The sequence below is a fragment of the Variovorax pasteuri genome (assembly GCF_051216435.1).
Classification (GTDB): Bacteria; Pseudomonadota; Gammaproteobacteria; order Burkholderiales; family Burkholderiaceae_C; genus Variovorax.
The window spans coordinates 1-54,289 of record NZ_JBPJZS010000010.1; the positions used below are offsets into that span (position 1 = coordinate 1).

Genomic DNA, 54,289 nt, shown 5'->3' on the forward strand with positions numbered 1-54,289 from the left:
CGAGCTGCCCAAGGACAAGGAAATGGTCATGCCTGGCGACAACGTCAGCATCACCGTGAAGCTGATCAACCCGATCGCGATGGAAGAAGGCCTGCGCTTCGCCATCCGTGAAGGCGGCCGTACCGTGGGTTCGGGCGTCGTGGCCAAGATCCTCGACATCTAAGCCGAACGCAAAGGAATCATCATGGCAACCAAGCAAAAAATCCGCATTCGCCTGAAGGCGTTCGACTACAAGCTGATCGACCAATCGGCCGCTGAAATCGTGGACACCGCCAAGCGCACCGGCGCGATCGTCAAGGGCCCGGTGCCCCTGCCGACCCGCATGAAGCGTTTCGACATCCTGCGTTCGCCGCACGTCAACAAGACGTCGCGCGACCAGCTGGAAATTCGCACGCACCAGCGCCTGATGGACATCGTCGATCCGACCGACAAGACCGTGGACGCGCTGATGAAGCTCGACCTGCCGGCTGGCGTGGACGTCGAGATCAAGCTGCAGTAATCCGACCTCGCGTCGTATCCTGACAAAGCCCGCCTGCAGAAATGCAGGCGGGCTTTGTCTTTTGTCGTGTGGCTGTGGCATCCTCGCGCACCGGTATTCTTCAACGCATTTGCCGGGGCTGAAATGAGGGCCGCACAAGCTATGAGGCAAAAGTTCTCTTTTGTGTCGGGAATCGTGGCGTGCCTTGCCGCCACGGTCTTGCTGACTGCGTGTGGAGGGGGCGGCGGCGGAGGCGGCGGCGGGATTCCCTTCCTGCCCGCCGTCGTGGCTCCGTCGACAAGCCCTGTCACTTTGAGCGGAACGGCGACCTACGAGTCGGTTCCCAACGCAAGCGGCGCCCTTCAGTACGCCGACATCACTGCCAAGCCGGTGCGCGGCGCCTATGTCGAAGTGCTCGACGCCAGTGGCAACCAGTTGGTCGTGACCTCGACGGACGATAGCGGAGGCTACGCCGTGAGTGTTCCCGGCAACACGAGCGTCGTCGTACGCGTGCGTGCCCAACTGACGCGTCCGGGGCCCGGCGCGAGTTGGGATGTCACGGTGCGCGACAACACCCGCTCCAACGCGATCTATTCCATGCAGTCGTCTGCGTTCTCGACGGGAGCCGCGGCGTTGACCCGCGACGTGCGCGCCGGCAGCGGTTGGGGCGGCTCGAGCTACACGAGCGAGCGCGTGTCCGGGCCGTTCGCGGTGATGGACACGGTCTACACCGCGATGCAGAAGGCGGTGTCGGTGGCGCCGGCGACGGCGTTTCCTGCGCTGAAAGTGTTCTGGAGCGTCAACAACACGAATGCGTCCGGCAGCGTCGCGCTGGGGCAGATCGGCACCACGTTCTTCATCGCCCGGAGTTCGGGCGCCGAGATCTATGTGCTCGGCAAGGAAAACGTGGACACCGACGAATTCGATACGCCAGTGGTCGCTCACGAGTGGGGGCACTACTACCAGGCCTCCTTCAGTCGCGACGATTCGACAGGCGGCGAGCACGCCACAAACGACCTGGTCGATCGGCGGCTTGCCTTCTCCGAAGGCTGGGGCAACGCCTGGTCGGGCATCGCGCTCGGGCGGAGCAACTATGTCGATTCGGGTGGCCCCGGCCAATCGCAGGGGACGAATCTCGATCTTTCGAAGGGGCCGTCGTCCGATCCAGGCTGGTTTCGTGAGACCTCGATCCAGTCGATCTTCTGGAACCTCAACCAGCAGGTCGGGTTCAAGCCGATCCACGACGCGATGACCAGCGCCCTGTTCCGCGGCGGTGTGCCGGTCACGTCGATCCACCCTTTCACCGCGGTCTTCAACGTGACGTCGCCCGGTAGCGCATCGGTGCTCGCCTCCTTGCTGACGGGGCAGAACATCAGCGCGGCCGCCAACGATGCCTATGGCAATCAGGAAGGTAACAACGGCGGCGTCTCGATCGCGGTGCCGATGTACAAGGCGGCTGCCATCGGCGGCGCGAGCACCCAGGCTTGCGTGACGAACGCCGCGGATCCGAGGCGCGACGGCAACAAGCTCGGCAGCTTTGCCTACCTGACTTTCTCTGTGCCGACCAGTCGCTCGTACCAGTTCGGGATCACGCCGCCAGCGGGGGCCAGTGCCAATGCGGCGATCTACCAAGGGGGCGTGGTCAGCCGCAATCCTGGCTCGGTCAACCTGTCGGCGGGTGCCTATGTGCTGGCGATCAACGACCTCAACAACTCCGCCGCGAACACCTGTTTCGGCGTGACCATCCAATAGCAATGGGGGCCGCCATGAATCTCCGTCCCAGCTCGATGATCGTCGCGGCGGCGTGGCTGACGCTCGCGGTCGCGCCCGCGTCCGCTCTTGCGGACGGCGTGCCGGCGCCGCGCGTGGGCAAGCATGTGGCATCGGCTTCTCATGCGCCCATGACAGTCGCGGTGCGCAAAGCGAATGATTCGGGCGTGGCGATCCAGTACCGGGTCGAGGGCGTGGCCCAGGCCGGCCGGCCGGTTTCGGTCTACCTGCAGTTCGACGGCGTGACCGATCCGGCCGGAGCCACGGTGCAACTGACCACCGATGCCGGCCTCGCGCTGGCGACGAACAGCAGGCTGGTGCTGCCGGCCGGCCAGCGCACGAATGCCACCGCAACGGTGACGAGCAGCCGCGAAGGCCTCGCCTACTTGAACGTCTTCGTGACGCAGAACGGGGCCATGAGCATCGTGGCGATTCCCGTGCAGACCGGTTCTGGCACCCCGGCGACCAAGTCAACAGGCGACATGAAGTCGTCGGCGGACGGTGAAAAGATCATCTCGCTGCCCGCCAAAGAGCCAAAAGAGCCCAAAGAGCCCGCCAGATAGTCCTGAAACGGGGTCTTCGCGCCTGCCAAACAGACGCAATGGCGGTACTTGCACCGCGCCCGCATCGCGGGCTATAATCGCTGGCTCTGCCCATGTTGCGTCCGCAAGGATGTTGTGTTGGCGGAGATTTATCAACCTTCTTCCGTAGCCGGAGAAATCTGGCAAACGCTGTTGCCAATTGAAGTGGCAGTGGCGGAAGAGGATTTCCATTTTTGGAGAAAACATATGAGTCTGAGCAACTCCCTCGGGTTGCTGGGCCGCAAGGTGGGGATGATGCGTCTCTTCACCGATGACGGGGACGCAGTTCCTGTCACGGTGGTGGATGTGTCCAACAACCGTGTGACCCAGATCAAGTCCCAAGAGACCGATGGCTACGTCGCCCTGCAGGTGACGTTCGGTTCGCGCAAAGCATCGCGCGTGACCAAGCCCCAAGCCGGCCACCTTGCCAAAGCAGGTGTCGAAGCTGGCGAAATCATCCAGGAATTCCGCGTCACCGCAGATACCGCAGGTCAGCACAAGGCTGGCGGCGTGATTGCTGCGAGCAGCGTGTTTTCCGTGGGCCAGAAGGTGGACGTGCAAGGCACTTCCATCGGCAAGGGTTTCGCAGGCACGATCAAGCGTCACAACATGAGCTCGCAACGCGCGTCGCACGGTAACAGCCGTTCGCACAACGTTCCTGGCTCGATCGGCATGGCACAAGACCCCGGTCGCGTGTTCCCCGGCAAGCGCATGACGGGCCACCTCGGCGACGTCACCCGCACGACGCAAAACCTCGACGTGTTCCGCATCGACGAAGCGCGTCAACTGCTGCTCATCAAGGGCGCGATTCCGGGTTCGAAGGGTGGCTTCGTCACCGTGCGTCCCGCCATCAAGGCCAAGCCGCAAGCGGCTGAAGGAGCGAAGTAATGGAACTCGAACTCCTGAACGAACAAGGCCAGGCCGCGTCGAAGTACGACGCCCCCGAGACCGTGTTCGGCCGTGACTACAACGAAGACCTGGTTCACCAGATCGTCGTTGCATTCCAGGCCAACGCCCGCCAAGGCACGCGCGCCCAGAAGGACCGCGAGCAGGTCAAGCACTCGACCAAGAAGCCTTTCAAGCAAAAGGGAACGGGCCGCGCCCGTGCCGGTATGACGTCCTCGCCGCTGTGGCGCGGGGGTGGCCGGATCTTCCCGAACATGCCTGACGAAAACTTCTCGCAAAAGATCAACAAGAAGATGTACCGCGCCGGCATGGCCGCCATCTTCTCGCAGCTCGCTCGCGAAGGCCGTCTGGCCGTGGTGGATTCGCTGACCGTGGATTCGCCCAAGACGAAGCCGCTGGCAGCCCGTTTCAAGGCAATGAATCTCGAGTCCGTGCTCGTGATCGCCGAAGAAGTCGACGAAAACCTGTACCTTGCCTCGCGCAATCTGGTCAACATCCTCGTGGTCGAACCCCGTTACGCCGATCCGGTGTCGCTGGTTCACTACAAGAAGGTGCTGGTCACCAAGGGTGCCGTCGACAAGCTCAAGGAGATGTTCGCATGAGCCGCGTGAACCCTACCGCCGCTGAACGTACGTTCGAAGAAGGCCGCCTGATGGCGGTGCTGGTCGCCCCGATCGTGTCCGAAAAGGCCACGATGGTCGGCGAGAAGTCGAACGCTGTCACTTTCAAGGTGCTGCAAGACGCCACCAAGCCCGAGATCAAGGCCGCTGTTGAACTGATGTTCAAGGTCGAAGTCCAGGGCGTGTCGGTGCTCAACACCAAGGGCAAGACCAAGCGCTTTGGCAAGTCCATCGGCCGCCGCGACAACGTTCGCAAGGCCTATGTGACGCTGAAGCCGGGTCAAGAGCTCAACCTCGTCGGGGAAGGCGCTTAATCATGGCCGTCATCAAGATGAAACCCACTTCGCCGGGCCAACGCGGCGCGGTGAAGATTTCGCGTGATCACCTGTTCAAGGGTGCTCCTCACGCAGCCCTGCTGGAACCCCAGTTCCAGAAGGCCGGCCGTAACAACAACGGTCACATCACGATCCGTCACCGTGGCGGTGGTTCCAAGCACCACTACCGCGTTGTCGACTTCGTGCGCAACAAGGACGGCATCCCGGCCAAGGTCGAACGCATCGAGTACGACCCGAACCGCACCGCTCACATCGCTCTGGTCTGCTACGCCGACGGCGAGCGCCGCTACATCATCGCCCCGCGCGGTCTTGAAGCCGGTGCAACGCTGCTGTCGGGCGCCGAAGCCCCGATCCGCGCCGGCAACACCCTGCCGATCCGCAACATTCCGGTCGGCTCGACGATCCACTGCATCGAACTGCAACCCGGCAAGGGCGCGCAGATCGCGCGTTCCGCCGGCACGTCGGCCACGCTGCTGGCTCGCGAAGGCGTCTACGCCCAGGTCCGCATGCGTTCGGGTGAGGTGCGTCGCATCCACATCGAATGCCGCGCAACCATCGGCGAAGTGGCCAACGAAGAGCACAGCCTGCGCCAACTCGGCAAGGCAGGCGCCAAGCGCTGGAAGGGCATTCGCCCGACCGTTCGCGGCGTCGTGATGAACCCGGTCGACCACCCGCACGGTGGCGGCGAAGGCAAGACTGGCGAAGGCCGCCATCCTGTCGACCCATGGGGCAATCTGACCAAGGGCTATCGCACCCGTAACAACAAGCGCACGCAGGTCTTCATCGTGTCGCGTCGCAAGAAGTAAGGGATAGCCAATGACTCGCTCTCTCAAAAAGGGTCCTTTCGTCGACCACCACCTGGTGGCCAAGGCCGACAAGGCCGTGACGACCAAGGACAAGAAGCCGATCAAGACCTGGTCGCGCCGCTCGATGGTCCTGCCCGAATTCATCGGTCTGACCATCGCTGTGCACAACGGCAAGCAACACGTGCCCGTGTACATCACCGACCAGATGGTCGGCCACAAGCTCGGCGAATTTGCGCTCACGCGCACGTTCAAGGGGCACCCCGCGGACAAAAAAGTCCAGAAGAAGTAAGGAACGACCATGTCTGAAACACGTGCAGTCCTCCGCGGTGTCCGCCTGTCGGTCGACAAGGGCCGTCTGGTCGCGGACCTGATCCGCGGCAAGAAGGTCGATCAAGCGCTCAACGTTCTGCAGTTCACGCAGAAAAAGGCCGCTGTGATCATCAAGAAGGTGCTGGAGTCGGCTATCGCCAACGCCGAGCACAACGACGGTGCCGACATCGACGAGCTGAAGGTCAAGACCATCTACGTCGAGCAAGGTGCAACGCTCAAGCGCTTCACCGCGCGGGCTAAGGGTCGCGGCAATCGCATCAGCAAGCCCACGTGCCATGTGTACGTGACGGTTGGCAACTAAGAAGGCCTGGAAGAAATATGGGACAGAAAATCCACCCAACCGGGTTCCGCCTTGCGGTTACCCGTAACTGGTCCAGCCGCTGGTACGCAAGCGACCGCGATTTCGCGGGCATGCTGGCCGAAGACATCAAGGTTCGCGAATACCTGAAGAAGAAGCTGAAGAACGCTTCGGTGTCGCGCGTCATGATCGAACGTCCCGCCAAGAATGCACGCATCACGATCTACTCGGCACGTCCGGGCGTCGTGATCGGCAAGAAGGGTGAAGACATCGAGAACCTCAAGCGCGAACTGGGCAAGCAGCTCGGCGTGCCGGTGGCAGTGAACATCGAAGAAGTGCGCAAGCCCGAAATCGATGCGCAGCTGATCGCCGACAGCATCACGCAACAGCTCGAAAAGCGGATCATGTTCCGCCGTGCCATGAAGCGCGCCATGCAAAACGCCATGCGTCTGGGTGCCCTGGGCATCAAGATCATGTCGTCGGGTCGCCTGAACGGTATCGAAATCGCTCGTTGCGAGTGGTACCGCGAAGGTCGCGTGCCGCTTCACACGCTGCGCGCCGACATCGACTACGGCACCTCGGAAGCCAAGACCACGTACGGCGTCATCGGCGTCAAGGTCTGGGTCTACAAGGGTGACACGCTGGGTCGTAACGACCTGCCGGCCGTCGAAACGCCGCGTCCCGAAGAAGAACGTCGTCCGCGTGGTCCCCGCCGTGATGGTCGCCCTGGCGACCGTCCGGGTGGCGACCGTCGTGGTCCCAGCTCCGGCCCCCGCGCCGGTGCCCGCGGCCCGATCGGTGGCAACACCGCTCCCGCCGATGGCAGCGACAAGCCCGCAGAAGCAACCGGCGGTGCCGGTGACTCGAAACCCGCCGTTAAGCGCGTCCGCAAAGCCGCGCCCGCTGCAGCAGCGGACGGTGCCAAGACCGAGTAATCGGTCGCTCCCGGGCGCGAAAGCGCCTGGGGCCCTCACGGAGTAATAAAACATGCTGCAACCTGCACGCAGAAAGTTCCGCAAGGAACAAAAGGGCCGCAACACCGGCGTCGCAACCACGGGTAACTCGGTTGCGTTCGGTGATTTCGGTCTCAAATGCACCGATCGCGGCCGCCTCACGGCACGCCAGATCGAAGCCGCTCGTCGCGCGATTTCGCGTCACGTGAAGCGCGGTGGCCGTATCTGGATCCGCGTGTTCCCGGACAAGCCCATCTCTACCAAGCCCGCTGAAGTGCGGATGGGTAACGGCAAGGGCAACCCCGAGTACTACGTCGCTGAAATCCAGCCTGGCAAGATCGTGTTCGAGATCGTCGGCGTGCCCGAAGAACTCGCCCGCGAAGCGTTCCGCCTGGCGGCCGCCAAGCTTCCGCTGCGCACGACGTTCGTCGCTCGCCAGCTCGGCGCCTGAGAGGAGAACACCCATGGCAACCCGTAAGAAAAAAGAAACCGTGGCTCCGGCCAAGGTGACCAAGGCTGCAACGCTGCGCACGAAAGATGTCGACGCGCTGAAGACCGAAGTCAAGGAACTGCAAAAGGCCCATTTCGGCCTGCGCATGCAAAAAGCCACGCAACAGCTGTCGAACACCTCGACGCTGCGCGTGACGCGCCGCGACATCGCGCGCGCCAAGACCATTCTTGCGCAGAAGCAGCAAGAAACCGCCGCCGCCAAATAAGGAATGAACATGACGGAACCTAAAAAATCCCTCAAGCGCACCTTGATTGGCAAGGTGGTCAGCGACAAGCGTGCCAAGACCGTGACCGTGCTGGTCGAGCGCCGTGTGAAGCACGAGCTCTACGGCAAGATCGTGGCCAAGACGAGCAAGTACCACGCCCATGACGAAAATGGTCAGTACAAGCTGGGCGACACCATCGAGATCACGGAAAGCCGTCCGATCTCGAAGACCAAGAACTGGGTTGTGACCCGTCTGGTCGAGAAGGCCGTTCTGGTCTGACCGATCAGATACCCGGCTCGAGACAGCCCATCCGAAAACGGCCCACAATGTGGGCCGTTTTTCTTTTTCCGGAGCACTCACATGATCAAAGTCGGCGACACCCTTCCCTCGGCCACCCTGCAGGAATATTCCGAAGTCGAGGGAGAGGGCTGCAGCATCGGCCCGAACGCCGTGGACGTGACCAAGGCATCGGCCGGCAAGACGATCGCGCTGTTCGCCCTGCCTGGCGCCTTCACGCCGACCTGCTCGGCCAAGCACGTGCCGGGCTATGTGCAGCACTTCGACGACTTCAAGGCCGCCGGCGTGGACGAGATCTGGTGCGTGAGCGTGAATGACGCTTTCGTGATGGGTGCGTGGGCACGCGACCAGAAGACCGGCAGCAAGGTGCGCATGCTGGGCGACGGCAGCGCCGACTTCGCCAAGGCCACCGGCCTGACGCTCGACCTGACCGCGCGCGGCATGGGCGTGCGCAGCAACCGCTATTCGATGCTCGTGAAAGACGGCAAGGTCGCCACGCTCAACGTCGAAGGCCCGGGCAAGTTCGAAGTCAGCGACGCCGAAACGCTGCTGGCGCAAGCCCGCGGCTGAGCCCGGCTAGAGATCCGCCTTCAGGTAGTGCGCCCCGGCGACGGGGTTGTGATAGTAGGGCGGCACCTCCGCAAAGCCCAGGTCTTCGTAGAGGGCCCGCGCCGACTCCATGTCGTCGAGGGTGTCGAGCAGCACGCAGCCGTAGCCCGCGCCGCGTGCGGCGTCCAGGATGGCCTCGGCCAGCTGCCGGCCCAGGCCAAGCCCGCGGAAACCGGGGCGCACGTAGAGGCGCTTCATTTCCGCGGCGTTCGCGTAGTCCGCGTTGTCCAGCGGACGCAGCGCGCAGCATCCCGCCACGTGCGCCAGCGTGCCATCGGCGCGCCGGAGCGTTGGCGTCTGGCGGCCGGTTTCTTCCTTCACATTGGCGGGATCGACCAACGCCAGCAACAGCATGCCCCGCGGTTCGGCGTAGTTGCCAGGCAGGCCGGCCAGTTCGCCGTCGAAATCCTGGAATCCCAGGTCGATGCCCAGCGAGGCGGCGTAGTCGCGAAAGATCGCGCGCGTGGCGTCGAACTCGTGCGCTTCTTCAGGCGCGAGCAGCACAACTGCCGGCATGGCCGACAGCGGCAGGGGGCGCGAGACGGAAAAGCTCATGCGGCCACGAAAGAGTCTGTCATCGAAGAAGGGGCCCCAGGGGCCGATGCGGCGGAAGGCGCAGGTTAGCAAAGTCCGGGCCGCACGCTGATCGGGGTTGTTGCTAGTGCAGCCCTTCGAACGGAAAAGCGCCTGCGCGCAGTCCGCGTCAGGCTTCGGCCAGCAGCTTTTCGATCAGCTTGTGCAGTTCGGCAAAGTCCGGCTCGCCCACATAGCGCTTCACGATCTCGCCGCGCTTGTTGACCAGGTAGGTGGTGGGCGTGAGCTTCACGTCGCCCCAGGCCTGCGCCACGCTGCCGGTGTTGTCGATCGCCACCTTGAACGGCAGCTTGCGCGTTTCGGCGAAGTTGACGACGTAGCTCGGCGGGTCGTAGCTCATGGCCACGGCCAGGGTGTCGTAGCCCTGTGCCTTGTACTTGTCGTAGGTGGCGATCACCTTGGGCATTTCGCCGACACAGGTCACGCAGCTCGTGGCCCAGAAGTTGACCAGGGTGACCTTGCCCTTCAGGTCCGCGGTGCTCTTTTGCGTGCCGTCGAGCAGCACGAAGGTCGAGGCCGGCGCGGCGGTGGCGCCGGAGCCGAAGTACACACCCACGCCAACGGCCAGCGCGAGGACGACGGAGGCAGCGGCGATGTATTTCTTCATGGCTTTACAGATGAGAAGGGCGGCGCGATTTTAGTTCCGCCCGCCCGATTCGTGCTGGCGACGCCACGGTGCCCCTCGGCAGGGCCTTGCGGCTCGATAATCGCTCCCCCATGCCGTCGTCCGTCCCCCGCTCCTGGCTCGCGCTGGCCATCGCAGTCCTGGTTGCCGCCTGCAGCCCCACCTTCAACTGGCGCGAGGTGTCCATTGCCGAAGCCGGCCTGATCGCGCTGCTGCCCTGCAAGGCCGACCGCGCGAACCGCGCGCTGCCGCTGGGCGCCGAATCGGTACAGGTCGACATGACGGGCTGTGACGCTGGCGGCGCCACCTTTGCCATCGCCCATGCGTCGGCCAACGGCCCGGTGCAGGCCGAGGCGTGGCTCAACGCCTGGCGCACCGCCACGCGCGGCCAATTGGAGGGAGCGGGCGAGGCGCAGGTGACGGAAGCTCCCGCAGCGCTGCAACGCGCAACGGCCACGCCTGCTCCGCTGCGGCTCGACGGGCGCAAGCAGGGTGCCGCACCCGTGCAGATCCTCTGGTTCGCCCAGTCGCAAAAGGACGGCACCGTGGCGCTCTACCAGGCCACCGTGCTGGGGACGCCCTCCTCGGACGAAGCGTCCAAGACCTTCTTCGAGGGCCTGCGCCTGCCATGAAGGCGGCGCTTTGCGTGGGTACGGGAGCAACACTGTCCGCTTTTCCGGGCTGGCGCGTTGTGTCACATATCTACTTACCCTGGGCGGCCCCGCATAATCGACGCGTCGTCCTCCGTCCCGCATGAACAGCATTCTCATCATCGCCCACTCACCGTTCGCCCATGCGCTGCGGCAGTGTGCGCTGCATGTGTTCCCCGATTGCGAACACGCCATCGTCGCGCTCGACGTGCTGCCCAACGTGTCGCCCGAGGAAACGCTGGCCGCCGCGCGCATCACGCTCGAGCAGCAGCTGCGCGCACCGCGCTCGCAGGCGCTGGTGCTGGCCGACGTGTTCGGCGCCACGCCCTGCAACGTGGCGCAAAAACTCGTGGACGGCGCCCGTTCGCGGCTGGTGGCGGGGGTCAACCTGCCGATGCTGCTGCGCGCGGTCACCTACCGGCACGAGCCGCTGGAGACGCTGGTGCAGCGCGCCCTCGCGGGTGGCACCGCGGGCGTCATGCAGGTGGCGGTGGCGGCTCCCCAGAACCAGGCGAAGAGAAAGCACAGTGATCAAGAAATCCGTGACCATCAGCAATAAGCTGGGCCTGCACGCACGCGCATCGGCCAAGCTGACCAAGCTCGCAGGCAGCTTTCCCTGCGAGGTGTGGCTCTCGCGCGGCGACCGCCGCATCAACGCCAAGAGCATCATGGGCGTGATGATGCTGGCCGCCGGGCTCGGCTCCACGGTGGAGCTCGAAACCAACGGCCCGCAGGAAGAAGAAGCGATGAACGCCATCGTCCACTTGATGGACGACAAGTTCGGCGAAGGCGAATAAGGACTCTCCCATGACCTTCGCAGTCCACGGCCTTCCCGTTGCCCGTGGCATTGCCATCGGGCGCGCGGTGCTGGTGGTGTCGAGCCGCATCGACGTGGCCCACTACTTCATCAAGCCCGAAGAAATCGAGACCGAGATCGACCGCGTGCGCACCGCGCGCAACGCGGTGGCCGACGAGCTCATCAAGCTGCAGGCCAATGTCGCGCTGATGGGCCCGAACGACGCGCCGCACGAACTGTCCGCGCTGCTCGAGGTGCACCAGATGCTGCTGCAGGACGAGGCCCTCAGCACCGGCGTGAAACACTGGATCAGCGAGCGGCTCTACAACGCCGAATGGGCGCTGACCACGCAGCTGGAAATCATCGCGCGCCAGTTCGACGAGATGGAAGACGCCTACCTGCGCGAACGCAAGGCCGACCTCGAACAGGTGGTCGAGCGCCTGCTGCACCGCATGAAGGGTACGGCCGCCGTGCTCGCGCCGAGCCCGCCGCGGCGCAAGCGCGCCGCCGCCACGGACGACGACGCGGACGACCCCACCGCGGGTGACGGCATCGACGTGCCGCTGGTGCTCATCGCACACGACCTGTCTCCGGCCGACATGCTGCAGTTCAAGAAGAGCGTGTTCGCCGGCTTCGTGACCGACGTGGGCGGGCGCACCTCGCACACCGCCATCGTCGCGCGCAGCATGGACATTCCGGCCGTGGTCGGCGCGCGCACCGCCAGCCAGCTGGTGCGCCAGGACGACTGGGTCATCATCGACGGCGATGCCGGCGTGGTGATCGTCGACCCGTCGCCGATCATCCTGGCCGAGTACGGCTTCAAGCAGCGCCAGGGCGACCTCGAACGCGGCCGGCTCGCGCGGCTGCGCCACAAGCCCGCCGTCACGCTCGACGGCCAGCGTGTCGAGCTGCTCGCCAACATCGAGATGCCGGAAGACACCGTGGGCGCCGTCAAGGCCGGCGCCGTGGGCGTGGGCCTGTTCCGCAGCGAGTTCCTTTTCATGGGCCGCGAGTCGTCCACGCGCCAGACGCGGCTGCCCGACGAGGAAGAGCAGTACCAGGCCTACAAGCGGGCGGTCGAGGGTATGCAGGGCATGCCCGTGACCATCCGCACCATCGACGTGGGGGCAGACAAGCCGCTGGACAGCAAGTCGTCCAACAAGCAGGAGCACCTGAACCCCGCGCTCGGCCTGCGCGCCATCCGCTGGAGCCTGGCCGACCCGGCCATGTTCCTCACGCAGCTGCGCGCCATTCTTCGCGCGGCCGCGCACGGCGAGATCCACCTGCTGATTCCCATGCTCGCGCACGCCAGCGAGATCCGCCAGACGCTGTCGCTGATCGACTTCGCGCGCACCGAGCTCGACAACCGCGGCGCGGTGTACGGCCAGGTGAAGCTCGGCGCCATGATCGAGATTCCGGCGGCTGCGCTCACGCTGCGCATCTTCCTGAAGCACTTCGACTTCCTGTCGATCGGCACCAACGACCTGATCCAGTACACGCTGGCCATCGACCGTGCCGACGAATCGGTGGCGCATTTGTACGACCCCGCGCATCCGGCCGTGCTGCGCCTCGTGGCCGACACCATCACCGAGTGCCGCCGCCAGGGCAAGGGCGTGTCGGTGTGCGGCGAGATGGCCGGCGACGTGGCCTTCACGCGGCTGCTGCTGGGACTGGGCCTGCGCAGCTTCTCGATGCATCCCTCGCGCATCCTCGCGGTCAAGCAGGAAGTGCTGCGCGCCGACACCGGCAAGCTCGAGGCCTGGGCCCAGCACGTGCTCGAGTCCGACGACCCCGCCGCCGCCATGGCGGGCTGAGCGTTTTTACTCGCCCTGGCGGGCGAGTGAAAAGAATCGATACATGCCGCAACCGCGGCGAAAGGACTTGCGGGGCGCCCGCAAGCACGATCAGGCCTTCTCTTCCAACCCGAAAGAAAGGCCTGCATCATGAAGTTCGTCTCCACCTCCGTCTCCTTCTCCCAGATCATCGCGATCAGCTCGTTCGCCATGCTCGCCGCCGCCGGCGCCAAGGCTGAAAGCTACGAGGGCGTGCAGCTCGCCGTGTCCGCCAAGAGCCGCGCCGATGTGAACGCCGAAGCCGTGCGTACCGCGTCGGCACCCAACCAGAACGTGGTGCGCGGCTCGCGCGGCCCGGAGACCATGGCCGTGTCGATGGAGCGCGACCGCGTCGTCGCCGAAGCCGTGCGTGCCGCCGCTGCGCCCGACCAGAACGTGTCGTCCGGCTCGCGCGTGAACAGCAAGGTCATCTCGACCCTGCAGAACCCCGTCGACGCACGCGCCGCGGCCATCAACGCCAAGAGCAGCCGGCTGTAAACGGCCCCTCGGCGGTTGCCACGCCCGTCGCAATCAAACGAAACACGCCGATACCCCGGCGAGAGGACTTGGCCCGGCGCACCTCGCACCATCGAGCTTCCTCCTCACAAGACAACATCAAGGACTTGATATGAAGCACTGGATCAAACGCACTCTCTTCGGTTTCGCAGGCGCCGCCATGGTGGCCGGCAGCATCGCCGGCTGTGCCGGCCAACGCCACGGCTGGAGCGGCGACAGCGCCGAGTTCCGCGCGAAGATGGTCGAGCGCGTGGGCAGCAAACTCGAGCTCGACGCCAGCCAGAAGCAGAAGCTCACCGTGCTGGCCGAGAAGCTGCAGGCACAGCGCGAAGCGATGCGCGGCGCAGGCGGCTCGGGCGACCCGCGCTCGCAGTTCAAGGCGCTGTTCGCGGGCAACAAGCTCGACCAGGCCGGCGCCACGCGACTGGTCGACGAGAAGACCGCCGCCGTGCGCAACGGCAGCCCCGAGATCATCGCGGCCGCGGCAGACTTCTACGACCACCTGAACGCCGCCCAGCAGCAGAAGGTGCGCGACTTCATGGACCGCGGCGGACGCCGCTGGAGCCATCGTGGCTGAACTTGACTCACCCCCGGTCTTCGCGCACTTCGTGTCGCCTCGCCAACCCTCTTCCAGGGGGCGACACCCGTGGCCCGGCGAAGCCGGTTCCACGGTGTCTCGCGAACAGAGCCTCGGCGCCACGGGCGGCGTGCGGGGGCTGCTGCGGCTCGAAGGCACCGTGGTGCTCGGCGTGGCCCTTGCCGCCTACGCCCAGTTCGGCGCGGGCTGGGGCGTGTTCGCGCTCTGGCTGCTGGCGCCCGACCTCTCGCTGCTGGGCTACCTCGCGGGCCCGCGCGTGGGCGCGGCGCTGTACAACGCGGCGCATTCGTACGTCGGACCGGTGCTGCTGCTGGCGCTCGGCGTGTTCGCGGCCCTGCCGTGGGCGGTGGCCGGCGGCCTCATCTGGCTGACCCACATCGGGCTGGACCGCGCACTGGGCTACGGCCTGAAGTACGCCGCGGGCTTCGCCTTCACGCACCTCGGGCGCATCGGCCGGGCCGATCCATGGTGAAGCGCGCGATGCCTGTGTTTTCTTCGCGGCCGCGCACGGTGCACCCGGCGGCCGTCATCACCTGGGCCGTGCGATGCCACCCGGTCTGATGGTCAGCGAAGTCATCCGTCATTTCCTTGCCAGGAGGCACAATCCCGCCATGCCGCGCATCCTGCTGATCGACGACGACGAACACCTCGCCGCGCCGCTGACCACCTATTTCGCACGCTTCGGCTGCACGCTCGAAAGCGCCGTGCGCCCGAGCGAAGGCCTCGCCAAGCTGCGCGCCGGCCATTACGACGCCGCCATCCTCGACGTGATGCTCCCCGAGATGGATGGCTTTGCGCTGTGCCGCGAGATCCGCAGGGAAAGCGACATTCCCATCGTCATGCTCACCGCCCGCGGCGAGGTGATGGACCGCGTGGTCGGCCTCGAACTGGGCGCCGACGACTACGTGCCCAAGCCCTTCGAGCCGCGCGAACTGGTGGCGCGCGTACAGACCATCTTGCGGCGCCAGCGCAGCGCGCCGCCCGCGGCCGCCGGCACGCAGCAGCGCGTGTTCGACGGCCTGTCGATCGACCTCGACCGGCGCCAGGTGCTGCGCCAGGGCGAGCGCGTGGAGCTCACCGGCACCGAGTTCGAACTGCTCGCGCTGCTGGCCGCCGAGCCCGGCAAGGTGTTCAGCCGCGACGACATCCTCAACCGCCTGCGCGGCCACGAGGCCGAGCTCTACACGCGCGCGGTCGACATCGTGGTGAGCCGCCTGCGCAAGAAGCTGGAGCCGCTGGACTGCATCAAGACGCTGCGCAACGCGGGCTACGCGCTGGCCGTTGCGCGCAGCGAGCCCGCATGAGCGCCGCGCCGGGCCGCCCCAAGCAAGCTCGCACCGCAGCGCGTGGCGCGGAGGTCTTCCGATGAGCTTGAACCGCAGGGACCACCGTGCGGTGATGCGCGAGATGCGGCAGCGCATGGCCTGCCGCGAAGACATGTCGCGCGAGGAATGGCGCACGCAGTGGCACGCCCGCTGGAACGAGAAGGTGCAGGGCAAGCGCCGCTGGCGCCGCTCGCTGCGCGTGCGACTGGTGCTCATGTTCGTGATGCTCGCGCTGGTGATGGCCGCGGTGTTCATGGGCGGCATGAAGAAGTCGTTCTCCACCGGCTGGGCCGAGGCCGCCAAGCCGATGCTGACCGACTACACCGACCGCCTGGTCGCCGAGATCGGCACGCCGCCCGACGTGGCGCGCGCGCAGGCGCTGGTGGCCCGGCTGCCCATCACCATCCGCATCGTCGGCCCCACGGTCAACTGGGACTCCAACCCCGGCGGCGCGAACGGCCCCGGCGGCTGGATGCACGACCGCGACGACGTCTTCGGCGGCGACAAGTGGTTCATCCGCCCCACGGCCGACGGCCACCGCGTGATCTTCGGCTGGGCGCCCAAGCTGTGGCAGCTGGCGCCGCGCGTCATCGGCTGGGCCACGCTCGGCCTGCTGCTGTCGTGCGTGCTGCTGGCCTATGCCTACGTGAACCGGCTGCTGCGCCCGCTGATCGACATTCGCGAAGGCGCGCAGCGCTTCGGCCGCGGCGAGTTCGCACAGCCCATTCCCGTGCGGCGCAACGACGACCTGGGCGACCTCGCGGAGCGCATCAACACCATGGCCGACGACATCCAGGCCATGCTCGACGCCAAGCGCGGCCTGCTGCTGGCGCTGAGCCACGAGCTGCGCTCGCCGCTCACGCGCGCCCGGCTCAATGCCGAGCTGCTGCCGGCCACGCCCGAAGGCCAGCCCGAGCGCGAGGCGCTGCTGCGCGACCTGAACGAGATGCGCGACCTCATCAGCGACCTGCTCGAAAGCGAGCGCCTGGCAAGCCCGCACGTGGCGCTGCTGCGCGAGCCGGTTGATCTGTCCGTGCTGATCCGCGAGACCGTGGCCGAGATGCCCGATGCGCAGCACGTGCACCTCGACCTGGCCGAAGGCCTGCCCCCGCATGCCGTCGACCGCATGCGCATCCGCCTGCTGGTGCGCAACCTGCTGGACAACGCGCTGCGCTACAGCACCGACGCACCGAGGCCGCCCTGCGTGTCGCTGCGCGCGGTGCTCGAGGGCCGCAGGCAGGGCGTGGAGATCGAGGTGCGAGACCACGGCCCCGGCGTGGACGAAGAGCAGCTCGAGCGGTTGACCGAGCCCTTCTATCGCACCGACGGCGCGCGCGCGCGCGCCACCGGCGGCGTGGGCCTGGGCATGTACCTGTGCCGGCTGATCGCCGAGGCGCACGGCGGCGAGCTGACGGTGCGCAACGCCGGGCCGGGGCTGCAGATCATCGTCCGGCTGACTTGAGCGATCGGGCGGCGGGGGCTGTCGCTTGCGCTACCGGCCGGTACGGGGGGGCGCGGCTACGATGCGCCTCCCAGCCCGCATCGGTCCATCAAGGAGACACCATGAGCAGCCCCCTCACCAACCACCAGGTCCGACTCGCCAAGCGCCCCGAAGGCGCCGCCACCCGCGAGAACTGGAAGTTCACCACCGAGCCCGTCGGCGAGCCGGCAGAGGGCGGCGTGCTGGTCAAGACGCTGTCGCTGTCGCTCGACCCCGCCATGCGCGGCTGGCTCAACGACGCCAGGAGCTACATCCCGCCCGTGGGCATCGACGAGGTGATGCGCGCCGGCGGCGTCGGCCGCGTGGTCGCGTCGAAGAACCCGCAGTTCGCGGTGGGCGACACGGTGTACGGCACGCTCGGCGTGCAGGAATACATCCTCGTGGCGCAGGAAGAACTCAAGCGCAACGGCCTCGTGAAGATCGACCTGAACGTCGGCACCATCGGCCAGTGGCTCAACGTGCTCGGCATGCCGGGCATGACCGGCTACTTCGGCCTGATGGACGTGGGCCAGCCCCAACCCGGCGAGACCGTGGTCGTGTCGGGCGCGGCCGGCGCGGTCGGCCAGACCGTGGGACAGCTCGCCAAGCTCAAGGGCTGCCGCGTGGTCGGCATCGCGGGCGGCGCGGCCAAGTGCGAGTGGGTGGTGAAGGAGCTGGGCTTCGACGCCTGCATCGACTACAAGGCCGGCGAGGGCGCGGTGCGCGCGGGCCTGAAGGAACACTGCCCGAAGGGCGTGGACGTGTACTTCGACAACGTCGGCGGCGAGATCCTCGACCAGGTGCTGGCCAAGCTGGCACGCAAGGCCCGCATCATCATCTGCGGCGCCATCAGCCAGTACAACAACGCCAACAGCATGCCTGCGGCCGGCCCGCGCAACTACCTGAGCCTGCTGGTGAACCGCGCGCGCATGGAAGGCATCGTGGTGTTCGACTACGCCGACCGTTATCACATCGCCATCGCCGAGATGGCCGGCTACCTGAAGGACGGGCGCATGAAAAGCAAGGAAGACGTGGTGAAGGGGCTCGACACCTTCCCCGAGTCGCTCAACAAGCTGTTCGCGGGGGAGAACTTCGGCAAGCTGGTGCTGGAGGTGGCGCAGAGCTGAGCAAGCTCAGCTGCGAACCGGGTATGGCGAGCGGCTTTCGGGTAAGGTCGCCGTGCCGCTTCCATGCGGCGTTCCAGACATCGCTCACGCCGAATTTCTTGCCATGCCCGCACTACTGATCATCGACATGCAGGTTGGAATGGCCTGGCCGGAGTCCGGCATCCGGAACAACCCAGAGGCCGAATCCGTCATTGCAGGTCTTCTCGCGGCCTGGCGTTCAAAAGGCGCGCCGGTCGTGCATGTGCGGCACATCTCCAGAACGTCGGGCTCGCCGTTCTGGCCGGGCCAGCCTGGCGTGGAGTTTCAGCCCGCTCTCAGTCCGCTTGCGCACGAGCATGTCGTCGAGAAGAACGTTCCGGACGCCTTCATCCATTCGGGGCTCGAGCGTTGGCTGCACGCGCGCGGACTGGTCTCTCTGGTCATCGTTGGCGTCAGCACCAACAACTCGGTCGAAGCCACGGCCCGCACCGCAGGCAACCTGGGGTTTCGCACGTACGTGGTTTCCGACGGCACCTTTGCATTCGAAAAGACCGACTTTCATGGCGTTGCGCGATCGGCCGACGATGTTCATGCCATGGCGCTGGCCAATCTTCACGGCGAGTACGCGACTGTCATCGGTTCTGGCGAAGCAGGCAGCCTGAGCTGACCCGGAGATCTCATCGGGCCGACGACAGCTCCGAGGCCTCAACTCCCCGCCTTGTTCGGGTCGCGCCAGGCCCGCTCGAACGGCAGCCGCCACGCGTGCGGCGCAATCAGCTGGTGCACCGGCTTCGGCCCCCATGACCCCTGCTCGTAGAGCCGCACCGGCGGCGGCGATTCGAGCAGCGCGGTCGACACCTCCCACAGCCGCTCGATGCCCTCGGCCGTGGTGAACAGCGTGCGGTCCCCGCGCATCGCGTCAAGGATCAGCCGCTCGTAGGCTTCGAGCACCTCGCCGGCCATGCCGGTGTCGCGCATCGCGAACTGCAGGCTCAGCTTGTCCAGCCGCATGCCGGGGCCGGGGCGCTTGCCGTAGAACGACAGCGACATCTTCGAGGCGTCCGCCAGGTCGAAGGTCAGGTGATCGGGCCCCTGCGCGCCGACGCCCGAGCCGGGCGGAAACATGCTCTTGGGCGGCTCGCGGAACGCGATGGAAATGATGCGCTGGCCCTCGGCCATGCGCTTGCCGGTGCGCAGGTAGAAGGGCACGCCGGCCCAGCGCCAGTTGTCGATGTGGCACTTCAGCGCAATGAAGGTCTCGGTGTCGGAGTCGGGGTCCACGCCTTCCTCGGCGCGGTAGCCGCTGTACTGGCCGCGCACCACGTCGGCGGGCCGGATCGGCTCCATGCTGCGGAACACCTTGTTCTTCTCCTCGCTGATGGGCGCGGGCTCCAGCGCGGTGGGCGGCTCCATGGCCATGAAGGCCAGGATCTGGAACAGGTGCGTGACCACCATGTCGCGGTAGGCGCCGGTCTGTTCGTAGAAGCCCGCGCGCTTGCCCAGGCCCAGTGTTTCGGGCACGTCGATCTGCACGTGGTCGATGAAGTTGCGGTTCCAGATGGGCTCGAACAGCCCGTTGGCGAAGCGGAAGGCCAGGATGTTCTGCGCCGGCTCCTTGCCCAGGAAGTGGTCGATGCGAAAGATCTGCTCTTCCTGGAACACCTCGTGCAGCTTGCCGTTGAGCGCGACGGCACTGGCCAGGTCGGTGCCGAAGGGCTTTTCCATGACGATGCGCGAGCGCTCCACCAGCCCGGCCTCGCCCAGGGTGCGCACCACGGTCAGCGCCGCGCTGGGCGGCACGCTCAGGTAATGCAGGCGCCGGCACTCGGTACCCAGCGAGGCCTCGGCCCGGTCGACCGCGGCGCGCAATGCGGTGGCGCCGGCCGACAGGGGCACGTAGTCGAGGGTGGCGGCGAAGGCTTCCCAGTCGGCGGGCTGGGTCTTGCGGCTGCCGAACTCGTCGAGGGCCGCGCGGGCGGCGGCGCGAAAGCCGTCGACATCGAGTTCGTCCAGCGACACGCCGATGACGCGGCAGCCCGGAATGAAGCCGGCGCTGCACAGGTGGAACAGCCCCGGCAGAAGTTTTCGCCTTGCCAGGTCGCCGGTGGCGCCCACCAGGACCACCACCTGCGGAAAACGCGGACCGACACCGGGAGGGATCTTCGCCATGTTGTCACCTTGGAGCTGTTGTACCCGGGCCCCAAGCGATTTCGGTGCCAGCCCTGGCGCCTGGCGTGCGGGTCAGTCGGTGGCGGGCCGCATGGGCACGTCGCCCAGCGCCTCGTCGTCGCGCAGGCCGTGCGCGGCCTTCAGCAGTTCGATCGACATGCCGTCGCTCTGGCCGGCAAAGCCCTTGGCGACGCCCTCGAGCACCGTCGACAGGCCGACTTCGCCGTCGGCGCGGGCGTCCATGCTCACGTTCAGCACCCGGGCCGCCATCTGGCGGTAGGTGACGGCGCCCGCGCTCTCCAACGCGGCCACCAGGTCGAGGTACAGCGCCAGGTTCAGGTCGAACACCAGCTTGGGCGTGATCTCGAAATCCTCGTTCTTGTTTTGCATGGGTGTGGCTCCTTTTTTTCCTGAGCCTCCACTCTAGCCACAAAAAACGGCCGGGCTCGTCGGATACAGCCTGATTCAGCGTGCGCGCGTGCCCATGATCGCCGCCGAGATGATGAGCAACGCCGCGAGCGCGATGGTCCAGGTCAGCGGCCGGCCGGTCACCAGCAGCAGCAGCGCGGTCGAGCCCAGCGGTGTGAGGTAGCTCAGGATGCCGATCTGGCGCGCGTCGCCGCGCTTGAGTGCCGCGTCCCATGCGAAGAAGGCCGCGCCCAGCGGGCCCAGCCCGCACAGCAGGAGCAACAGCCCGTCGCGCCCCGACAACGCCACCGAGGGCTCGAGCACTGCGTGGCAGGCCAGCGACAGCACGCCCGAGACCAGCCCGAACAGGCCGATGGCCGAGGTCGGGAAGGGCGCGACGCGTTTCGTGCCGAGCGAGTAGCTGGCCCAGACGAAGGCCGAGGCCAGCGCCGGCAGGAAGCCCCAGTAGCCTGTGGAAGTGGCCGCGCCCCCGCCCGCGCCGAGGATCGCGGCGGCCGCGCCCGCGAACCCCAGCAGTCCCGCCACCAGGTGCAGCGGGCGCAGTGTCACGCCCGGCAGCAGCGCCGGCGCCAGCACCACCATGAGCAGCGGCCAGAGGTAGTTGACCAGGTTGGCCTCGACCGGCGGCGCGTAGCGCAACGCGATGAACAGCAGGAAGTGGTAGCCGAACAGGCCGTACACGCCCAGCGCCAGCGTGCGCGGCGGCACCGTCCAGGCGCGGCGGTCGCGCAGCACGAGCGGCCAGCTCGGCACGCTGCCGATGACCAGCGCCAGCCCGGTGAGCAGGAACGGCGGCAGGTGCGACAGGGCGGTGCCGAGCGAGGCGAGGGTGGTCCAGAGCGCGATGGCGAGCAGGGCATAGACGGTAGATGACATGGGCCGCGAGGGTACGCGATCAGGTCCGCGCTTTTTCGAGAGCCGCCGTGCCCCCACCCCGGCCCTCCCCCGGAAGGGGAGGGAGAAAGACAGACAGCCGACGGCGCACGACCGGTCTTGCTCCTTCCCCTCCCGGGGGAAGGCTGGGATGGGGGCAGGCCTGCGATCAGGCGCCGAGCTGGTTCAGAGGCCGCCGTGCCCCCACCCCGGCCCTCCCCCGGAAGGGGAGGGAGAAAGACGAACAGCCAGCGGCACACGACCGGTCTTGCTCCTTCCCCTTCCGGGGGAAGGCTGGGATGGGGGCAGGCCTTTGCTCAGGCGCCGCGCTTTTTCGGAGGCCGTCGCGCCCCCACCCCGGCCCTCCCCCGGGAGGGGAGGGAGAAAGACGAAGACGAGCGCCTCAGCCCTTCTCCGCGGCCCGCACTGGCTTGCCGTTGACCTTCACCGCCTCGACCACGCGTCCCTCGCCCGTGGCCAGCGGCTGGGCGTGGCCCTCGGCGCGCACCTTGTCGCCGACCTTCAGGCCCAGCCGCGCGAAGCCGTCGGGCCGGGTGTGGACGAAGTCGCCGGTGTCCAGCACCACGCCGTTGGCCTCGCCATGGCGCGCGTAGTTGAAGCGTGCCACCGTGCCCGCGATGTCCGCTTCGGCGTCCGTGTGGCGCGGTGCCTGGCCGTCGACCGAGGCCAGCCGCTCGAAGCGGTAGACCGTGTGCCCGGCCTCGCCCTTGGGGGAGGGGCCTTCCTCGGTGCCCTCGATCACCAGCGCCTGGCCGGCCTGCAGGCCCGCGAAGGCGGACGCGGCGCCTTCGTCGTGGCGGTCGAACACGAACTGCATGAGCACGCCGTCGGTGTCGATCAGCACGCCTTCGACGCCGCCCTTGGGGCTGTACACCAGGTGCTGGAAACGGCCTTCGACCGACCAGACGTCCAGGGTGTCATGGGTTTCGTGAGGATGTGGCATGGAATGAAAGTCCCTTGTGAGAGTGGTTGTGGAACGGGAAAAAACGCGCTTCGTTTCAACCGAGCCGCAGCAGCACCGCAGACGCCGCGCACACGATCAGAAAAGGAATGCTGATGCGGTGAAACTCGCGCAGCCCGTGCGGCACCTTGGCCAGCCGCAGCGCGATGAGGTTGGCGAGCGAGCCCAGCACGCAGCCGAAGCCGCCCACGCTCACCCCCGCCGCCAGCGCGGGCAGGTCGTGCACGTAGCGGTCCAGCAGGATGGTGGCCGGCACGTTGCTGATGAACTGCGAGGTGAAGATGGCCGCCAGGTACGCGCGCCAGCCTTCGGCAATGGGCCACTGCCCCACCAGCGCGGCCACCGACGGCAGCTCCGCCAGCTGGCGCAGGTCCACGAACATCAGCGCGATGATGGCCAGCAGCGCCCAGTCCACGCCCAGCAGCACGCGGCGCTGGAACAGCAGGTAGGCGACGAACACCACCGCCAGGCCCGCCAGCAGCCAGTGCCGGTCGAGCGCGACGACGAAACCCACGAACAGCACGCCGGACAGCGCCAGCAGGCGCGGCTGCACCGGCGCGGCCTCGGCAGAGGGCTTGAGCGCGATGGCCGTGCGCGGCACCAGCAGCCACACGGCCACGAACAGCCAGAACAGCATGACCAGCACGGTGGGCGCCATCATGGCCATGAAGCCGCCGAAGCTCTCGCCGGTGCGGTGCCACAGGTACAGGTTCTGCGGATTGCCGATGGGCGTGAGCGCCGAGCCCGCGTTCACCGCCAGGGCCTGCAGCACCACCAGCCGCGCCAGCGGCAGGTGCGCTTGGGTGGCCAGCACGCGCGTGAGGGGCACCAGCAGGAACAGGCTCACGTCGTTGGTGACCAGCGCCGACAGCACGGCGGCGGTGGCGGTGAGCAGCAGCGCGAGCTGGCGCAGGTTGGTGGTGCGCGCCAGCAGGCGCTGGGCGGCCGCCTGCAGCATGCCGCTCTTCTCCACGCCCTGCGTGATGGCGAGCAGCCCGGCCAACGCGCCCACGGTCTGCCAGTCGACCAGCTTCAGCCAGTCCATCGGCGCGCGCGGTCGCAGGAAGGCGAACAGCACGGCGACCGCCACCAGCACCCAGAGCAGGCCGTTGCCGCCGCCTTCGTGGGGCGGCGGGCTCTGGCTGTCCGCAAGGGCAGATGAGGAAGAAGGGGGCAGGGCGGACACGGTGTCTTTGGTCATGGAGCGGCGGGGGTCAGTGCGGAGTCGGTGGGCGCGTTCGCGATCGAACGGCGCCGGTCGCGAGTTTCCGGCATGGCCAGTGCGAACAGCGTCAGCGCACAGGCCGCGACGCCGGCCAGCATCACGAAGGCCGTGCCGTAGCCGGCCAGGTGCGCCACCGTGCCCGCCACCAGGTTGCTGAGCGCCGCGCCCAGCCCCACGCAGGCCGCACCGATGCCCAGCGCAAGGTTGAAGTGGCCGCTGCCGCGCGTGAGGTCGCCGATCATCAGGGTCAGCATCACGCCGAAGATGCCCGCGCCGATGCCGTCGAGCACCTGCAGCGACAGCAGCGCGGCCGGACTGTCGGCCAGCAGGTAGAGCAGCCCGCGCACCGGCAGCACCGCGAAGCCGACGAGAAAGATCGGCTTGCGCGCCAGCCGCGGCGCCCATCGCCCGACCGCCAGCGCGATCGGAATGGTGACCAGCTGCGTGACGATCACGCCGCCCGACAGCCACAGCGTGGCCGAGGTGCCGGCCCGGCTGCCGACCTTCTGCGCCACCAGCGTGAGCATGGCGGCGTTGGCCAGGTGGAACAGGAAGGCGCACACCAGCAGCACGACCAGGCGGCGGTCGTACCAGCGGGCGGTGGATGGCGCGGCGCCCGCCTCGCGGTCGGCATCGGCATCGGCGCCGCGCGCCAGCCGCGGATCGACGTCGCGCTGGCGGATCAGCATGGCAGCCACCACCGTCGGCAGCGCCATCGCCACCGCGTAGAAGAACATCGCATGCGGACCGAAGGCGTGGCCGACCCAGCCGGTGCCCAGCGCCCACAGCACCGTGCCCGCCGCGGTGATGGCCGCGTTGCGGCCGACGCGCGCGTCCAGCCCGGCGCGCCCCACCATGCCCAGGCTGGTGGCCGCGATGGCGGGCGCCACCAGCGTGCCCGCCGCGCCGATGAGCGACTGGCCCGCCAGGATCACACCGTAGCCCGGCCAGTTCGCCATGACCACCAGACACGCCGCGATGAGCGCGATGGCCCCCGCGATCCAGCGCGGCTTGTGACGCACGCTGTCGATCAGCGCGCCGGCCGGCGCCTGCACCACCAGGCCCACCAGCGCCGAGACGAACATCACGGTGCCGATGCGTTGCGGGTCCCAGGCCAGCGTGCCGGCCATGAAGACGATCAGGAACGGCCCGACGCCGCCCTGGATGTCGGGCGCGAAGAAGGCCAGTGCGTCGAGCGCGCGCAGGCTGCGGCGCGACGGTGCGGGGGGGGCGGCGTCGGTGGTCATGGCGGGCGGGCCTGGCGGATCAGGACGCCGGCAGCGGGGCCGGGGGCGCCATCAGCGGGGCGGGCGGCGTCGGGCCGGCACCGCGCGGACCGCGGGGGGCGGCCGGGCCGCGCCCACCTCGGGGAGCGGGTTCCAGCCCCGGCCCGCCGAACACCTCGCGCACCGTGTCCGCCGTCGCGCCCAGGCTGGTGGCTTCCAGCGCCGTGCCCTGCGCGCCGCGCGTGCCCCAGCCGCGCGCATGCAACTGCGCGCCGGGTTGCAGCTGCGCGCCGTACGCCGCGCCGACGTGCGGCGGGAAGCGCACGATGGTCTTGTCCGCCAGCACCACGCCGCGCACGTCACCGCGGTCGGTGTACAGCAGGCGCTCGATGCGTCCGCTCGCCGACAGGGCGCTGAGCGCGCCCGGCTCGCGCGGCGGCGGCGGGGCCATGCCGGGGGCCGGTGGCTGGTCGGTCAGGCTGCGGCCGTTGGCGGCGAGCGACTGCATGCGCACCACCGGCACGTTGGGCGCGCGCCAGCCGCTGACCTGCACCGTGTCGCCGGGCTTGAGCATCTGCATCACCGCGGCCGAGAGGTGCGGCGCAAACGCGACCTGCGTGCCGTCGGCCAGCAGCAGGCCGTCGGCCTCGCCGTTGGGGTTGATCAGCCATTGCTGCACACGGCCGGTGGCGACCGTGCCCGCCTCGGGGGCGATGGGGGCGGCGGGCGCAACAGGCGCGGCGGGCTGCATCGGTCCGTTGGCGCCGAGCGGCGGCGGGGGAACCGGTCCGCCCGGCGGGGGCGGTGGCACCTGGGCGAAGGCGGCGCCGCCCGCCAGCAGGCAGGCGGCGGCGATGAAGGTGATGCGGGTTGTCATGGGTGGCTCCTTGTGGGTGGGATGCCCAAAGACATCTCACACAACGTGCCAGCTCACGAACCCTTTGAAATCAACGACTTGCGTGCACGGGGCGGCCCGCGGCCGGATGATCCGGGGACACCATGTGTCCGGTTTGCGGACACCTCGGTGTCAGTCGAGCCCGTACTGCGTCAGCTTGCGGTACAGCAGCTGGCGGTGAATGCCCAGCCGGCGCGCGGTCTCGGCGCGGTTGCCTTGGGTCTGCGCCAGGGCGTGGGTGATGAGCAGGCGTTCGAGCTTCTCGACGGTGGCCGGCAGTTCGCCTTCGAGCCAGTCGGCGGGGAGCGTGCCGCCTGCGTCGCTGCGCGGCGCGGCGCCCAGCCCGAGGGCCAGGTCGGCGCCGCCGATCACGCGGTGCCGCACCAGCGCGTGGCAGCGCTCCATCACGTTGCGCAGCTCCCGCACGTTGCCCGGCCATGGGTGGCTCAGCAGCCGCTGCGCGGCCTCGGCCGACAGCGCCTTCGGCGCATCCGGGGAACCCGGCGAACCGGACCGCGCCGCGCGGCGCAGGAAGTGCTCCGCCAGCGGAATGATGTCGGCCAGCCGTTCGCGCAGCGGCGGCATGCGGATCGACAGCACGTCCAGCCGGTACAGCAGGTCTTCCCTGAAGCGCCCCTCGCGCACGGCGGCGGCCAGGTCGCGGTGCGTGGCAGCGACCACGCGCACATCGACCTTCACCGTCTTGTGGCTGCCCAGCGGCGTGACTTCGCCCTCCTGCAGCGCGCGCAGTATCTTGGCCTGCACGTCCAGCGCCATGTCGCCGATCTCGTCGAGCAGCAGCACGCCGCCGTCGGCCGCGCGAAAGCAGCCGGGGCGCTCGCCGGTGGCGCCGGTGAAGGCGCCGCGCACATGGCCGAAGAGCTCGCTTTCGAGCAGTTCCTTCGGAATGGCCGAGCAATTGACGGCCACGAAGGGCCGGTCGGCGCGGGCCGAGTGGCGGTGCAAGGCGCGCGCCACCATTTCCTTGCCGGTGCCCGTTTCGCCGAGCACCAGCACCGGCATCGCGTTGGCGGCGGCCAGGCCGATGCGCTTGTGCACCTCGCGCATTGCGTGACTCGGGCCGACGAGGTCGCTGCCGTCTTCGTCGTCCGGCGCCGCACCGGACGACGATGCCGCCGCGTGCTGCTGCAGCGCGCGGCCGAGCACCTCGCGCACCGCCTCGCGGCTGACCGGCTTGGCCAGGTGGTCGAAGGCGCCCAGGCGCATCGCCTCGATGGTGTTGCCCGCGCTCGAGAACGCGGTGAGCACGATCACCGGCGGCAGCCGCGCCCGGCCTGCCAGCAGTGCCTGCATGGCCGCGAGCGTCTGCAGGCCGTCCATGCCGGGCATGCGGTGGTCGAGGAACACGGCGTCGAAGCGCTGGCGGGTGAGCATGTCCAGCGCTTCGGCGCCACCGGCCGCAGCCCTCACGTCGTGGCCGAGGCCCTGCAGCGTTTCGGCCAGCGTGTCGCGAAAGGCGTCGTCGTCGTCGACGATCAGGAGATGCGCCATGGAAGCTCCAGTTCGAAGCGGGTGCCCGGTGTCAGCGGCACATGATGCAGGTCGCCGCCGTGCGCCAGCGCCACCTCGCGCGCCAGCGCCAGGCCCAGCCCGGTGCCGTCGGCCCGCCCGGTGGCAAAGGGCTCGAACAGGCTCGCCTGCAGCGACTCGGGCACGCCCGGCCCGTCGTCTTCCACGCGAATGGCCAGCGTGGGCGCCGCAGGTTGCAGGGCCGACAGCACCACGTGGCCGCCGCGCGGCGCATGGCGCACCGCGTTGTCGAGCAGGTTGTCCACCGCGCGCGCCAGATGCACGGGGTCGAACACCGCGCTGGCGGGCGTGCTGTGCTGCAGCGTCACCTGCACGCCGGCGGCATGGGCCTTGGGCGCCACGGCGGCCACGCGCTCGTCCAGCCAGCGGTGCAGCACCACCTCCGCCGGCGCCAGCGTCACCGGCTGCACCAGCGCCAGCAGGCTTTGCACCAGGCCGTCGAGCCGGTCGATCTGCCCCACGATGGCCTGCAGCGCCGCGCCTTGCCGTTCGGGCGTGGCGGCCAGCGCGTTCTCGGCCTTCAGCCGCATGGTGGCGATGGGGTTGCGGATTTCGTGCGCGATGCCGCCCGTCATGCGGCCCAGCGCGGCCAGGCGCTGGTCGCGGCTGCGCTGCTGTGCGGCGGTGCGCAGGTGGGCGCGAGCCTCCTCGAAGCGCAGGCGGTAGCGGTTGAAGCCGTCGACGATGCGGTCGAGCTCGCGCACGCCGGTGCGCGGCAGCTCGGGCATGGCGCCGCCGTCGGCGTCGGCTTGCGCTTCGGCGTGCGCCAGGCGGTTTTCCAGGCGCTGCACATGGCGCAGCCCGCGCAGCAGGATGAAGCCCAGCCACAGGCCCGAGGCCAGCACCAGCAGCAGCAGCACGCCCAGGCCGGTGCGCAGGCTGCCCTGGGCGGCCAGCGCGCCGCCGTTGGTGCGGGTCATGGTCCATGCCGCCAGGTCTTTGCCCGGGGCGGCCAGCGGGCAGGCCGAGACGATCAGCGCCTCGCGGCTGCCGCGCACCACGTCGGTCTGCGGCTGCTGCGTGCGCGCGGCGAGCTGCGCCATCTCCACGATCAGCGGCTGCTCGGCCGCCGGCACGTCGCGCTTGACGCCGCTGCCCTCGTAGGTGGGGTAGGCATAGGCGAGCTGGCCGCCGGCCGCCTGCCACACGCCGCCCTCGACGTGCGGCGCCTCGATCAGCACCAGCTGCAGCAGCACCTGCAGCAGGTCGACCTGCGGCTTGGGCGGAGCGGGCACGGTGGCCGACTTGGCGTAGCGCGCCGCAATCGCCCGGCACGACTGTTCCGTGGCGCTGCGCCCCGCCGCCACCTGTGCGCCCGCGCTGCTGCGGTAGAGCGTGAGCATCACCACCGCCAGCGCGGCACACATGCCGAACAGCAGCACCCAGAAGAACAGCAACTGACCGCGCAGGGATTTCATTGGCCGCGATCCTGCCTTGTCCGGGGGCCGCGGCGCGTCAGCCGGGGTCGCGTTCGCGCAATTCCCGCTTGAGCACCTTGCCGATCGCGCTGCGCGGCAGCTCGTCGATGAAGCTCAGCCGCGCCAGCCGCTGGGTCTTGCCGAGCTGGTCGTTGGTCCACTGCAGCAGGGTTTGTTCGGTGGTGGCGTCGCCGTCCTTGCGCACCACGTAGGCCACCGGCGTTTCGCCCCACTGCGCCGACGGCACGCCGATCACGGCCACGTCGGCCACCGCCGCGTGGCCGCGCAGCACGCCCTCCAGGTCGCTCGGGTAGATGTTGAAGCCGCCGCTGATGATCATGTCCTTCTTGCGGTCGAACAGCGTGAGGAAGCCGTCGGCATCGAAGCGGCCCACGTCGCCGGTGCGGATGAATCGCTTGCCGGTGGCGTCGAACCACTCGGCTTCGCGCGTCTTGCCGGGCTGGCGGTGGTAGCCGGTCATCATGCCGGCCGAGTGGCCCACCACCTCGCCGGCGGCCTCCGGGTTGTCGCGCGGCAGCTCGCGGCCTTCCTCGTCGATCAGGCGGATGTCGCTGCCCGGCGCGGCCTGGCCCACGGTGTGCAGCTTGGTCGGGTGCAGGTGCGCCTCCAGGATGCAGGTGCCGCCGCCTTCGGTCATGCCGTAGAACTCGATGAGCCCGCCCGGCCAGCGCTTGAGCACGTCGGCCTTCAGCGCCGCGTTGAAGGGCGCGCTGGTGCTGAACTTGAAGCGGTAGCTCGACAGGTCGTGTTCGTCGAAGCGCGGGTGCGCCATCAGCCGCTGGTACTGCACCGGCACGAGCATGGTGTGCGTCACGCCGTGCTTCACGGCCAGCTGCAAGTAGCCCAGCGCGTCGAACTTGGGCATCAGCACCACGCAGCCGCCGAAGGCGATGGTGGGGAAGAACACCACCAGCGTGGTGTTGGAGTACAGCGGCGTCGACAGCAGCGTGACGGTGTGGCTGTCGTATTCGTACTTGGCGCCGCGCTGCACATGGGCCCAGCGCATGCCGTGGCCCTGCACGATGCCCTTGGGCTCGCCGGTGGTGCCCGACGAATAGATGATGTTGAAGGGCCAGGCGGGCTGCGCCTCCACCGGCCGGGGGCTCGCACCGACCGGTGCCAGCCACGCGTCGAAGACGCCGCCGACCTGCGAGCCGTCGAGCGCGATGCGGGCAATGCCGCCCGGCACGGCGGGGCCGATGACCTCGGCGGCCGAGGCGTCGCTGAACAGCAGGCGCGCGTCGGCGTCCGAGATCATGCGCGCCAGGCTGGCGGGCGTGGAGCCGGGTGCCAGCGGCGCCACGGCCACGCCCGCGCGCAGCGCGCCCAGGAACACGGCCGCGTAGTTCACCGACGAGGCCGCGCACACGGCAATGGCGTCGCCGGGCTGCAGGCCGTCGCGCTGCAAGGCGGCCGCGATGCGGTCCATCAGCGCGTCGAGCGCGCGGTAGCTCAGCATGTGCTGTGCATCGGCCAGCGCGGCGTGGTCAGGTGTGTGTTGCGCGTGGAGGCGAACCAGGTCGGCGATGGCGCCGAATTCGCGTTCCATCGCGGCTTGAAAAGCGGAGTGCATGAGAGCGTCAGTCCTTCATCTTGGCCAGCCGGCAGGATAGCGGAGCCATCGCCCAAGGCCAGCGCCTTGGCGACGCGGGCGCGGCGCGTCAGTTGCCGCTCAGCCAGGCGGCGCCACGATGGCTGCACGAAGCCGCTTGCATCGTGGCCGCTTTGTGCCGCAACAACGGGCATCGCGCCGGTGCCGGCCCTGCGGGTTGCGCACCGGCAGCACTCGATTCCAACAAGGAGCTTTTTCCATGGGGCTACTCGACATCCTCCAGCAGGCCATCGGCAACAACAACGCCGAGGCCCACATCGACCAGGTCACGCAGCACGCCTCCACCGGCGAAGTCGGCGCGGGGCTTGCCGCGGCGATGCGCTCCGACCAGACGCCGCCCTTCGGCGACATGGTGGGCCAGCTGTTCGGCCGGTCGTCACCGACGCAGCAGGCCGGCGTGCTCAACCAGATCCTGGCCACGCTCGGCCCAGCGGCCGCATCGGCGCTGGCCGGCGGCGTGCTGGGGCGCCTGCTGCAGCCGGGGCAGACGCAGGTCACGCCCGACCAGGCCTCGCAGCTGTCGCCCGCCCAGGTGACCGAGATCGCCGCGCACGCCGAGCAGCAGCATGCCGGCGTGATCGACGAGGTCAGCCAGTTCTATGCGCAGCATTCGGGGCTGATCAAGACCCTGGGCGGCGCCGCACTGGCCATCGCGCTGGCGAAGATGAAGGAGAACGCCACGCGCGGCTGACGTGCCGAACGCTCAGCGCGATGACGCGGTCGTCCCGGCCGGCACCTCCGTCTGCGCCCCCGCCTGTGCTTGCGCCTGCGCCTGCACCGTGTCCCCGCCCCCCATCACCTTGTAGAGCGTGATGCGGTTGCTCTGCTCCGACAGGCGCAGGCCGATCAGCGTCTGCTGCGCGGTGTACAGCGAGCGCTGCGCGTCCAGCACCTCGAGATAGCTGTAGCTGCCGTTGCGGTAGAGCGCGTTCGACAGCGTGAAGCTCTTCTGCGTGGCGTCCACCAGCGATTGCTGCGCCGCCAGCTGCTCGCCCAGCGCGCCGCGCGTGGCCAGCGCGTCGGCCACTTCCCGGAACGCGGTCTGCACGGTCTTCTCGTAGGTGGCGAGGTCGATCTCCCGCTGCGCCTTGGCGGCGTCCAGGCTGGCGCGGTTGCTGCCCGCGTTGAAGATCGGCAGGCTGACCGAGGGCGCAAAGCTCCATGCGCCGTTGCCGCCCTTGAACAGGCCCGACAGCGCCGTGCTCGACGAGCCCGCGCTCGCCGTGAGCGAAATGCTCGGGAAGAAGGCCGCGCGCGCCGCGCCGATGTCGGCGTTGGAACCCTGCAGCGTGTGCTCCGCGGCCAGCACGTCGGGCCGCTGCTGCAGCAGCGCCGAGGGCAGGCCCGCGGGTACGTCGACCAGCGCGCTGGCCGAACCGGCCGAGGCCATGCCGGCGGCGGGCAGCAGGTCGTCGGGCACCGTGGCGCCGGCCAGCAGGTCGAGCGCGTTGCGGTCCAGCGCCACCTGCGCGGTGTAGCTGGCCACGTCCACGCGCGCGGAATCGACGGTGGTCTGCGCCTGGGCCAGCGTCAGCGCCGAGCTGGCGCCCAACGCGTGCATGCGCCCGGTCAGCGCGTACGAGCGCTGCTGGCTGGCCAGCGTGTCCTGCGCCAGCTGCAGCCGCGCGTGGTCCGCAGCCAGCGTGAGCCAGGCCGAGGCGACTTCCGCCACCAGGCTGATCTGCGTGCTGCGGCGCGTGGCCTCGGTCGAGAGGTAGCTCTGCAGCGCCGCCTCGTTCAGGTTGCGCACGCGGCCGAACAGGTCGAGCTCGTAGCTGCTGAAGCCCAGCGCCGCCGTGTACTGCGTGCCGATGGCCGACTCGCCGCTGCTGCTCGTGGCCGCCGAGGTGCGCTGGCGCGTGGCGCCGGCCGTGGCGGCCACGCTGGGGAACAGCTCGGCGCGCTGCACGCCGTACTGGGCACGCGCCTTCTCGATGTTCTGCACCGCCACGCGCAGGTCGCGGTTGTTGGCCAGCGCCAGCGCGATGGTGCGGCGCAGCCGCTCGTCGGTGATGAAGTCTTGCCAGCCGGTGAGGGGTGTGGCGACGGTGCCGGCCTTCGCATTCGCGGATGCCGTGGACACGGGCCACGCCGAGGCGACCGGCGCCTCGGGCCGCGAGTACACCGGCGCGAGGTTGACGCAGCCGGCCAGCAGCGCGGCCACGGCCAGCGCGCAGAGTCGGAAATTCACGGAAGTCATGGGGTCCCCGTTTCAGCAAGTGCGGGCAGCGTGGGCGCTGCCGCGGGCCGGGTCTCGGGTGCGAAGAAGCGCCGGATCACCACGAAGAACAGCGGCACGAAGAAGATGCCCAGCGCCGTGGCGCTCGCCACGCCGCCCAGCACGCCCACGCCGATGGCGCGGCGGCTGCCCGAGCCCGCACCGGTGCTCAGCGCCAGCGGCAGCACGCCGAACATGAAGGCCAGGGAGGTCATGAGGATCGGGCGCAGCCGCAGGCGCACGGCCTGCAGCGTGGCGTCGACCAGGGCCATACCGTCGTCCTGCAGCTGCTTGGCGAACTCCACGATCAGGATCGCGTTCTTCGCCGACAGGCCCACCGTGGCCAGCAGCCCCACCTGGAAGTACACGTCGTTCGACAGCCCCGCGAGCTTGGTGGCCACCACCGCACCCAGCACGCCCAGCGGCACCACCAGGATCACCGAGAACGGCACCGACCAGCTCTCGTACAGCGCCGCCAGGCACAGGAACACGAACAGGATCGACACCGCGTACAGCAGCGGCGCCTGCGAGCCCGACAGCCGCTCCTGGTAGGAGCTGCCGGCCCACTCGTAGCCGATGCCCTGGGGCAGCTGCCTCATGATGCGTTCCACCGCGTCCATCGCCGCGCCGGAGCTCACCCCCGCGGCCGGATCGCCGATGAGCTCGAAGGACGACATGCCGTTGTAGCGCGCCAGCTCCGGCGAGCCGTAGGTCCAGCGGCTGCTGGCGAAGGCCGAGAACGGCACCATCTCGCTGTTGGCGTTGCGCACGTGCCAGCTGTCGATGCTGTCGGGCTGCATGCGGAAGGGCGCGTCGGCCTGCACGTAGACCTTCTTCACACGGCCGTTGTTGACGAAGTCGTTCACGTAGCTGCCGCCCATGGCGCTGGACAAGGTGTCGTTGATGTCCGCGGTGGAAAGGCTCAGCGCGGCGGCCTTGCGGTCGTCGATGTCGATGGCGAACTGCGGCGTGTCGTCCAGGTTGTTGCTGCGCACCTGGCTGAGCGCCGGGTCCTTGCGCGCGAGCGCCAGGAACTGCTCGCGCGCCTTCACGAGCGCGTCGTGCCCGATGCCGCCCAGGTCCTGCAGCTGCACGTCGAAGCCCGCGCTCGAGCCCAGGCCGCGCACCGCCGGCGGCAGCATGACGAACACGCTGGCGTTGCTGGCGCGCAGCGACATCTCCTGCGTGAAGCGGCGCGCCAGGGAGGCGGCGTCCTGCGCCTTGCCGCTGCGCTCGCTCCAGTCCTTCAGCGTGATGAAGGCATTGCCCGTGGCCTGGTCGCCGCTCAGGCCGGTCAGCGTGATGTAGTGGCTGACCTCCTTCTGCGTGGCCAGGTAGTCCTCGAAGATCTTCATGGTCTGGCGCAACTGCTCGTCGGTGGCGCTGGCGGGCAGCTTGATCTGCGTCATCAGCGTGCCCTGGTCTTCGTCGGGCAGGAACGAGGTGGGCAGGCGCATGAAGACCAGCGCCATCACGCCCACCATCAGCGCGTACACCAGCAGGCTGCGCTTGCCACGGTGCAGGATGCCGCCGACGCCCGAGCGGTAGCGCTCGGCATTGCGCTCGAAGCTGCGGTTGAACCAGCCGAAGAAGCGCCCCGGCAGGCCCGTTCGCGGCGCATGCCCGGCCGGTGCCGCCGGCTTGAGCAGCGTGGCGCACAGCGCCGGCGTCAGCGTGAGCGCCACCACCACCGACAGCAGCATGGCCGCGACGATGGTCACCGAGAACTGCCGGTAGATCACGCCCGTGGAGCCGCCGAAGAAGGCCATGGGAACGAACACCGCCGACAGCACCAGCGCAATGCCCACCAGCGCGCCGGTGATCTCGCGCATCGACTTGCGCGTGGCCTCCAGGGGCGAGAGCCCTTCCTCGGCCATGAGCCGCTCCACGTTCTCCACCACCACGATGGCGTCGTCCACCAGCAGGCCGATGGCCAGCACCATGCCGAACATGGTGAGCGTGTTGACCGAATAGCCCAGCACGGCCAGCACGCCGAAGGTGCCCAGCAGCACCACCGGCACCGCGATGGCGGGCACCAGCGTGGCGCGCAGGTTCTGCAGGAAGAGATACATGATGAGCACCACCAGCACCATGGCCTCGCCCAGCGTCTTGGCCACTTCCTCGATGGAGATGCGCACGAAAGGCGTGGTGTCGTAGCCGACCACGGCCTTCATCTGGTTCGGAAAGAAGGGCTCCAGCGTGGCCAGCTTGGCCTTCACGGCGTTGGACACCGAGAGCGCGTTGGCGCCGGTGGCCAGCTTCACGCCCATGCCGCCGGAGGGCTTGCCGTCGAAGCGGGAGTTGACGGTGTAGCTCTCGCTGCCCAGCTCGATGCGCGCCACGTCGCCCAGGCGCACCACGGAGCCGGCGCTGTCCGACTTGACGATCACCTCGCGGAACTGCTCTGCGGTGCGCAGCTTGCTGCGCGCGGTGATGGTGGCCGTGAGCCGCTGGCCGGCGACGGCGGGCAGGGCGCCGAGCTGGCCGGCCGAGACCTCGGTGTTCTGGCTGGTGAGCGCGCTCGTCACGTCGGACGGCATCAGCGAGTACTTCTGCAGCTTCGCCGGGTCGAGCCAGATGCGCATGGCGTAGCCCGAGCCCAGCACCTGCACGTCGCCCACGCCGTCGATGCGGCTCAGCACGTCGAGCAGGCTGCTGGAGATGTAGTCGCCGATGTCGGTGGCCGAAGCGCTGCCGTCCTGCGAGGTGAGCGAGACGATCATCAGGATGTCGGTGCCCGCCTTGGTGACCGTCACGCCCTGGCTCTGCACCGACTGCGGCAGCTGCGACATGGCCTGCTGCACCTTGTTCTGCACCTGCATCTGCGCCACGTCGGCGTTGGTGCCGGCCTCGAAGGTGAGCTCGATGCTCGCGCTGCCCGAGGAGGTGCTTTTGGACGACATCGAGCTCAGCTGGTCGAGCCCTTTCATCTTCTGCTCGATGACCTGGGTGACCGAGTCCTCGATGGTCTTGGCCGACGCGCCCGGGTAGGTGGCGTTGATCGACACCTTGGTGGGCGCGATGTCGGGGTATTGCTCCAGCGGCAAGGTGCTGATGGACAGCGCCCCGGCCAGCATGATGACGATGGCGATGACCCACGCGAAGATGGGCCGGTCGATGAAAAAGCGTGCCATGTGCGGTGCCTTCAGCGCGCGGCGGCCGCGCCGGCCGCGGGCGCGGTGTCGCCAACGGTGGCGGCCGTGGCCACCGTGGAGTCCGCGGCGGCCACCGGCTTGACCGTGTCGCCCACACGCACCTTCGTCGAGCCTTCGACGATCACGCGCTCGCCGGCCTTCAGCCCCTCGGTCACCTGCCAGCGGCTGCCGACCGCGCGCGACACCTTCAGCGCGCGCTTCTCGACCTTGTTGTCCGCCGTGACCACCAGCGCCGAGGCGTCGCCGCTCGCGGTGCGGGTCACGCCCTGCTGGGGCACCAGCAGGGCCTGCTCGGCCACGCCCTCTTCGAGCACGGCGCGCACGTACATGCCGGGCAGCAGCGTGCGCTCGGGGTTGGGCACCAGGATGCGCAGCGTGACCGCACCGGTGCCTTCGTTGACGGTGACGCTGGAGAACTGCAGGCGCCCGGCGTGGGCGTAGGCGGTGCCGTCTTCCAGCATCAGCCGGACCGACGCCTCGCCCTTGTTCGCGCTGCTCTTGAGCGCGCCGCTGGCCAGCTCGCGCTGCAGCCGTAGCAGGTCGGTGGTCGACTGCGTCACGTCGACGTTTATCGGGTCGAGCTGCTGCACCGTGGTGAGCGCCGTGGTCTGGCCGGCCGTGACCAGCGCGCCGGGCGTGACGGTGGAGGCCTCGATGCGCCCTGCGATGGGCGCGGTGATGCGCGTGAAGCCCAGGTTGATGCGCGCCGTGTCCAGCGCGGCGCGCGCCACGCCGAGGTCGGCCTGGGCCTGCTGCAGCGTGGCCTGGCTGTCGTCGTTGGTCTGCTGGCTCACCGCGTCGATCTTCACGAGCTCTGCGTTGCGGCGCGCCGCGGTCCTTGCGGAATTGAGCGTGGCCTCGGCCTTGGCGACGCTGGCCTGCGTGCTGGCGTGGGCGGCCTGGTAGCTGGCCGGGTCCAGCTGGTAGAGCACCTGGCCGGCCTTGACCAGCGCGCCTTCTTCGAACAGCCGCTGCTGCACGATGCCGCCGACCTGCGGGCGGATCTCGGCGCTCAGGCGGGCCCGCGTGCGGCCCGAGAGTTCGGTGGTGACGGGCTGGTTTTCAGGCTGCAGGGTGACCACGCTCACCTGCGGGGTGGCAGCCGCGGGAGGCTGCGCGGAAGTAGAACCGGAGCACCCCGCAATGCCGCCCAGCAGGCCGAGGGCCAGGGCGCACGCAAGGCCGGTGCGGGTGAAGCGAGAAGACATGTACGGGTTTCCAATCAGGTTGGAACCCATGGTCTTCAGCGAATGTGGAGCGAGTGTGAAGGTCCCCCGGCCCGCGCGGCCTTGGGGCCGGCGTGCACCGTGCGGGCTGCAATCTGGCTTATCTTGTGGGCCTTCATGAAGATCAGCATCACCACCAAGCTCTTTCTCGCCGTGCTGGCCACCGCCGTGCTGGCGGTGGTCGCCATGGGCGCCGCCTCGCGCTGGAACTTCGAGCGCGGCTTTGTCGGCTACCTCAACGAGCAGGGCGTGGAGCGGCTGGACGCCGTGCTGCCCAACGCCGTGGCGGCCTACCGGCAGAACGGCAGCTGGGACTTTCTGCGTGAAGGGCCGGGGCCGTGGTTCGAGATCATGCGGCCCGCGCCCTTGGTGAGCGGTGAGCGCTTCGATCCGGGCCGCACGCCGCCGCCTGTGTCCGACCTGACGGGGGCCATGCTGCGCGTGAGCCTGCTCGACACCGACCGCAAGGTGATCGCCGGCTTCAGGGAGGCGCGAAAGGGTTCGGCCGAACGCGCCGTGGTGGTCGACGGCAAGACCGTGGGCTGGGTGGTGATGGCACCGTTCCAGAACGTGAGCGAGGCCGGTGACCAGCGCTTCCAGCAGAACCAGGCGCGTGCGAGCTGGGTCATCGGCGTGCTGTGCGTGCTGCTGGCCGCGGGCATCGCATGGTGGATCGCGCGGGTGCTGCTGGGCCCCGTCAAGCGCGTGGCTGCGGCGACCCACCGGCTGGCCGCCGGCGACTACGAAAGCCGCGTGGCCGTGGCCTCGCAGGACGAGGTGGGACAGCTGGCGCGCGACTTCAATTCACTGGCCCACACGCTGCAGCGCAACGAGCGCATGCGCCGCGAGTTCATGGCCGACGTGTCGCACGAGCTGCGCACGCCGCTGGGCGTGCTGCACGGCGAGCTGGAGGCGATGGAAGACGGTGTGCGCCGCCTCGACGCGCAGGCCGTGCGCTCGCTGCAGCACGAGGTGGGCATGCTCAACCAGCTGGTGTCCGACCTCTACGACCTGTCGCTGGCCGACGTGGGCGCGCTCGCGTACCGCAAGGCCGACGTGGACCTGCGCGAACTGGTCGAGGCGAGCGTCGACGGCTTCCGTGAGCGGCTGGCCTCTGCGGGCCTGCGCCTGGAACTGGACCTGCCGGCGCAGCCGCTGGTGGCGTTCGCCGACGAGCGCCGCATGCAGCAGCTGTTCAGCAACCTGGTGCTCAACAGCTGCCGCTACACCGATGCGGGCGGCGTGCTGCGCATCGCGGCGCGCGAGGAGGGCGCGCAACTTGCCGTCGATTTGATGGATTCGGCGCCGGGTGTGGAGGCGGCGCAGCTGCCGCGCCTGTTCGAGCGCTTCTTTCGCGGCGAGGGCTCGCGCAACCGCGCCAGCGGCGGCGCGGGGCTGGGCCTGTCGATCTGCCGCAGCATCGTGGAGGCGCATGGCGGCACCATCGAGGCCCAGGCCTCGCCGCTGGGCGGCGTGTGGGTCGCGATCCGCCTGCCGCGTGCCTGAGGACCGGCGATGAACGACGCACCCATGACACCCCCTTCGGCCGCACATGTCCTGATCGTCGAGGACGAGCCGCGCATGGCCGCGCTGCTCGCCGACTACCTGCAGGCCTCCGGCTACACCTCGGCATGGCTGGCCAACGGGCTGGAGGTGGTGCCCAGCGTGAAGGCGCGCCGGCCCGACCTGGTGCTGCTCGACCTGATGCTGCCCGGCCAGGACGGCATGAGCGTGTGCCGCGCGTTGCGCCTGTTCAGCGACGTGCCGGTCATCATGCTCACCGCGCGCGTGGAAGAGGCCGACCGCCTGATGGGCCTGGAGATCGGCGCGGACGACTACATCTGCAAGACGCCGTTCAGTCCGCGCGAGGTGGTGGCGCGGGTCAAGGCGCTGCTGCGCCGCAGCGGCCATTCGGCGCGCGAGGTGTCGGCGCTGCAGATCGACGCGCAGGCCTACAAGGCATCGTGGCAGGGGGCCGCGCTGGACCTCACGCCGATCGAGTTCCGGCTGCTGAAGGCGCTGGCCGATGCGCGCGGGCGCGTGCTGTCGCGCGACAAGCTGCTCGACCACGTGCATGCCGACCAGCGCGCGGTGACCGATCGCGCGGTCGACAGCCATGTGAAGAACCTGCGCCGCAAGCTGGACGCGGCGAGCGGGGGGCAGGAGCTGATCCGGTCGATCTATGGGGTGGGGTACAGGCTGGACTTGCCTTAGGCCCCGGTGGCGGGCGCGCGACCCGTTGCCCTCGCGCCGCCATTGAAAAAGGCCCTCGACGGGCCTTTTTTCATTCGCTTGCCCGAAACGCTCAACCGCCTGCGGCGTGCGCCAGTGACAGCGTCCGGAAGTTGGTGAGAAAAAACATCACGCGTCATTCACAAATTTCAGAAGTCAATGAGAAAAATACAAAAGTGAATGAGAAAAATAAAATGCGCTCGCGATTTCTTCGAGTGGATAACTGCATTTTCCTTGTTTCAGGTGGGCGTGCTGTTCTGAACGAATAGCAGTAGTCTTCAACCTCTTCTATCGCTGGGCGGCGCTGATAAACAACTCCCAAAGATACTCTGCGGCCCCCTCCTGCGAGAGCTGTTTGTGGCGCTCGCCGCCGCCAAAGCCCATGCCCAATGGCTTCAGAAATAGCGACTGTTCATTCGCCTCAACGCTCAACAGTTCGTTGAATGATCCTTGGTTTGCAGATGAGTCATGGGAAAACGCGATGCCGTTGCTGCGCCCGCTCAGCCCTTCCATCCGAACCGAGCACTCTGCCAGCTTCTTGCCATTGCGATACAAAATCGCGGCAAAACGGCGGGAGTCGATGCGCTCGTAGTTGCCTGTGACGTCCGGATTCCGCTCGCCGATTGCCCCCACGGAGCCTTCGAAGAACTTGCTCACGAATTCGAACGTCGAGCGCAGGTGATCATCGCGGTCCTTCTCGGAAAACTCCTGTTTGACTCTCAGGTTGCTCGATCGCGGCAGCCCCGGCCTTGGTGGCGGCGAATCCGTTGGGACTGCGGGAGGTGCTGACCAGCTTGTACGTGGTGCGCGCGGCGCTTGTTGAGATGCGGCAGGCGCTGCGATGTCTTCAACAGCCCGGCGAACCTGCTTGGCCACGTCGGCCAATGCTTCGTCGCGATCGGGCCATGAAACGACCGGCTTTCCGTCTTTCGGCGCCGCCATCAACTTGCCAAACGGCGCGCTATGCCACTCGCAGTGGCGAAGAATGACCGGAATGACCCGTGCCTCGCCCGCTTCGTGGCGTTCCATGGCCCGTTTCATCTCCCTGGAAAAGCAGTATGGCGAGCTGACGAAGTCCGAGCTGATCAGCAGCAGGATGATGTCGGCAGTCTCGAGCTTGCTGAAGATCGCATCATCAACCTCGTCTCCGGCAATGATGCGGCGGTCGTACCACGCGTCGATGAGGCCCTGATTCTTGAGAAGTGCCAGGTGCGCCTCCAATTGATTGCGCAATTCCTCGTCTTTGTGGCTGTAGGAGAAAAAAACGCTGGCCATTGTTTGCTTGCCTCTTTTTTGGGGAGATTCCCTGGGGATTCTGACGGATCTGCCATGCTGGTCGATACGCGTGAGGGAGAGGCGAGACAGCGTCCCGCCTCTCACGTAAGATGCCCGCTCGGATGCAACCCGAACGGGCTACCCTAATGTGATGTGCTTGCGCAGCCAAAGCATTGAAAGCCTCCTTTCTCCGAAGTCCCTTTCCAGGACCAGTTGCAAAAGAAACCCGCTTCGGTGTTGCAGCACCAGGCGGGTTTCGCCTTTTTCACTTGCCGCCGGTGATCACCTGCAGCGGTCGTTTGCGGGTGATCGCGGCGGCCTTCTCCGCCTGCGCTTTGGCGCGCTCGTTGAGCTTCTCTTTGGCGAAAGGCGTGATCTTCTCGATCAGCCCACTGAAGTCGTATTCGTTGGGTAGGTTGTCGCCCACACCCGCCTTGCGGTAGATGCGTTTGATGTACCCCCAGCGCTCCATCTCCTCGATGTGCTTCTGGATGGTCCGCGGGTGCACGCCGATCGCTTGAGCCAATGACTTCTTGGAGCGGTACGGATTGCTGCCGGCGTTCCACCAGTTGCCTGCCAGATGCAGAAGGATGTTGATATCCAGCGGTGAGAGTTGCAAAGCTTGCTGACGCTCGAAGATGACGTTGGGGAACGAGGTCCACCCCGATTCGGCGACGATCTTGGACCACTTCGCTGCGACACGACGGTCCGTGGTCGCGTTCGCTGCGGTTTTCTTGGGGATAGCTGCCATTTTCTGCGCCTACCTTTGATTCGATGCGTGCAGTATCCCCAGAGCCCCCTGGCCTAGCAAGCCGATCGAGGCTTGAAGGGAGGGCGCCTGTGCCTCCCCCTGAAGGATCTGCTGCGTCTTGACTTCACAGCGTCTGCATGCACCACGTCTGCTCGGCGATGCCGTCTGCTTAGGAGGGCTTTCGGGGCTCCCCGGGGCCAGTCCGGGTGGCCGCCCGGGGTGGGCCCTCTCGCCTCCCCGGAGAGCCCTTAGGGCCTTCCCCCGGGCACAAATCTCAAAGCAGCGAGGTCCACGCATGTCGCCGGGCGAGACCCTGCGGCATCCGGATCTGACGCCGTCAAAAGAGTATGAGAATATTCGGCATCTCTCGGGGGAGAAGATATGCCAGTACGAAGAATCCCAAAGAATTACTTGGTGGTGACAGGGCGCATGCACACGCGCCATTCGGAGGAGCTTCAGGAGTTCGAGTCGCTGCAGGAGAAGGACTATGTTCTCCTGCTGGGCCCCGACGATGACGTCCTGAGTATTGAGGTCCAGCCGGTGCGAATTCCGGTGAAAGGTGTGCGCAACGGGTACGTGCCCGATGTGCTCGTCCACTATCGCAAGGGGCTGGGACGTCCTTCAGAGCTGACCGAGGTCAAGACCCGGGCGGATTTCGAGTCCAACAAGGAGAAGTACGCGCCCAAGTTCAGGGCTGCCGAGGCGTACTGCGCGGAGCGTGGCTGGATCTTCATCAAGAAAAGCCAGGAAGACTTCCCGGCTCAGCGGCTCAAGAACATCAAGTACCTGCGCGGCTACCTGAGGAATCCGCCGGATGCCGCGGCATCGAGTCGGCTCCTTGCCTGGCTTGCTGGGCAGGGCGAAAGCTCTACCGTCGGGGAATTGCTGGACGCCCATTCAGACGAGGACGGAGAAATGCTCCATCACTTTTGGACCTGTGTCGCGCACCGCAGGATCCTGCTGGATCTGGACGCTCCTATGGAACTCGATGCGTGGATCGTTCCGGGCGCCGAGCCATGACCGATCCTCGCCATAGAGCCGCTCCCCTGCTGAAGCCGCGTGAAGGCATGGTCGTCAAGACCGAGGACGGCAAGGAGTTCGTCATCCTGCGGTTCGTCGGCCTGATGAAGGTGATGGCGAAGGAACTGGGGACGGAAGAGCTGGCGACGCTGGATCTGGACGAACTCGGCTTTCGGGAAGTTTTCAGGCGAGGAAAGAAGATCAAGGTGGCCGAGCAGGTCAACCTGGACGACGTGGATTCGCATGACTGGGAGATTGCCGAGCATCGGCGCAAGATCCTGACGCCGCTGCTGGCCATGAGGACGGTTTCGAAGGAGGCTCGGGAGCAAGCTTGTGCGGAGCTTGAGATTTCGCAGGCGACCCTCTATCGGCTAATGCACGATCTGTACGAGACGCAGTTGCTCTCGAGCCTGCTTCCTTACCGACCGAGCGGCGGGCGAGGAAAGAATCGCCTTTCTGACGAACTGGAGCACGTGATCCAGGACGGCATCAAGAACCACTATCTCACTGGGCAGAAGATCGGCAAGAAGGCCTTGGTCGAAAAAATCGAGGCGGACTGCGCGGTCGCAGGCATCAAGCCGCCGGCACCCAACACGATTCGTTCGCGCATCGACGAAATCGAAGAGAAGAAGCGAGCCAAGAAGCGCAAGGGCGAGGCCGAGGCGAGGAAGTTCGAAGCGAACAAGACGCCAGGCAGAGGCAACAAGCTGCCGGATGCGGACTACCCACTTGCCATCGCGCAGATGGACCACACACTGCTGGACATCATCGTTGTCGACGACAAGTACCGAAAGGCGATCCGGCGCGCGTGGATCACGGTTCTCATCGATTGCTACAGCCGTGTCATCTTGGGGTTCTATGTGTCCCTCGATCCGCCGTCGAGCTTGTCCGCGGGGCTGTGCATCACGAACGCTATCCTGACCAAGCGCCAGCGCCTTGAGGAACTGGGTCTGACGAACCAGGTCGAGTGGCCGTACTACGGCGTCATGGACGTCGTGCATATGGACAACGCCAAGGAGTTCAGGGGTAAGTTGATCGAGTTCGGCTGCAAGGAGCACCATATCGACGCGCATTTCCGCCCAGTCAAGAATCCCAAGTACGGCGCCATCATCGAACGCTTCATGGGTACGCTGGCTTCCAAGATCAAGGCGCTACCCGGGGCCACGTTCTCAAACCCCAAGGAAAGAGGTGAATACGACTCGGAGAAGACGGCGACCATGACCCTCACGGAACTGGAGTCATGGCTGTATCTGACCATAGAGAAGTACCACTTGGAGAAGCACTCGACGCTAAATATGCCGCCGGCGCAAAAGTGGAAGGAGGGCATCCTGGGCACGAAGACCAAACCAGGACGAGGACGGCCGGCCTTGATTCAGGATGCGGAAAAGCTGCGTATCGATCTGCTTCCATTTCAGGAGCGGGTCATTCATCCTGAAGGCGTGGTGATCGATCGCATCGTCTATTTCCACGACTGCCTGAGGCCGTACGTGAACATCAAGGATCCGAAGACCAAGACCAGCGTCTACCACCGCTTCGGTCGGGACCCTCGCGACGTCAGCGTGCTCTATTTTCGGGACCCTATCCAGAAGCAGTACGTGCGGATTCCCTATGCGGATCCGAGCCTGCCGCCTGGCATCAGCCAATGGGAGTACGACGCGGCACAGCGCATCCAGGAGGATGGTGGCGGGAGGCTTGAAGACACCCGCGCCGTAATGGCCATCGTGTTGGAGAGGCGAAAGCGCGAGCAGGAGAGCGCGGAGACGACTAAGACGGCCCGTCAAAACATGCAGAGGCGTGCTGAGCATGCGAAGGCGCGTGAACGCGGGCCTGTCGAGCTGCCGCGCGCCTCACAGATGGCGCCTACTTCGCCCCCGGACTCGATCGCAGGATACGACCCGGACGAGATCTTCCCGATTGAAGAGGAGTAGGTACTTCATGCCCAAGAAACCGAGCCCGTCGACACCGAACTCGCCGTACCCTCATCTCGGCAAGGAGGCACTCACGCTTATCGACGCGTCTGCAGTCGAGCGGACGAATGCGATCCTGATGGGATCGTGGATGGCCCTGGCGCCCTCGGTGAAGGCGCTGGAATTTATGGAATTCCTGCTCAATCACCCGCCTTCCACACGCCCGCCAAACCTTCTGCTCGTGGGGGATTCGCACAGTGGGAAGTCGACGGTGCTCGAGCGCTTCGTGTCCCTCCACACTCCGGTCGTCTCTCCCGAAGCTCCGACCTCCATCGTCGACGTGGTCGTAATCACTTGCCCCCCAGAACCTGATATCAACGCGCTCTACACGAACATCTTGGATGCATTGCTGGTCCCGTACAAGCCGAATGCGTCCGAACCGGTGAAGTACTCCCAGATCAAGATCATGTTTCGCAAGGTCGCTGTCAAGGTTCTGCTGATCGACGAGATCAACAACTCCCTTCAAGGGCACCAGCTGCAACAGCGCCAGTTCCGCAATGCGCTCAAGAACCTGGGAAACGACACCAAGGTTCGCATGGTGGCCGCCGGCACCTACGACGCGTTGAACGCGCTCACGATCGACGAACAGCTGGGCAGCCGGTTCGAAACGATGTACATGCCGCGATGGCGAACTCCCAAAGAGGTGGGCACGTTGCTGGCGACCATGGAGAAGCGGATCCCATTGAAAAAGCCTTCCGATTTGAAGTCCGTCGCCATGCTGCGATTGATTCAACAGCGCGCCGAGGACTCCCTGGGTGACATCTGCTCGCTCGTACGAAACGCGGCTGTCAAGGCGATCGCCACCGGTGGTGAGCAGATCACCAAGGCTCTGATCGATGACTTGGTCTGGACGCCGCCGTCGAAGCGTAGGCGCAGCGTTCAGCCAGGCGTGCAACAGGCCATCTGAAGCCATGCGCGGACTGACGCCCTCGCTCTGGCCGGTCCGCTATAAGCCCTTTCCTGATGAATTGACTTCCAGCTGGCTGGTGCGGCTCGCTCATGGAATGGGCTTAAAGGTCCAGACCTTCTGCAATCTGATCTTCGGCAACCGCCTACAGGTCTGGAATCGGGACATCGACCGGTTGGCACCGAATTGGCTGCTGGACGAGTTGATCCTGCGTACGGCGACTCCGCGGGAGATCGCTTTCGGCACTTCCCTGCGGGCGTTCGAGGGCACACTATTCAGCCAGTTCAAGGTTTCGGGCGTTTTGCCATGGATCCTGAATCTGAAGATGTATCACCGCACCCGACGGGCCTATGGGCAGCAGTTCTGTCCAGCATGTCTCGCCTCAGACGAGCAGCCGTACTTTCGCAAGCGTTGGAGGCTGGCATTCACTACGTTCTGCTCGATCCATCGATGTCTGCTGCAGGATCGTTGTCACCATTGCGGCGAGGCCGTGGCTTACTTCCGGATGGATTTCGGCCGGGATGAAGCCTCCGGCGAAGTGCCAATGAGAAGTTGCCACGCTTGCGGCGCGCGCTATGACGAAGCGCCCCAAACGCCGTTCGACGGCTACAGCAGTCAGGGCATGGATTGGTTGGCACTGCGCCAAGCTGCGCTCGACACGCATCAAGGGTTTGGACTTCCAGATTTGGATTGGTCAGAGCTTGCAGTCCTGCGACAAGTGTTGAAGCTATTGAGCAGTGCATACGTGACGGTGAATTTACACGATCACCTGTTGGCCGAACTGGGTGTGGATAGCGCGGTCATGGCATCAGGGCGTTCGGTTTTTGAGGTCAGGCCACGGCACGAGCGTTTTCATCTGCTGCAGCTTGGCGCGTGGATGATGTCCGATGTGGAGGCAACCTTACGACGCGCCTGGAATGCGCGTGCGTTGCGCTACAACCACCTTCTCAAAGACTTTGACAGCGCGCCGGGATGGTTTGTCGGCATCGCCGAAGGCATGCGCGACTGGCGGTCCAGAAAACGGTGATTTACCGAGCAAATGAGTAACTGGAGGTTGCGCGGATTGAATGCGAAATCGCTGGGCGTGCATAAGTCAGCGCGGTACGCGAGGCAACCACATTGCGTAACAACCGAGTAGGAAACTGCTTCACTTTCCTTGTTTCGAGTTTGAGAATGCCGAAAATTGGTCAAACGGCATGACACACATTCCACAAGAAGCTGGTCCGAACGCTCCGGAGGAAGGAGGGATCCCGGTTGCCCAGTACGTGAGGATGTCAACGGAGCATCAGCGCTACTCCACAGAAAATCAAGCATCTGCGATCCTCGAATATGCCGATGCGCACAACATGCGGATCGTGCACACCTATATCGATGCCGGAAAAAGTGGACTCAATATTCGCGGTAGAAAGGGCCTTCAAGATCTGCTGAGGGACGTCCAATTACCCAAGCCTGACTTCGAAGCGGTGCTGGTCTATGACGTGAGTCGATGGGGGCGCTTCCCTGACCCCGACGAAGCAGGCGAGTACGAACGAACCTGCAAGCGGCGAGGGGTCCAGGTCATTTACTGCGCCGAGCAGTTCAAGAACGACGGATCACTTTCCGCAACGGTAATGGTCGGCCTCAAGCGCAGCATGGCAGCGGAATACAGCCGCGAGCTGTCGGTGAAGGTCTTTGCTGGGCATCGCACGCTCGTTCAGCTTGGCTACCGTCAAGGAGGCTCGCCGGGCTTTGGTCTCCGACGCCAACTTATAGACGAGCAGCACAACGTCAAAGCGATCCTCGAGCGTGGCGAAAGAAAGAGCCTCCAGACCGATCGCGTGCTATTGGTCGAAGGGCCGCGCGAAGAGGTCGCGACCGTTCGGAGAATCTACAGCCTGTTCCTGGATGAAGGGATGCCCGAGCGCGTCATTGCCTCCACCTTGAATCGAATGGAAATCAGATCCGAGGCTGGGCATCCTTGGACACGAGGAACGGTTCATCAGATCCTGACGAACGAGAAGTACATCGGCAACAACGTCTACAACCGCACGTCGTTCAAACTCAAGATCAAGCACGAGCGCAACGCACCGGCCGACTGGATTCGAAAAGACGCCGCCTTTCCGGCACTTGTATCTTCCGAGCAGTTCTTTCGGGTGAGAGAGATCATTGCTGCACGATCTCGCCACCTGGACGATGGACAGATGTTGGACCTGCTTCGACGGGCGCTTGAAAAGTACGGAGGTCTTTCTGGCATCGTCATCGACGAAGAGGATGACCTTCCTTCGAGTTCTGCATACCGCAGCCGCTTCGGCAGTTTGTTGCGGGCGTATGACCTGGTGGGATTCACTCCTGAACGTGACTACGCATATCTTGAAATTAACAAGGTACTGCGAAAACGGTACCCGGAGATCATCTCGGAGATGACGGCAGGCATCGAAGGCAATGGAGGATGGACCTCGCTCGATTCGGAGACGGACCTTCTTACTATCAACAACGACTTCACTGTGTCACTCGTCATCGCACGTTGCAAGCCGCTGCCGAGCGGACGCTACCGATGGAACATCCGATTTGATACCAGCCTTGATCCGGATATCACGGTTGTAGCAAGAATGGACGCAAGGAACCATAGAGCCTTGGACTATTACGTCTTCCCGTCGCTTGATTTCTCGAGGGAGCGCTTGCCGACCAAGGAAGAAAACGAATTCACCTTGGATGCCTACCGGGTACCAACACTTGATGACTTCTACTTGCTCGCGGGTAGAGTCACTTTACGAGAGGCTGCCTGATGGAACACTCTGCCAGGATCGAGATGATCTCAATCGACGCGATTGCGATCATCAACCCACGTGCGCGTAACGGCAAAGTCCACCGCGAGATCACCGACAACATCGAGCAAGTCGGGCTCAAGCGTCCAATCACTGTCCGGCGAACCCAACCGGGAGCGACGACCCAGTACGCGTTGATCTGCGGTCAGGGGCGCCTGGAGTCCTGTCAAATGCTGGGGCAAACTGAGATTCCTGCGATCGTCGTGGACACCGACGAAGAGACAGGCCATGTCATGAGCATTGTTGAGAACGTGGCGCGTCGCTTGCCGCGAGCGAATGAAACACTCGAGCAGGTCGGTGCTCTTCGAAAACGCGGTTACAGCGACTCTCAGATTGCAGAAAAAATTGGCTGTACTGCATCGTGGGTCAACAATGTCGGTAATCTACTAGATCGTGGCGAAAAGCGCTTGCTCGCCGCAACGGAGGCTGGGCATATCCCTTTGCACCTCGCCATCTTGATTTCGAGGGCGACGGGGGACGAAGCACAGAACATCTTGATGGAGGCCTATGAGCGCGGCGACCTCAAGGGAAAGAAAGTCAGCATTGTTCGAAAGATTCTCGAGCAACGGCTTCGAAGCGGGAAGCAGGGCCGTAACGATTTTTCCAAGACAGGGCCAAAGCGGCACATGAGTTCGGAAGACCTGACGAAACTCTACCAACGTGACACGGCGACTCATCGTCTGATTCAGAAAAAGGCAGAGCGAACCAACGGCGCCTTGCTGCTTGCCGAGGAAATATTCAAAGAGCTCTTCTCTGATAGAGATTTTTGTGCCGTCCTGCGGTCGGAGAAGCTGACGAACGTGCCGCAGCCTCTCGCAGACATCGCTCATCGAGGGGGATTTTTAAGATGACCCGTTCTTTTAAGACCATTCATCTGGGCTTCGAGCGAGATTGCCTGGACATACCCCTCGGCGTCCTTCATCACTCCAAGATTTTGCCGGTCGAGGTGAAAGCATCCGTCAAGTATCGGCAAATACGATCGTCGATTCAGGCTCTCGGCCTGGTAGAGCCAATCGTCGTCATACCCAAAGAAGATCTGCCCGGGTGCTTCTTAGTACTCGATGGTCATCTTCGCGTTGAAGCTTTGAGCGACCTTGGTGCCTCTCAAGCGAGGTGCCTGATCTCCAAGGACGATGAGAGCTTCACGTACAACAGACGAGTCAACCGGCTGTCGGTTGTCCAAGAGCATCGAATGATTCTGAAAGCCGCGGAGGATGGGACTTCGATCGCCAAGCTGGCGGAGGCCCTTGGGCTGTCAGAGGATTCGATACGGGCGAGATTTCGACTTCTGGACGGAGTGTGCAATGAGGCAGTTGCCCTGCTGGCCGACAAGCCAGCGACCCGTGGAATGTTCGGCGTGTTGCGACAGATGAAGCCGTTTCGGCAGATCGATGTTGCAAGGGCGATGATAAATCTGAACAACTATTCATTGAAGCTCGCGCTCGCCATGCTGCACGGGACCTCGCCGGATCAACTGGTCGAGAAAGCCGCGCTGAAAGGGCAGCCGAACGCGGGCGCGTCGGAAGCGTTGCGTCGCCTTGAACGGGAACTGGCCGCAGTACAAGCGGACACCAAGTTGCTTGAGGAGAGTTACGGGCCGGCCAATCTTCGACTCGTGATCATCAAGACCCACATTAAGAGTCTTCTAGATAACACAGCCGTTGTGAAGTGGTTGGCAAAGTTCCGTGGCGAGTACCTGCAGCAACTGCAATTGATCGCCGACATAAAGCATCTCGCCGCAGACTAGATGTGAGCGTCCAGTCATCCCATCTTGACCGGCCGCAAGCGGTTCAATGGACTGCAGGTGTGCTCCAACGTAAGCAACGCACCCCACGAGGTTGAGGGCGACCAGCAGCAAGAACTTCTCGGCGTCAGTTTGCACGCGCAGCAGGTCGTGCTCTCCGAGATAACCATACACAAACGCCAGCAGGTGGCGCTCGACGTGGTCGGCTCAGAACTTCGAGATCATCTGCTCGACGAGGCCTGACGGCACGCCCTCGGTGAACTTCACCGTCGCCGTCAGCCGCTGCAAGCAGCTGAAGCACAGGATTGCCCCGCAGCTTAAAGACTTTGCCAATTTCTTACCGCCGAAGCTCGCCGCATGCTGATTGCCGATGCATAGACGGTAAAGCGCGGCAGAACGAGCTGCCGCTAACGAAGATTCAGTTGACGGGTCAACCGCGATGGCGAGTGTCGAAGTCTTGCCTGGCTTCTCGGAAGCGGTCCGCGTTCTTCACGATCCAGGTCCACAACGGGACCATGCGAACAAGCAGGTCCATGCCTGTTTCGGACAACTCGTACTCCACTTTCGGGGGTACTTCTTCGAAGTCATGACGGAGTACCAAGCCGTCGCGTTCAAGCTGTCGCAGCGTGAGCGTCAACATGCGTTGTGTGACGCCGTGCATACGCCTGCCGATTTCTGCGTGACGTAGCCTGCCGTACACGCCAAGGGTGTGCACGACGCCGAGAGACCAACGACTCCCGGCATGCGCGAGCACCTCTCGTCGCACCCCATCGTCATCCTCTCTCAAGCCGTCACAGACGGTCTGCGCGTACTGAAGAATTTCACTTGGATTCACGGTAGATGGCTCCCAGTATCACGCGTGTGCCTTCTTTCTTTTGCGCCCACGCGTGCCTAGACTGGCGCAAATTCTTGTTTAGTAGGCCACATGATGAACCAAGCAGACCCTAACGCTACGTCCCAAAACATTCTCGTACTCGGCGCCGGAGAACTCGGCCTGCCCGTGCTACGAAATCTCGCTCGCCGCGCAAAGGACGAGGAAGGCACAAAGATCAGCGTGCTGCTGCGCGCGAGTGCCGTTGAATCCAACGACACGTCCAAGCAACGCGATATCGCTGAGATCCGAAACCTCGGCATCGATATCGTTGTAGGCGATCTTGTGAAAAGCTCCGTTGATGAACTTGCCGACTTGTTTTCGCGATACGACACGGTCATCGGCTGCGCGGGCTACGCGGCAGGAATTGACACGCCGATGAAGCTGGCGCGCGCTGCCTTGCAGTCGGGCATCCCGCGATATTTTCCCTGGCAGTTCGGGGTTGATTTCGACGTGATCGGCCGCGGCAGCCCGCAGGACATTTTTGACGCACAACTGGACGTGCGCGATTTGCTGCGCAGCCAGAAGCAGATGGAGTGGGTCATCATCTCAACCGGTATGTTCATGAGCTACCTGTTTGAGCCGGAGTTCGGCGTGGTGGACCTGCAAAAGGATGAGGTCAACGCATTGGGCAGCCTGGATACCGCTGTGACGCTGACCACTCCCGACGACATCGGGATGCTGACGGCCGAAACCGTTTTCGCGAAACCCCGCATCCGGAACGAGATCGTGTATCTCGCTGGCGACACCGTGACATACGGGGAAGTCGCCGACAAGCTGCAAGCGGGCCTTGGCCGCCCTTTCAGTCGTTCGATCTGGGGCAAGCAGTGTTTGCTGGATGAACTGGCACGCAACCCGCAGAACATGATGCGCAAGTACCGCGCGGCTTTCGCGCAAGGCCGGGGTGTTGCATGGGACAAACGCGATACCTTCAATCAAAAGCGCGCGATTCCCGTCACCGACGTGGCGTCGTGGATAGACGAGAACCTGGCACGGGGCAACCGCGTCGAAAAGTGATGACGACTGTCACTAAAGTAGCGGCAGAGGAAAAATCTCAGCTGGGTGAGTGTCCCGTGTGGTGTGAGCGCAAGCGATGCCTCTATTGGATAGATATTGTGGGACGGACGTTGTTTGCTCTCGACTCGTCGACATCAGATGTCCGCAGTTGGCTTTTGCCGGAGCAGGTAGGCTCTTGTGCACTCACGAACAACGATGACGTGCTGTTGCTTGGGCTTGCGTCGCGATTGGCGATGTTCAATCTGGTCGACCGTTCCATTACGACGATTGCTCCATCGCCAGGGAATCACGGCACGCGCATTGGTGATGGCCGTTGCGATCGCGAAGGCAACTTCGTCTTCGGCACCATGGACGAAGCGGAGCAGCCTCGAAAAATAGGAGCGTTCTATCGATTGAACGCGGCTTCCCTGAGCATTGAACGGTTCGATCTCCCACCCACAGCAATATCCAACGGTATCTGTTTCAGTCCGGACGGAGCCACTTTCTATTTTTGCGACTCCATGCAGCAGAAAATCTTTTGCTGTGACTATCCGTCGCTCAATAGCCAACGGGTATTTGCCGATGTGGTCGGCGGCGGTGCGCCGGACGGCTCGTGCATAGATTCACAGGGCTTCCTGTGGAACGCTGAATGGGGAGGCGGTCGGCTGGTGAGATATTCGCCTCAAGGCATTGTCGCTCTCGTCGTGCCGACGGCCGCACAGTCCACCACATGTCCTCAATTGGGGGGGCTTCCTACAACACGATGTATTGCACTACCGCGCAAATCGGCCTGGAATCGAAAACTGAAGCAGATGGTGCCTTGCTTTGCGCAGAGCTAAGTGACATTCAAGGTTTGCCCGAAACTCGGTTCGCTGGCTGAGCAATAGCGGTGACGCATCGCGCGTGCGCCTGTTTCCGGCATGGCAGAAAAATAATCGCTGATCTTAAAATCCGGAAAGATTCCGGCGCTTCATCTCAGCTTGGGCGCACTCGGTCGGCAAGCGCACGGTGAAGTCATCTTGACTGCCTGAGAGTCGGCAGGCATCGTGTCCGCGATGAATGATGTGGACGCAATAGATGGTGTGGTTAAGCGGGCGACCCGTCGCAAGCACAGCGCGCGGTTCAAGGCTGAGGTCCTTGAGGCGTGCCGGCAGCCGGATGCTTCTGCCGTAGCAATCGCGAGGCTGCACAACCTGAATGCGAACGTGGTGCACCGATGGCGTGCCGATGATCGCAGGGCTTCGTCGCCGAAGGCGACTGACGTTCCAACCTTGCCGATGCCCGACTTCATCGCGCTCGATGTGCAGCCCGAAGCCGAGACGCCAGCCCGTGACATCCGCATCGAACTGAAGCGAGGCAGCGCCACCGCAGTGGTGCACTGGCCGTTGGAATCAGCGTCGTCGTGCGCAGCCTGGCTGCGCGAGTGGCTGCGTTGATCCGCATCGACGCCGTGTGGCTGGCCAATGAGCCCATCGACATGCGCGCTGGCACCGAGACGGCGCTGGCACGCGTCGTGAAGGTGTTCGGCGCCGCGCATCAGCACCATGCCTACCTGTTCGGCGACCGACGGGCCAACCGCATGAAGGTCCTCGTGCACGATGGCATCGGCATCTGGCTGTGCGCACGCCGGCTGAACCAGGGCCGATTCCTCTGTGCCAACGCGAGCCCGGGCACGCAGATGTCGATGGCGCGTGAGCGGCTCGACGCGCATGTGCTCGGAGTGCCATGGCAGCGCGTCGGGACAGCGGGCGTCATCACCGTGGTGTGATCGCACGGCAAGCCATCAATAAACCACGACCTTGCGCGTGATGTCGGAACCGATCCGCGCAGGGCGGCCTACGCGGTGCCGAGCTCGATGTTCCAGGGCAGTAGCGCCTCGTAGTCGTCGACGATCTGCACCAGCGGCAGCTCCTTGAACAAGGCGACGAGGTAGCGATAGGGCTCGACGTTGTTGCCTACGCATCTGAGCAATCGCATCGACGAACTCCTTCCTCACCAGTGATGCCCCTTACGGTGACTTCCTCACCCAGTCGGCGTCAGCTCATCAGGATTGAACGGCAGGCCCAACACTCGGAATGCATCGGCCGAATTTTTCAAGACAGCTTCGCCAGCCTGGTAGGCCTCCGAAGGCCTGTCGTAAGTCCACAAGGAGGCGGCAATCTCTATGGCCTCGTCTTGAGTTCGTCTTTCCAGAATGATCCAGCAAAATCTGTTGCTGGATGTCATCCGCTTTACCTGAAGAGTCAGAACGCCGTCATCCATGGCGGGGTCCACCCATGCAGCGACGCCGATCGATTTCTGAGCGCGCTGCAACGCATGCCGATCTCAAATCTTCACTGATCGGTCTCGCGGCATCGGCTTCGCCTTTGAGTCGTGAGCCGTCCTCCAGCTCGCAGCTCCATCGACACACGCCTCCCTGCTTTTGGAGCAACACATCAACCCGAACACAACGGTACACAAATGAATGGCGCATGAGCGTGAAGCCCTCTAAGCACTGCCCC

Annotated in this window: 60 protein-coding genes and 1 pseudogene; 41 read left to right on the plus strand and 20 right to left on the minus strand. The window is 65.8% G+C overall.

The features are described from left to right. From ACSFBM_RS27940 to ACSFBM_RS28010, 15 genes are all read left to right on the plus strand, one after another. Positions 1-163: EF-Tu C-terminal domain-related protein (locus ACSFBM_RS27940; protein WP_475545044.1), on the plus strand; the 163-nt coding region annotated here is incomplete at its 5' end. 21 nt (positions 164-184) lie between these two features. After that, positions 185-499, plus strand: a complete 315-nt coding sequence (rpsJ, locus tag ACSFBM_RS27945; protein WP_007838118.1) for a 30S ribosomal protein S10 — start codon at positions 185-187, stop codon at positions 497-499. Between the two features lie 141 nt (positions 500-640). Next, complete coding sequence (locus ACSFBM_RS27950; protein WP_435487315.1) at positions 641-2,230, plus strand: hypothetical protein; 1,590 nt, start codon at positions 641-643, stop codon at positions 2,228-2,230. 14 nt (positions 2,231-2,244) lie between these two features. Continuing rightward, complete coding sequence (locus tag ACSFBM_RS27955) at positions 2,245-2,811, plus strand: hypothetical protein (protein ID WP_435487316.1); 567 nt, start codon at positions 2,245-2,247, stop codon at positions 2,809-2,811. A gap of 225 nt (positions 2,812-3,036) precedes the next feature. After that, the gene (rplC, locus tag ACSFBM_RS27960; RefSeq protein WP_116913568.1) at positions 3,037-3,717 is read left to right on the plus strand and encodes a 50S ribosomal protein L3; all 681 of its coding nucleotides are present in this window, start codon (positions 3,037-3,039) and stop codon (positions 3,715-3,717) included. Continuing rightward, positions 3,717-4,337 carry a 50S ribosomal protein L4 gene (rplD, locus tag ACSFBM_RS27965; RefSeq protein WP_093218836.1) on the plus strand — a complete coding sequence of 207 codons (621 nt, stop codon included), beginning with the start codon at positions 3,717-3,719 and terminating at the stop codon, positions 4,335-4,337. The genes rplC and rplD overlap by 1 nt, the downstream gene beginning before the upstream one ends. Continuing rightward, positions 4,334-4,669, plus strand: a complete 336-nt coding sequence (rplW, locus tag ACSFBM_RS27970; protein WP_007838129.1) for a 50S ribosomal protein L23 — start codon at positions 4,334-4,336, stop codon at positions 4,667-4,669. The genes rplD and rplW overlap by 4 nt, the downstream gene beginning before the upstream one ends. Positions 4,670-4,671: 2 nt before the next feature. Further along, a complete protein-coding gene (gene rplB / locus ACSFBM_RS27975; RefSeq protein WP_093057772.1) occupies positions 4,672-5,496 on the plus strand; it encodes a 50S ribosomal protein L2 in 825 nt (274 codons plus the stop codon). Positions 5,497-5,506: 10 nt separating this feature from the next. Next, on the plus strand, positions 5,507-5,785 hold the full coding sequence (rpsS, locus tag ACSFBM_RS27980; RefSeq protein WP_007838132.1) for a 30S ribosomal protein S19: 279 nt from the start codon (positions 5,507-5,509) through the stop codon (positions 5,783-5,785). Positions 5,786-5,794: 9 nt separating this feature from the next. Further along, a complete protein-coding gene (gene rplV, locus ACSFBM_RS27985; RefSeq protein WP_007838134.1) occupies positions 5,795-6,127 on the plus strand; it encodes a 50S ribosomal protein L22 in 333 nt (110 codons plus the stop codon). A gap of 17 nt (positions 6,128-6,144) precedes the next feature. Further along, positions 6,145-7,059, plus strand: coding sequence for a 30S ribosomal protein S3 (gene rpsC / locus ACSFBM_RS27990; protein WP_435437673.1), 915 nt, complete (start codon positions 6,145-6,147; stop codon positions 7,057-7,059). Between the two features lie 52 nt (positions 7,060-7,111). Continuing rightward, complete coding sequence (rplP, locus tag ACSFBM_RS27995; protein ID WP_093136308.1) at positions 7,112-7,528, plus strand: 50S ribosomal protein L16; 417 nt, start codon at positions 7,112-7,114, stop codon at positions 7,526-7,528. 55 nt (positions 7,529-7,583) lie between these two features. Further along, positions 7,584-7,793, plus strand: coding sequence for a 50S ribosomal protein L29 (rpmC, locus tag ACSFBM_RS28000; protein WP_435437713.1), 210 nt, complete (start codon positions 7,584-7,586; stop codon positions 7,791-7,793). A 9-nt stretch (positions 7,794-7,802) separates the two neighbouring features. Then, positions 7,803-8,072: a 30S ribosomal protein S17 gene (rpsQ, locus tag ACSFBM_RS28005; protein ID WP_435437674.1), complete on the plus strand. Its 270-nt coding sequence runs from the start codon at positions 7,803-7,805 to the stop codon at positions 8,070-8,072. 81 nt (positions 8,073-8,153) lie between these two features. After that, complete coding sequence (locus tag ACSFBM_RS28010; protein ID WP_435487317.1) at positions 8,154-8,660, plus strand: peroxiredoxin; 507 nt, start codon at positions 8,154-8,156, stop codon at positions 8,658-8,660. Between the two features lie 6 nt (positions 8,661-8,666). Here ACSFBM_RS28010 and ACSFBM_RS28015 read toward each other — a convergent pair whose 3' ends face one another. Then, positions 8,667-9,254 (minus strand): GNAT family N-acetyltransferase, encoded by a 588-nt coding sequence (locus tag ACSFBM_RS28015; RefSeq protein ID WP_435487318.1) that lies wholly within the window; start codon positions 9,252-9,254, stop codon positions 8,667-8,669. A 148-nt stretch (positions 9,255-9,402) separates the two neighbouring features. Next, positions 9,403-9,900, minus strand: a complete 498-nt coding sequence (locus ACSFBM_RS28020; RefSeq protein ID WP_435437677.1) for a TlpA disulfide reductase family protein — start codon at positions 9,898-9,900, stop codon at positions 9,403-9,405. A gap of 110 nt (positions 9,901-10,010) precedes the next feature. On the opposite strand from ACSFBM_RS28020, the gene ACSFBM_RS28025 reads away from it, so the two are divergent. From ACSFBM_RS28025 to ACSFBM_RS28075, 11 genes are all read left to right on the plus strand, one after another. Next, positions 10,011-10,550, plus strand: coding sequence for a hypothetical protein (locus tag ACSFBM_RS28025; RefSeq protein WP_435487319.1), 540 nt, complete (start codon positions 10,011-10,013; stop codon positions 10,548-10,550). Positions 10,551-10,671: 121 nt separating this feature from the next. After that, complete coding sequence (locus tag ACSFBM_RS28030; RefSeq protein WP_435487320.1) at positions 10,672-11,127, plus strand: PTS sugar transporter subunit IIA; 456 nt, start codon at positions 10,672-10,674, stop codon at positions 11,125-11,127. After that, on the plus strand, positions 11,096-11,365 hold the full coding sequence (locus ACSFBM_RS28035; RefSeq protein ID WP_081266134.1) for an HPr family phosphocarrier protein: 270 nt from the start codon (positions 11,096-11,098) through the stop codon (positions 11,363-11,365). Before ACSFBM_RS28030 ends, ACSFBM_RS28035 begins: the two co-directional genes overlap by 32 nt. A 10-nt stretch (positions 11,366-11,375) precedes the next feature. After that, a complete protein-coding gene (gene ptsP, locus ACSFBM_RS28040; RefSeq protein WP_435437680.1) occupies positions 11,376-13,178 on the plus strand; it encodes a phosphoenolpyruvate--protein phosphotransferase in 1,803 nt (600 codons plus the stop codon). 129 nt (positions 13,179-13,307) lie between these two features. Then, on the plus strand, positions 13,308-13,694 hold the full coding sequence (locus tag ACSFBM_RS28045) for a DUF4148 domain-containing protein (protein WP_435487321.1): 387 nt from the start codon (positions 13,308-13,310) through the stop codon (positions 13,692-13,694). A gap of 130 nt (positions 13,695-13,824) precedes the next feature. After that, a complete protein-coding gene (locus ACSFBM_RS28050; RefSeq protein WP_435487322.1) occupies positions 13,825-14,289 on the plus strand; it encodes a Spy/CpxP family protein refolding chaperone in 465 nt (154 codons plus the stop codon). Positions 14,290-14,383: 94 nt separating this feature from the next. Further along, the gene (locus ACSFBM_RS28055) at positions 14,384-14,782 is read left to right on the plus strand and encodes a DUF4260 domain-containing protein (RefSeq protein WP_435487323.1); all 399 of its coding nucleotides are present in this window, start codon (positions 14,384-14,386) and stop codon (positions 14,780-14,782) included. A gap of 139 nt (positions 14,783-14,921) precedes the next feature. Continuing rightward, a complete protein-coding gene (locus tag ACSFBM_RS28060; RefSeq protein ID WP_435487324.1) occupies positions 14,922-15,614 on the plus strand; it encodes a response regulator transcription factor in 693 nt (230 codons plus the stop codon). A gap of 103 nt (positions 15,615-15,717) precedes the next feature. Continuing rightward, positions 15,718-17,097 carry a HAMP domain-containing sensor histidine kinase gene (locus tag ACSFBM_RS28065; RefSeq protein WP_435487487.1) on the plus strand — a complete coding sequence of 460 codons (1,380 nt, stop codon included), beginning with the start codon at positions 15,718-15,720 and terminating at the stop codon, positions 17,095-17,097. Positions 17,098-17,198: 101 nt separating this feature from the next. Next, positions 17,199-18,242, plus strand: a complete 1,044-nt coding sequence (locus ACSFBM_RS28070) for an NADP-dependent oxidoreductase (RefSeq protein WP_435437685.1) — start codon at positions 17,199-17,201, stop codon at positions 18,240-18,242. A gap of 103 nt (positions 18,243-18,345) precedes the next feature. After that, on the plus strand, positions 18,346-18,888 hold the full coding sequence (locus ACSFBM_RS28075) for a cysteine hydrolase family protein (RefSeq protein WP_435437686.1): 543 nt from the start codon (positions 18,346-18,348) through the stop codon (positions 18,886-18,888). A gap of 38 nt (positions 18,889-18,926) precedes the next feature. Here the strand turns inward: ACSFBM_RS28075 and zwf are convergent, their stop codons facing one another. From zwf to ACSFBM_RS28125, 10 genes are all read right to left on the minus strand, one after another. Next, positions 18,927-20,390 carry a glucose-6-phosphate dehydrogenase gene (gene zwf, locus ACSFBM_RS28080; protein WP_435487325.1) on the minus strand — a complete coding sequence of 488 codons (1,464 nt, stop codon included), beginning with the start codon at positions 20,388-20,390 and terminating at the stop codon, positions 18,927-18,929. Positions 20,391-20,462: 72 nt separating this feature from the next. Next, positions 20,463-20,780 carry a hypothetical protein gene (locus ACSFBM_RS28085; protein WP_435437688.1) on the minus strand — a complete coding sequence of 106 codons (318 nt, stop codon included), beginning with the start codon at positions 20,778-20,780 and terminating at the stop codon, positions 20,463-20,465. A gap of 75 nt (positions 20,781-20,855) precedes the next feature. Beyond that, on the minus strand, positions 20,856-21,695 hold the full coding sequence (locus ACSFBM_RS28090; protein ID WP_435487326.1) for a DMT family transporter: 840 nt from the start codon (positions 21,693-21,695) through the stop codon (positions 20,856-20,858). 400 nt (positions 21,696-22,095) lie between these two features. Continuing rightward, positions 22,096-22,656 (minus strand): hypothetical protein, encoded by a 561-nt coding sequence (locus ACSFBM_RS28095; RefSeq protein WP_435487327.1) that lies wholly within the window; start codon positions 22,654-22,656, stop codon positions 22,096-22,098. 55 nt (positions 22,657-22,711) lie between these two features. Further along, positions 22,712-23,875: an SLC13 family permease gene (locus ACSFBM_RS28100; protein ID WP_435487328.1), complete on the minus strand. Its 1,164-nt coding sequence runs from the start codon at positions 23,873-23,875 to the stop codon at positions 22,712-22,714. Then, complete coding sequence (locus ACSFBM_RS28105) at positions 23,872-25,146, minus strand: MFS transporter (RefSeq protein ID WP_435487329.1); 1,275 nt, start codon at positions 25,144-25,146, stop codon at positions 23,872-23,874. The genes ACSFBM_RS28100 and ACSFBM_RS28105 overlap by 4 nt, the downstream gene beginning before the upstream one ends. 19 nt (positions 25,147-25,165) lie before the next feature. Further along, positions 25,166-26,002, minus strand: coding sequence for a hypothetical protein (locus ACSFBM_RS28110; RefSeq protein ID WP_435487330.1), 837 nt, complete (start codon positions 26,000-26,002; stop codon positions 25,166-25,168). Positions 26,003-26,152: 150 nt separating this feature from the next. Next, positions 26,153-27,532, minus strand: coding sequence for a sigma-54-dependent transcriptional regulator (locus ACSFBM_RS28115; RefSeq protein WP_435487331.1), 1,380 nt, complete (start codon positions 27,530-27,532; stop codon positions 26,153-26,155). Then, positions 27,517-28,989 (minus strand): sensor histidine kinase, encoded by a 1,473-nt coding sequence (locus ACSFBM_RS28120; RefSeq protein ID WP_435487332.1) that lies wholly within the window; start codon positions 28,987-28,989, stop codon positions 27,517-27,519. Before ACSFBM_RS28120 ends, ACSFBM_RS28115 begins: the two co-directional genes overlap by 16 nt. Positions 28,990-29,026: 37 nt before the next feature. After that, on the minus strand, positions 29,027-30,559 hold the full coding sequence (locus ACSFBM_RS28125; RefSeq protein WP_435487488.1) for a class I adenylate-forming enzyme family protein: 1,533 nt from the start codon (positions 30,557-30,559) through the stop codon (positions 29,027-29,029). A 262-nt stretch (positions 30,560-30,821) separates the two neighbouring features. Here ACSFBM_RS28125 and ACSFBM_RS28130 point away from each other — a divergent pair, with 262 nt between their 5' ends. Next, a complete protein-coding gene (locus ACSFBM_RS28130; protein WP_435487333.1) occupies positions 30,822-31,313 on the plus strand; it encodes a hypothetical protein in 492 nt (163 codons plus the stop codon). A gap of 12 nt (positions 31,314-31,325) precedes the next feature. Here the strand turns inward: ACSFBM_RS28130 and ACSFBM_RS28135 are convergent, their stop codons facing one another. Genes ACSFBM_RS28135 through ACSFBM_RS28145 form a run of 3 tightly spaced genes read right to left on the minus strand, consistent with a single transcriptional unit; the run spans position 31,326 to position 37,203 of the window. Beyond that, the gene (locus tag ACSFBM_RS28135) at positions 31,326-32,822 is read right to left on the minus strand and encodes an efflux transporter outer membrane subunit (protein WP_435487334.1); all 1,497 of its coding nucleotides are present in this window, start codon (positions 32,820-32,822) and stop codon (positions 31,326-31,328) included. Next, positions 32,819-35,974, minus strand: a complete 3,156-nt coding sequence (locus ACSFBM_RS28140; protein ID WP_435487335.1) for an efflux RND transporter permease subunit — start codon at positions 35,972-35,974, stop codon at positions 32,819-32,821. Before ACSFBM_RS28140 ends, ACSFBM_RS28135 begins: the two co-directional genes overlap by 4 nt. An 11-nt stretch (positions 35,975-35,985) precedes the next feature. Next, the gene (locus tag ACSFBM_RS28145) at positions 35,986-37,203 is read right to left on the minus strand and encodes an efflux RND transporter periplasmic adaptor subunit (RefSeq protein ID WP_435487336.1); all 1,218 of its coding nucleotides are present in this window, start codon (positions 37,201-37,203) and stop codon (positions 35,986-35,988) included. A 135-nt stretch (positions 37,204-37,338) separates the two neighbouring features. On the opposite strand from ACSFBM_RS28145, the gene baeS reads away from it, so the two are divergent. Both baeS and ACSFBM_RS28155 read left to right on the plus strand, forming a co-directional pair. Continuing rightward, a complete protein-coding gene (gene baeS, locus ACSFBM_RS28150) occupies positions 37,339-38,727 on the plus strand; it encodes a sensor histidine kinase efflux regulator BaeS (RefSeq protein WP_435487337.1) in 1,389 nt (462 codons plus the stop codon). Positions 38,728-38,736: 9 nt separating this feature from the next. After that, positions 38,737-39,435, plus strand: a complete 699-nt coding sequence (locus ACSFBM_RS28155) for a response regulator (RefSeq protein WP_435487338.1) — start codon at positions 38,737-38,739, stop codon at positions 39,433-39,435. Between the two features lie 306 nt (positions 39,436-39,741). On the opposite strand, the gene ACSFBM_RS28160 is transcribed toward ACSFBM_RS28155, so the two are convergent. Then, positions 39,742-40,728, minus strand: coding sequence for a toll/interleukin-1 receptor domain-containing protein (locus tag ACSFBM_RS28160; protein ID WP_435487339.1), 987 nt, complete (start codon positions 40,726-40,728; stop codon positions 39,742-39,744). A 265-nt stretch (positions 40,729-40,993) separates the two neighbouring features. Beyond that, positions 40,994-41,479: a helix-turn-helix domain-containing protein gene (locus ACSFBM_RS28165; RefSeq protein WP_435487340.1), complete on the minus strand. Its 486-nt coding sequence runs from the start codon at positions 41,477-41,479 to the stop codon at positions 40,994-40,996. A gap of 429 nt (positions 41,480-41,908) precedes the next feature. Here ACSFBM_RS28165 and ACSFBM_RS28170 point away from each other — a divergent pair, with 429 nt between their 5' ends. The 8 genes from ACSFBM_RS28170 to ACSFBM_RS28205 all read left to right on the plus strand — a co-directional run bounded on the left by ACSFBM_RS28170 (position 41,909) and on the right by ACSFBM_RS28205 (position 50,164). Continuing rightward, positions 41,909-42,499: a TnsA endonuclease N-terminal domain-containing protein gene (locus tag ACSFBM_RS28170; RefSeq protein ID WP_435487341.1), complete on the plus strand. Its 591-nt coding sequence runs from the start codon at positions 41,909-41,911 to the stop codon at positions 42,497-42,499. After that, positions 42,496-44,427 carry a Mu transposase C-terminal domain-containing protein gene (locus tag ACSFBM_RS28175; RefSeq protein WP_435487342.1) on the plus strand — a complete coding sequence of 644 codons (1,932 nt, stop codon included), beginning with the start codon at positions 42,496-42,498 and terminating at the stop codon, positions 44,425-44,427. Before ACSFBM_RS28170 ends, ACSFBM_RS28175 begins: the two co-directional genes overlap by 4 nt. Positions 44,428-44,434: 7 nt before the next feature. Continuing rightward, positions 44,435-45,373, plus strand: coding sequence for a TniB family NTP-binding protein (locus ACSFBM_RS28180; RefSeq protein WP_435487343.1), 939 nt, complete (start codon positions 44,435-44,437; stop codon positions 45,371-45,373). Between the two features lie 4 nt (positions 45,374-45,377). After that, complete coding sequence (locus ACSFBM_RS28185) at positions 45,378-46,400, plus strand: TniQ family protein (RefSeq protein ID WP_435487344.1); 1,023 nt, start codon at positions 45,378-45,380, stop codon at positions 46,398-46,400. A 169-nt stretch (positions 46,401-46,569) separates the two neighbouring features. Then, positions 46,570-48,138 carry a recombinase family protein gene (locus ACSFBM_RS28190; protein ID WP_435487345.1) on the plus strand — a complete coding sequence of 523 codons (1,569 nt, stop codon included), beginning with the start codon at positions 46,570-46,572 and terminating at the stop codon, positions 48,136-48,138. Then, complete coding sequence (locus ACSFBM_RS28195) at positions 48,138-49,028, plus strand: plasmid partitioning protein RepB C-terminal domain-containing protein (RefSeq protein ID WP_435487346.1); 891 nt, start codon at positions 48,138-48,140, stop codon at positions 49,026-49,028. Before ACSFBM_RS28190 ends, ACSFBM_RS28195 begins: the two co-directional genes overlap by 1 nt. Further along, entirely contained in the window at positions 49,025-49,924 is a 900-nt protein-coding gene (locus ACSFBM_RS28200; protein WP_435487347.1) for a plasmid partitioning protein RepB C-terminal domain-containing protein, read from the plus strand. The genes ACSFBM_RS28195 and ACSFBM_RS28200 overlap by 4 nt, the downstream gene beginning before the upstream one ends. 24 nt (positions 49,925-49,948) lie before the next feature. Then, on the plus strand, positions 49,949-50,164 hold the full coding sequence (locus tag ACSFBM_RS28205; RefSeq protein ID WP_435487348.1) for a hypothetical protein: 216 nt from the start codon (positions 49,949-49,951) through the stop codon (positions 50,162-50,164). Between the two features lie 187 nt (positions 50,165-50,351). Here the strand turns inward: ACSFBM_RS28205 and ACSFBM_RS28210 are convergent, their stop codons facing one another. Further along, positions 50,352-50,756 carry a winged helix-turn-helix transcriptional regulator gene (locus ACSFBM_RS28210; RefSeq protein ID WP_435487349.1) on the minus strand — a complete coding sequence of 135 codons (405 nt, stop codon included), beginning with the start codon at positions 50,754-50,756 and terminating at the stop codon, positions 50,352-50,354. Between the two features lie 93 nt (positions 50,757-50,849). Between ACSFBM_RS28210 and ACSFBM_RS28215 the strand changes: the two genes are divergently transcribed. From ACSFBM_RS28215 to tnpB, 4 genes are all read left to right on the plus strand, one after another. Next, positions 50,850-51,809, plus strand: coding sequence for an aromatic alcohol reductase (locus ACSFBM_RS28215; RefSeq protein ID WP_435487350.1), 960 nt, complete (start codon positions 50,850-50,852; stop codon positions 51,807-51,809). Next, positions 51,809-52,627, plus strand: a complete 819-nt coding sequence (locus tag ACSFBM_RS28220; RefSeq protein WP_435487351.1) for an SMP-30/gluconolactonase/LRE family protein — start codon at positions 51,809-51,811, stop codon at positions 52,625-52,627. The genes ACSFBM_RS28215 and ACSFBM_RS28220 overlap by 1 nt, the downstream gene beginning before the upstream one ends. A 216-nt stretch (positions 52,628-52,843) precedes the next feature. Continuing rightward, entirely contained in the window at positions 52,844-53,224 is a 381-nt protein-coding gene (locus ACSFBM_RS28225; RefSeq protein WP_435487352.1) for a transposase, read from the plus strand. After that, positions 53,221-53,556, plus strand: coding sequence for an IS66 family insertion sequence element accessory protein TnpB (gene tnpB / locus ACSFBM_RS28230; protein WP_435487353.1), 336 nt, complete (start codon positions 53,221-53,223; stop codon positions 53,554-53,556). The genes ACSFBM_RS28225 and tnpB overlap by 4 nt, the downstream gene beginning before the upstream one ends. Positions 53,557-53,624: 68 nt before the next feature. On the opposite strand, the pseudogene ACSFBM_RS28235 reads toward tnpB, so the two are convergent. Both ACSFBM_RS28235 and ACSFBM_RS28240 read right to left on the minus strand, forming a co-directional pair. Next, positions 53,625-53,741: pseudogene (locus ACSFBM_RS28235) on the minus strand (transposase domain-containing protein); the annotation flags it as partial. A gap of 69 nt (positions 53,742-53,810) precedes the next feature. Then, complete coding sequence (locus tag ACSFBM_RS28240) at positions 53,811-54,050, minus strand: hypothetical protein (protein WP_435487354.1); 240 nt, start codon at positions 54,048-54,050, stop codon at positions 53,811-53,813. Positions 54,051-54,289: the final 239 nt, after the last annotated feature.

Coding starts and splice junctions, on each gene's coding strand:
- rpsJ (WP_007838118.1), top strand. CDS start 185: ATGGCAACCAAGCAAAAAATCCGCATTCGCCTGAAGGCGTTCGACTAC.
- ACSFBM_RS27950 (WP_435487315.1), top strand. CDS start 641: ATGAGGCAAAAGTTCTCTTTTGTGTCGGGAATCGTGGCGTGCCTTGCC.
- ACSFBM_RS27955 (WP_435487316.1), top strand. CDS start 2,245: ATGAATCTCCGTCCCAGCTCGATGATCGTCGCGGCGGCGTGGCTGACG.
- rplC (WP_116913568.1), top strand. CDS start 3,037: ATGAGTCTGAGCAACTCCCTCGGGTTGCTGGGCCGCAAGGTGGGGATG.
- rplD (WP_093218836.1), top strand. CDS start 3,717: ATGGAACTCGAACTCCTGAACGAACAAGGCCAGGCCGCGTCGAAGTAC.
- rplW (WP_007838129.1), top strand. CDS start 4,334: ATGAGCCGCGTGAACCCTACCGCCGCTGAACGTACGTTCGAAGAAGGC.
- rplB (WP_093057772.1), top strand. CDS start 4,672: ATGGCCGTCATCAAGATGAAACCCACTTCGCCGGGCCAACGCGGCGCG.
- rpsS (WP_007838132.1), top strand. CDS start 5,507: ATGACTCGCTCTCTCAAAAAGGGTCCTTTCGTCGACCACCACCTGGTG.
- rplV (WP_007838134.1), top strand. CDS start 5,795: ATGTCTGAAACACGTGCAGTCCTCCGCGGTGTCCGCCTGTCGGTCGAC.
- rpsC (WP_435437673.1), top strand. CDS start 6,145: ATGGGACAGAAAATCCACCCAACCGGGTTCCGCCTTGCGGTTACCCGT.
- rplP (WP_093136308.1), top strand. CDS start 7,112: ATGCTGCAACCTGCACGCAGAAAGTTCCGCAAGGAACAAAAGGGCCGC.
- rpsQ (WP_435437674.1), top strand. CDS start 7,803: ATGACGGAACCTAAAAAATCCCTCAAGCGCACCTTGATTGGCAAGGTG.
- ACSFBM_RS28010 (WP_435487317.1), top strand. CDS start 8,154: ATGATCAAAGTCGGCGACACCCTTCCCTCGGCCACCCTGCAGGAATAT.
- ACSFBM_RS28015 (WP_435487318.1), bottom strand. CDS start 9,254: ATGAGCTTTTCCGTCTCGCGCCCCCTGCCGCTGTCGGCCATGCCGGCA.
- ACSFBM_RS28020 (WP_435437677.1), bottom strand. CDS start 9,900: ATGAAGAAATACATCGCCGCTGCCTCCGTCGTCCTCGCGCTGGCCGTT.
- ACSFBM_RS28025 (WP_435487319.1), top strand. CDS start 10,011: ATGCCGTCGTCCGTCCCCCGCTCCTGGCTCGCGCTGGCCATCGCAGTC.
- ACSFBM_RS28030 (WP_435487320.1), top strand. CDS start 10,672: ATGAACAGCATTCTCATCATCGCCCACTCACCGTTCGCCCATGCGCTG.
- ptsP (WP_435437680.1), top strand. CDS start 11,376: ATGACCTTCGCAGTCCACGGCCTTCCCGTTGCCCGTGGCATTGCCATC.
- ACSFBM_RS28045 (WP_435487321.1), top strand. CDS start 13,308: ATGAAGTTCGTCTCCACCTCCGTCTCCTTCTCCCAGATCATCGCGATC.
- ACSFBM_RS28050 (WP_435487322.1), top strand. CDS start 13,825: ATGAAGCACTGGATCAAACGCACTCTCTTCGGTTTCGCAGGCGCCGCC.
- ACSFBM_RS28060 (WP_435487324.1), top strand. CDS start 14,922: ATGCCGCGCATCCTGCTGATCGACGACGACGAACACCTCGCCGCGCCG.
- ACSFBM_RS28065 (WP_435487487.1), top strand. CDS start 15,718: ATGCGGCAGCGCATGGCCTGCCGCGAAGACATGTCGCGCGAGGAATGG.
- ACSFBM_RS28070 (WP_435437685.1), top strand. CDS start 17,199: ATGAGCAGCCCCCTCACCAACCACCAGGTCCGACTCGCCAAGCGCCCC.
- ACSFBM_RS28075 (WP_435437686.1), top strand. CDS start 18,346: ATGCCCGCACTACTGATCATCGACATGCAGGTTGGAATGGCCTGGCCG.
- zwf (WP_435487325.1), bottom strand. CDS start 20,390: ATGGCGAAGATCCCTCCCGGTGTCGGTCCGCGTTTTCCGCAGGTGGTG.
- ACSFBM_RS28085 (WP_435437688.1), bottom strand. CDS start 20,780: ATGCAAAACAAGAACGAGGATTTCGAGATCACGCCCAAGCTGGTGTTC.
- ACSFBM_RS28090 (WP_435487326.1), bottom strand. CDS start 21,695: ATGTCATCTACCGTCTATGCCCTGCTCGCCATCGCGCTCTGGACCACC.
- ACSFBM_RS28095 (WP_435487327.1), bottom strand. CDS start 22,656: ATGCCACATCCTCACGAAACCCATGACACCCTGGACGTCTGGTCGGTC.
- ACSFBM_RS28100 (WP_435487328.1), bottom strand. CDS start 23,875: ATGACCAAAGACACCGTGTCCGCCCTGCCCCCTTCTTCCTCATCTGCC.
- ACSFBM_RS28105 (WP_435487329.1), bottom strand. CDS start 25,146: ATGACCACCGACGCCGCCCCCCCCGCACCGTCGCGCCGCAGCCTGCGC.
- ACSFBM_RS28110 (WP_435487330.1), bottom strand. CDS start 26,002: ATGACAACCCGCATCACCTTCATCGCCGCCGCCTGCCTGCTGGCGGGC.
- ACSFBM_RS28115 (WP_435487331.1), bottom strand. CDS start 27,532: ATGGCGCATCTCCTGATCGTCGACGACGACGACGCCTTTCGCGACACG.
- ACSFBM_RS28120 (WP_435487332.1), bottom strand. CDS start 28,989: ATGAAATCCCTGCGCGGTCAGTTGCTGTTCTTCTGGGTGCTGCTGTTC.
- ACSFBM_RS28125 (WP_435487488.1), bottom strand. CDS start 30,559: ATGGAACGCGAATTCGGCGCCATCGCCGACCTGGTTCGCCTCCACGCG.
- ACSFBM_RS28130 (WP_435487333.1), top strand. CDS start 30,822: ATGGGGCTACTCGACATCCTCCAGCAGGCCATCGGCAACAACAACGCC.
- ACSFBM_RS28135 (WP_435487334.1), bottom strand. CDS start 32,822: ATGACTTCCGTGAATTTCCGACTCTGCGCGCTGGCCGTGGCCGCGCTG.
- ACSFBM_RS28140 (WP_435487335.1), bottom strand. CDS start 35,974: ATGGCACGCTTTTTCATCGACCGGCCCATCTTCGCGTGGGTCATCGCC.
- ACSFBM_RS28145 (WP_435487336.1), bottom strand. CDS start 37,203: ATGTCTTCTCGCTTCACCCGCACCGGCCTTGCGTGCGCCCTGGCCCTC.
- baeS (WP_435487337.1), top strand. CDS start 37,339: ATGAAGATCAGCATCACCACCAAGCTCTTTCTCGCCGTGCTGGCCACC.
- ACSFBM_RS28155 (WP_435487338.1), top strand. CDS start 38,737: ATGAACGACGCACCCATGACACCCCCTTCGGCCGCACATGTCCTGATC.
- ACSFBM_RS28160 (WP_435487339.1), bottom strand. CDS start 40,728: ATGGCCAGCGTTTTTTTCTCCTACAGCCACAAAGACGAGGAATTGCGC.
- ACSFBM_RS28165 (WP_435487340.1), bottom strand. CDS start 41,479: ATGGCAGCTATCCCCAAGAAAACCGCAGCGAACGCGACCACGGACCGT.
- ACSFBM_RS28170 (WP_435487341.1), top strand. CDS start 41,909: ATGCACACGCGCCATTCGGAGGAGCTTCAGGAGTTCGAGTCGCTGCAG.
- ACSFBM_RS28175 (WP_435487342.1), top strand. CDS start 42,496: ATGACCGATCCTCGCCATAGAGCCGCTCCCCTGCTGAAGCCGCGTGAA.
- ACSFBM_RS28180 (WP_435487343.1), top strand. CDS start 44,435: ATGCCCAAGAAACCGAGCCCGTCGACACCGAACTCGCCGTACCCTCAT.
- ACSFBM_RS28185 (WP_435487344.1), top strand. CDS start 45,378: ATGCGCGGACTGACGCCCTCGCTCTGGCCGGTCCGCTATAAGCCCTTT.
- ACSFBM_RS28190 (WP_435487345.1), top strand. CDS start 46,570: ATGACACACATTCCACAAGAAGCTGGTCCGAACGCTCCGGAGGAAGGA.
- ACSFBM_RS28195 (WP_435487346.1), top strand. CDS start 48,138: ATGGAACACTCTGCCAGGATCGAGATGATCTCAATCGACGCGATTGCG.
- ACSFBM_RS28200 (WP_435487347.1), top strand. CDS start 49,025: ATGACCCGTTCTTTTAAGACCATTCATCTGGGCTTCGAGCGAGATTGC.
- ACSFBM_RS28215 (WP_435487350.1), top strand. CDS start 50,850: ATGAACCAAGCAGACCCTAACGCTACGTCCCAAAACATTCTCGTACTC.
- ACSFBM_RS28220 (WP_435487351.1), top strand. CDS start 51,809: ATGACGACTGTCACTAAAGTAGCGGCAGAGGAAAAATCTCAGCTGGGT.
- ACSFBM_RS28225 (WP_435487352.1), top strand. CDS start 52,844: ATGAATGATGTGGACGCAATAGATGGTGTGGTTAAGCGGGCGACCCGT.
- ACSFBM_RS28240 (WP_435487354.1), bottom strand. CDS start 54,050: ATGGATGACGGCGTTCTGACTCTTCAGGTAAAGCGGATGACATCCAGC.